The 57671-nt window shown below is 65.1% G+C and carries 49 protein-coding genes and 2 pseudogenes (1 of these 51 only partly in view); 12 read left to right on the top strand and 39 right to left on the bottom strand.

Going from position 1 to position 57671, the window contains the following annotated elements; genetic code table 11:
- The 12 genes and pseudogenes from BTO20_RS21685 to BTO20_RS21630 form a co-directional block, all read right to left on the bottom strand.
- Positions 1-213, bottom strand: a pseudogene (locus tag BTO20_RS21685) (IclR family transcriptional regulator) (its annotated part extends 531 nt beyond the left edge of the window); the annotation flags it as partial.
- Between the two features lie 100 nt (positions 214-313).
- Positions 314-3989 (bottom strand): annotated as a pseudogene (locus BTO20_RS21680) (multifunctional oxoglutarate decarboxylase/oxoglutarate dehydrogenase thiamine pyrophosphate-binding subunit/dihydrolipoyllysine-residue succinyltransferase subunit).
- A 95-nt stretch (positions 3990-4084) separates the two neighbouring features.
- Complete coding sequence (locus BTO20_RS21675) at positions 4085-4504, bottom strand: ester cyclase (protein WP_087078212.1); 420 nt, start codon at positions 4502-4504, stop codon at positions 4085-4087.
- 231 nt (positions 4505-4735) lie between these two features.
- Positions 4736-5563, bottom strand: a complete 828-nt coding sequence (locus BTO20_RS21670; RefSeq protein ID WP_087078211.1) for an alpha/beta fold hydrolase — start codon at positions 5561-5563, stop codon at positions 4736-4738.
- Positions 5560-7137, bottom strand: coding sequence for a 4-hydroxyphenylacetate 3-hydroxylase family protein (locus BTO20_RS21665; RefSeq protein WP_269770298.1), 1578 nt, complete (start codon positions 7135-7137; stop codon positions 5560-5562). The genes BTO20_RS21670 and BTO20_RS21665 overlap by 4 nt, the downstream gene beginning before the upstream one ends.
- Before the next feature lie 15 nt (positions 7138-7152).
- On the bottom strand, positions 7153-8439 hold the full coding sequence (locus BTO20_RS21660; RefSeq protein WP_087078210.1) for an acetyl-CoA hydrolase/transferase family protein: 1287 nt from the start codon (positions 8437-8439) through the stop codon (positions 7153-7155).
- 173 nt (positions 8440-8612) lie between these two features.
- Entirely contained in the window at positions 8613-8897 is a 285-nt protein-coding gene (locus BTO20_RS21655) for a hypothetical protein (RefSeq protein ID WP_087078209.1), read from the bottom strand.
- 9 nt (positions 8898-8906) lie between these two features.
- On the bottom strand, positions 8907-10064 hold the full coding sequence (gene phaC, locus BTO20_RS21650; RefSeq protein ID WP_087078208.1) for a class III poly(R)-hydroxyalkanoic acid synthase subunit PhaC: 1158 nt from the start codon (positions 10062-10064) through the stop codon (positions 8907-8909).
- Positions 10064-10912 carry a poly(R)-hydroxyalkanoic acid synthase subunit PhaE gene (locus tag BTO20_RS21645; protein ID WP_087078207.1) on the bottom strand — a complete coding sequence of 283 codons (849 nt, stop codon included), beginning with the start codon at positions 10910-10912 and terminating at the stop codon, positions 10064-10066. The genes phaC and BTO20_RS21645 overlap by 1 nt, the downstream gene beginning before the upstream one ends.
- Positions 10909-12051, bottom strand: a complete 1143-nt coding sequence (locus BTO20_RS21640; RefSeq protein ID WP_087078206.1) for a zinc-dependent alcohol dehydrogenase family protein — start codon at positions 12049-12051, stop codon at positions 10909-10911. The genes BTO20_RS21645 and BTO20_RS21640 overlap by 4 nt, the downstream gene beginning before the upstream one ends.
- Positions 12041-13720, bottom strand: coding sequence for an acetolactate synthase large subunit (locus BTO20_RS21635; protein WP_087078205.1), 1680 nt, complete (start codon positions 13718-13720; stop codon positions 12041-12043). The genes BTO20_RS21640 and BTO20_RS21635 overlap by 11 nt, the downstream gene beginning before the upstream one ends.
- Positions 13721-14543: 823 nt before the next feature.
- On the bottom strand, positions 14544-16142 hold the full coding sequence (locus BTO20_RS21630) for an aldehyde dehydrogenase (NADP(+)) (RefSeq protein ID WP_087078204.1): 1599 nt from the start codon (positions 16140-16142) through the stop codon (positions 14544-14546).
- A gap of 303 nt (positions 16143-16445) precedes the next feature.
- On the opposite strand from BTO20_RS21630, the gene BTO20_RS21625 reads away from it, so the two are divergent.
- From BTO20_RS21625 to BTO20_RS39950, 6 genes are all read left to right on the top strand, one after another.
- Positions 16446-17219, top strand: a complete 774-nt coding sequence (locus BTO20_RS21625; protein WP_087082455.1) for an SDR family oxidoreductase — start codon at positions 16446-16448, stop codon at positions 17217-17219.
- A 1-nt stretch (position 17220) separates the two neighbouring features.
- Positions 17221-18105 (top strand): fumarylacetoacetate hydrolase family protein, encoded by an 885-nt coding sequence (locus BTO20_RS21620; protein WP_198344014.1) that lies wholly within the window; start codon positions 17221-17223, stop codon positions 18103-18105.
- Positions 18106-18115: 10 nt separating this feature from the next.
- Positions 18116-18415 carry a WhiB family transcriptional regulator gene (locus tag BTO20_RS21615; protein WP_087078203.1) on the top strand — a complete coding sequence of 100 codons (300 nt, stop codon included), beginning with the start codon at positions 18116-18118 and terminating at the stop codon, positions 18413-18415.
- A gap of 479 nt (positions 18416-18894) precedes the next feature.
- Positions 18895-19812: a LysR family transcriptional regulator gene (locus BTO20_RS21605; RefSeq protein ID WP_087078201.1), complete on the top strand. Its 918-nt coding sequence runs from the start codon at positions 18895-18897 to the stop codon at positions 19810-19812.
- A 65-nt stretch (positions 19813-19877) separates the two neighbouring features.
- Positions 19878-20894, top strand: a complete 1017-nt coding sequence (locus BTO20_RS21600) for a C45 family autoproteolytic acyltransferase/hydolase (protein ID WP_198344013.1) — start codon at positions 19878-19880, stop codon at positions 20892-20894.
- Between the two features lie 9 nt (positions 20895-20903).
- Positions 20904-21158 (top strand): hypothetical protein, encoded by a 255-nt coding sequence (locus tag BTO20_RS39950; RefSeq protein ID WP_198344012.1) that lies wholly within the window; start codon positions 20904-20906, stop codon positions 21156-21158.
- Positions 21159-21164: 6 nt separating this feature from the next.
- Here the strand turns inward: BTO20_RS39950 and BTO20_RS21595 are convergent, their stop codons facing one another.
- Genes BTO20_RS21595 through BTO20_RS21540 form a run of 12 tightly spaced genes read right to left on the bottom strand, consistent with a single transcriptional unit; the run spans position 21165 to position 32419 of the window.
- Entirely contained in the window at positions 21165-21761 is a 597-nt protein-coding gene (locus tag BTO20_RS21595; RefSeq protein WP_087078200.1) for a phage tail protein, read from the bottom strand.
- Positions 21758-23725: a putative baseplate assembly protein gene (locus BTO20_RS21590; protein ID WP_087078199.1), complete on the bottom strand. Its 1968-nt coding sequence runs from the start codon at positions 23723-23725 to the stop codon at positions 21758-21760. The genes BTO20_RS21595 and BTO20_RS21590 overlap by 4 nt, the downstream gene beginning before the upstream one ends.
- A 2-nt stretch (positions 23726-23727) precedes the next feature.
- On the bottom strand, positions 23728-24177 hold the full coding sequence (locus tag BTO20_RS21585) for a GPW/gp25 family protein (protein ID WP_087078198.1): 450 nt from the start codon (positions 24175-24177) through the stop codon (positions 23728-23730).
- A gap of 4 nt (positions 24178-24181) precedes the next feature.
- On the bottom strand, positions 24182-24439 hold the full coding sequence (locus BTO20_RS21580; RefSeq protein ID WP_232491255.1) for a PAAR domain-containing protein: 258 nt from the start codon (positions 24437-24439) through the stop codon (positions 24182-24184).
- Positions 24440-24479: 40 nt separating this feature from the next.
- Entirely contained in the window at positions 24480-26294 is a 1815-nt protein-coding gene (locus tag BTO20_RS21575) for a VgrG-related protein (protein WP_087078196.1), read from the bottom strand.
- Positions 26295-26299: 5 nt separating this feature from the next.
- Positions 26300-27073, bottom strand: a complete 774-nt coding sequence (locus BTO20_RS21570; RefSeq protein ID WP_087078195.1) for a CIS tube protein — start codon at positions 27071-27073, stop codon at positions 26300-26302.
- Entirely contained in the window at positions 27066-27533 is a 468-nt protein-coding gene (locus BTO20_RS21565) for a phage tail protein (RefSeq protein ID WP_087078194.1), read from the bottom strand. The genes BTO20_RS21570 and BTO20_RS21565 overlap by 8 nt, the downstream gene beginning before the upstream one ends.
- 15 nt (positions 27534-27548) lie before the next feature.
- Positions 27549-29801 carry a hypothetical protein gene (locus BTO20_RS21560; protein WP_087078193.1) on the bottom strand — a complete coding sequence of 751 codons (2253 nt, stop codon included), beginning with the start codon at positions 29799-29801 and terminating at the stop codon, positions 27549-27551.
- 13 nt (positions 29802-29814) lie between these two features.
- Positions 29815-29961 (bottom strand): DUF6760 family protein, encoded by a 147-nt coding sequence (locus tag BTO20_RS39945; RefSeq protein ID WP_087078192.1) that lies wholly within the window; start codon positions 29959-29961, stop codon positions 29815-29817.
- Positions 29958-30392 carry a hypothetical protein gene (locus BTO20_RS21550; protein ID WP_232490814.1) on the bottom strand — a complete coding sequence of 145 codons (435 nt, stop codon included), beginning with the start codon at positions 30390-30392 and terminating at the stop codon, positions 29958-29960. Before BTO20_RS21550 ends, BTO20_RS39945 begins: the two co-directional genes overlap by 4 nt.
- A 14-nt stretch (positions 30393-30406) precedes the next feature.
- The gene (locus BTO20_RS21545) at positions 30407-30853 is read right to left on the bottom strand and encodes a phage tail protein (protein ID WP_029370186.1); all 447 of its coding nucleotides are present in this window, start codon (positions 30851-30853) and stop codon (positions 30407-30409) included.
- A 24-nt stretch (positions 30854-30877) separates the two neighbouring features.
- On the bottom strand, positions 30878-32419 hold the full coding sequence (locus BTO20_RS21540; RefSeq protein WP_087078191.1) for a phage tail sheath family protein: 1542 nt from the start codon (positions 32417-32419) through the stop codon (positions 30878-30880).
- Positions 32420-32817: 398 nt separating this feature from the next.
- On the opposite strand from BTO20_RS21540, the gene BTO20_RS21535 reads away from it, so the two are divergent.
- Complete coding sequence (locus BTO20_RS21535) at positions 32818-33534, top strand: eCIS core domain-containing protein (RefSeq protein WP_087078190.1); 717 nt, start codon at positions 32818-32820, stop codon at positions 33532-33534.
- A gap of 21 nt (positions 33535-33555) precedes the next feature.
- Positions 33556-37500, top strand: a complete 3945-nt coding sequence (locus BTO20_RS21530; protein WP_232490813.1) for a hypothetical protein — start codon at positions 33556-33558, stop codon at positions 37498-37500.
- A 246-nt stretch (positions 37501-37746) separates the two neighbouring features.
- Here the strand turns inward: BTO20_RS21530 and BTO20_RS21525 are convergent, their stop codons facing one another.
- Genes BTO20_RS21525 through BTO20_RS21505 form a run of 5 tightly spaced genes read right to left on the bottom strand, consistent with a single transcriptional unit; the run spans position 37747 to position 41547 of the window.
- Positions 37747-38511 carry an amino acid ABC transporter ATP-binding protein gene (locus tag BTO20_RS21525; protein ID WP_087078189.1) on the bottom strand — a complete coding sequence of 255 codons (765 nt, stop codon included), beginning with the start codon at positions 38509-38511 and terminating at the stop codon, positions 37747-37749.
- 2 nt (positions 38512-38513) lie between these two features.
- Entirely contained in the window at positions 38514-39158 is a 645-nt protein-coding gene (locus BTO20_RS21520; protein ID WP_087078188.1) for an amino acid ABC transporter permease, read from the bottom strand.
- Positions 39155-39868: an amino acid ABC transporter permease gene (locus tag BTO20_RS21515; protein ID WP_087078187.1), complete on the bottom strand. Its 714-nt coding sequence runs from the start codon at positions 39866-39868 to the stop codon at positions 39155-39157. Before BTO20_RS21515 ends, BTO20_RS21520 begins: the two co-directional genes overlap by 4 nt.
- A 19-nt stretch (positions 39869-39887) precedes the next feature.
- Positions 39888-40724 (bottom strand): ABC transporter substrate-binding protein, encoded by an 837-nt coding sequence (locus BTO20_RS21510; RefSeq protein WP_064949453.1) that lies wholly within the window; start codon positions 40722-40724, stop codon positions 39888-39890.
- 46 nt (positions 40725-40770) lie between these two features.
- Positions 40771-41547, bottom strand: a complete 777-nt coding sequence (locus BTO20_RS21505; protein ID WP_087078186.1) for an IclR family transcriptional regulator — start codon at positions 41545-41547, stop codon at positions 40771-40773.
- Between the two features lie 152 nt (positions 41548-41699).
- On the opposite strand from BTO20_RS21505, the gene BTO20_RS21500 reads away from it, so the two are divergent.
- On the top strand, positions 41700-42398 hold the full coding sequence (locus BTO20_RS21500; protein ID WP_157680304.1) for a hypothetical protein: 699 nt from the start codon (positions 41700-41702) through the stop codon (positions 42396-42398).
- On the opposite strand, the gene BTO20_RS21495 is transcribed toward BTO20_RS21500, so the two are convergent.
- Positions 42399-43976, bottom strand: a complete 1578-nt coding sequence (locus BTO20_RS21495) for a hypothetical protein (protein WP_087078184.1) — start codon at positions 43974-43976, stop codon at positions 42399-42401.
- 226 nt (positions 43977-44202) lie between these two features.
- Here BTO20_RS21495 and BTO20_RS21490 point away from each other — a divergent pair, with 226 nt between their 5' ends.
- From BTO20_RS21490 to BTO20_RS21480, 3 genes are read left to right on the top strand one after another with little or no spacing between them, the layout of a single operon-like run.
- Complete coding sequence (locus tag BTO20_RS21490; RefSeq protein WP_087078183.1) at positions 44203-45690, top strand: peptidoglycan DD-metalloendopeptidase family protein; 1488 nt, start codon at positions 44203-44205, stop codon at positions 45688-45690.
- The gene (locus BTO20_RS21485) at positions 45687-46181 is read left to right on the top strand and encodes a hypothetical protein (protein WP_157680303.1); all 495 of its coding nucleotides are present in this window, start codon (positions 45687-45689) and stop codon (positions 46179-46181) included. Before BTO20_RS21490 ends, BTO20_RS21485 begins: the two co-directional genes overlap by 4 nt.
- 13 nt (positions 46182-46194) lie before the next feature.
- Positions 46195-47103, top strand: coding sequence for an RsiV family protein (locus BTO20_RS21480; RefSeq protein ID WP_157680302.1), 909 nt, complete (start codon positions 46195-46197; stop codon positions 47101-47103).
- Between the two features lie 4 nt (positions 47104-47107).
- Here the strand turns inward: BTO20_RS21480 and BTO20_RS21475 are convergent, their stop codons facing one another.
- From BTO20_RS21475 to ppgK, 9 genes are all read right to left on the bottom strand, one after another.
- Complete coding sequence (locus BTO20_RS21475; protein WP_087078180.1) at positions 47108-49144, bottom strand: zinc ribbon domain-containing protein; 2037 nt, start codon at positions 49142-49144, stop codon at positions 47108-47110.
- Positions 49141-51177, bottom strand: coding sequence for an ATP-binding protein (locus BTO20_RS21470; RefSeq protein ID WP_087078179.1), 2037 nt, complete (start codon positions 51175-51177; stop codon positions 49141-49143). Before BTO20_RS21470 ends, BTO20_RS21475 begins: the two co-directional genes overlap by 4 nt.
- An 11-nt stretch (positions 51178-51188) precedes the next feature.
- Complete coding sequence (locus BTO20_RS21465; RefSeq protein WP_087078178.1) at positions 51189-51869, bottom strand: DUF4255 domain-containing protein; 681 nt, start codon at positions 51867-51869, stop codon at positions 51189-51191.
- Between the two features lie 87 nt (positions 51870-51956).
- A complete protein-coding gene (locus BTO20_RS21460) occupies positions 51957-52814 on the bottom strand; it encodes a hypothetical protein (RefSeq protein WP_087078177.1) in 858 nt (285 codons plus the stop codon).
- 22 nt (positions 52815-52836) lie between these two features.
- Positions 52837-53463, bottom strand: coding sequence for a LuxR C-terminal-related transcriptional regulator (locus tag BTO20_RS21455; RefSeq protein ID WP_087078176.1), 627 nt, complete (start codon positions 53461-53463; stop codon positions 52837-52839).
- Positions 53464-53599: 136 nt separating this feature from the next.
- Positions 53600-54472 carry an LLM class F420-dependent oxidoreductase gene (locus BTO20_RS21450; RefSeq protein ID WP_087078175.1) on the bottom strand — a complete coding sequence of 291 codons (873 nt, stop codon included), beginning with the start codon at positions 54470-54472 and terminating at the stop codon, positions 53600-53602.
- Positions 54473-54529: 57 nt separating this feature from the next.
- Positions 54530-54967, bottom strand: coding sequence for a MarR family winged helix-turn-helix transcriptional regulator (locus BTO20_RS21445; protein WP_087078174.1), 438 nt, complete (start codon positions 54965-54967; stop codon positions 54530-54532).
- A gap of 149 nt (positions 54968-55116) precedes the next feature.
- Positions 55117-56547 (bottom strand): RNA polymerase sigma factor, encoded by a 1431-nt coding sequence (locus BTO20_RS21440; RefSeq protein ID WP_087082449.1) that lies wholly within the window; start codon positions 56545-56547, stop codon positions 55117-55119.
- 215 nt (positions 56548-56762) lie between these two features.
- Positions 56763-57569, bottom strand: a complete 807-nt coding sequence (ppgK, locus tag BTO20_RS21435; RefSeq protein ID WP_087078173.1) for a polyphosphate--glucose phosphotransferase — start codon at positions 57567-57569, stop codon at positions 56763-56765.
- Between the last annotated feature and the right edge of the window lie 102 nt (positions 57570-57671).

The raw sequence follows: 57671 nt of genomic DNA, 5'->3' as shown, positions 1-57671 counted from the left end.
CAGCCCGGTGTGCGGATCAGCGAGCCGTCCCAACCGCGCCATCTCATGCCCGAGCACATAATGGTTGTCGACCCGGTGCACGAGCCCAGACTGCTCCAGACTGTGGAGCAGACGAAACGTTGTCGGGCGTGACATGCCGACCGCCTTCGCCAGCGCCGTCACTGTGACGCCTTGTTGAGGATGCGCAGCCAGCTCGCGGAGGAGACGTCCGGCCTTGGTGACAGACTTGTTGGTCAACTGGACTGGCTCGGCAACCTCAGTCATCGGCACCTCCTTGTCTGCGCACATGAGCTCGTGAACGAATCCGCGGGATTTAGCCGCTGCTCGAGGTCGGGGCGAACGCGAGGTCGATGATTTCTTGTTGTTCCACGGCGTGCACCTTCGATGAGCCGGATGATGGTGCGGACATGGCGCGTCGGGAGATGCGTTTGATGGGGTTGAAGTATTCGGGGAGGACTTCGGGCAGGGTGAGTCCGACCGACGGCCAGGCGCCTTGGTTGGCGGGTTCTTCTTGGACCCAGTATTTGTCGGTGGCGTTGGGGTAGTTGTCGAGGGTTTGGGCCAGGCGGCGTTTGGGTAGCGGGGCGAGTTGTTCGAGCCGCACGATGGCGACGTCGTCGCGTTTGTCTTTGACTTTGCGGGCGGCGAGGTCGTAGTAGATTTTGCCGCTGCACAGCAGGATGCGGGTGACTTTGGTGCGGTCGCCGTCGCCGTCGGTGTAGGTGGGTTCTTCGAGGACGGAGCGGAATTTTTGTTCGGTGAAGTCGCGGATGTCGGAGACGGCGGCCTTGTTGCGCAGCATGGATTTGGGGGGTGAACACGATCAGGGGGGCGTTGGATGCCGTCGAGGCCGTGGCGGCGCAGCAGGTGGAAGTAGTTGGCCGGGGTCGAGGGCACGGCGATGGTCATCGATCCTTCGGCCCACAGTTGTAGGAAGCGTTCGATGCGTCCGGAGGTGTGGTCGGGGCCTTGGCCTTCGTGCCCGTGCGGCAGCAGCAGTACGACGTTGGACAGTTGGCCCCATTTGGCTTCGCCGGAGGAGATGAATTCGTCGATGATGGATTGGGCGCCGTTGACGAAGTCGCCGAATTGGGCTTCCCAGAGCACCATGGCGTCGGGGTTGCCCACCGAGTAGCCGTATTCGAAGCCGACGGCGGCGTATTCGGACAGTGCGGAGTTGTAGACCAGGAACCGGCCGCCGGTGGGGGTGCCGTCGGTGGTGGTGGCCAGCAGTTGCAGCGGGGTGAATTCTTCACCGGTTTTGCGGTCGACGATGACGGCGTGGCGTTGGGTGAAGGTGCCGCGTTGGGTGTCTTGGCCGCTCAACCGGACCAGTTTGCCTTCGGAGACCAGCGAGCCGAGGGCGAGCAGTTCGGCGAAGGCCCAGTCGATTTTGCCTTCGTAGGCCATTTCGCGGCGTTTTTCCAGGACGGGTTTGACGCGGGGGTGCACGGTGAACCCGTCGGGCAACGCGAGGTGGGCGTCGCCGATGCGGGCCAGCAGGGATTTGTCGACCGCGGTGGCTAGGCGTTGGGGGATTTGTTGGTCGGCTTCGACCGATTCGCTGGGTTCGGCGGCGTGTTTTTCCAGTTCGCGGACTTCGTTGAAGACGCGTTCGAGTTGGCCTTGGTAGTCGCGCAGGGCGTCTTCGGCTTCTTTCATGGAGATGTCGCCGCGGCCGATCAGGGATTCGGTGTAGGCCTTGCGGGAGCCGCGTTTGGTGTCGATGACGTCGTACATGTAGGGCTGGGTCATCGATGGGTCGTCGCCTTCGTTGTGCCCGCGGCGGCGGTAGCACAGCATGTCGATGACGACGTCTTTTTTGAACGCTTGGCGGAAGTCGATGGCCAGCCGCGCCACCCAGGCGCAGGCTTCGGGATCGTCGCCGTTGACGTGGAAGATGGGGGCGCCGATCATTTTCGCCACGTCGGTGCAGTACTCGCTGGAGCGGGAATCGGTGGGTGCGGTGGTGAATCCGATCTGGTTGTTGACCACGATGTGGATGGTGCCGCCGGTGCGGTAGCCCTTGAGCAGGGCGAGGTTCAACGTTTCGGCGACCACGCCTTGGCCGGCGAACGCGGCGTCGCCGTGCAGCATCAACGGCACGACGGGGAAGGTTTGCGAGCCTTCGGCGTCGGTGCCGTCATCGAGGAGGTCTTGTTTGGCGCGGACCAGGCCTCCAGCACCGGGTCCACCGCCTCCAGATGCGACGGGTTGGCGGTCAGCGAGACTTGGATGTCGTTGTCGCCGAACATTTGGATGTAGTTGCCTGAGGCGCCGAGGTGGTATTTCACGTCGCCGGAGCCGTGGGCTTGGGACGGGTTGAGGTTGCCTTCGAACTCGGTGAAAATCTGGGAGTAGGGTTTGCCGACGATGTTGGCCAGCACGTTGAGCCGGCCGCGGTGCGGCATGCCGATGATGACCTCGTCGAGGGCGTGTTCGGCGGCCTGATCGATGGCGGCGTCCATCATCGGGATGACGGTTTCGGCGCCTTCCAGGGAGAAGCGTTTCTGTCCGACGTATTTGGTTTGCAGGAACGTTTCGAACGCTTCGGCGGCGTTGAGTTTGGACAGGATGTATTTCTGTTCGGCGACGGTGGGTTTGGCGTGTTTGACCTCGATGCGTTCCTGCAGCCATTTCTGCTGTTCGGGTTCGAGGATGTGGGTGTATTCCACCCCGACGTGGCGGCAGTAGGCGTCGCGCAGCAGGCCCAGGATGTCGCGCAGTTTCATGTATTGCTTGCCGGCGAACCCGTCGACCTTGAACACCCGGTCCAGATCCCACAGGGTGAGGCCGTGGGTGTTGACGTCCAGATCGGGGTGGCTGCGGAAGCGGGTTTTGTCCAGGCGTAGCGGGTCGATGTCGGCCATCAGGTGGCCGCGGTTGCGGTAGGCGGCGATCAGTTCGATGACGCGGGCGTTCTTGTCGGCGATCGAGTCCGGGTTGTCGGTGCGCCACCGCACCGGCTCGTACGGGATGCCCAGTTCGCGGAAGATTTCGTCGAAGAAGTCGTCGTCGAGCAGCAGCTGGTGGATGGTGCGCAGGAAGTCGCCGGATTCCGCGCCCTGGATGATGCGGTGATCGTAGGTCGAGGTCAAGGTGATGAGCTTGCCGATGCCGACCTCGTTGATGCGTTCGGCACTCGCGCCCTGGAATTCGGCGGGGTATTCCATGGCGCCGGCGCCGATGATGGCGCCCTGCCCGGCCATCAGGCGGGGTACCGAGTGCACGGTGCCGATGGTGCCGGGGTTGGTCAGGGAGATGGTGACCCCGGAGAAGTCTTCGGCGGTGAGTTTGCCGTCGCGGGCGCGCCGGACGATGTCCTCATAGGCGGCGATGAACTGGCCGAACGCCATGGTTTCGCATTTTTTGATGGCGGCGACGACCAGTTGGCGGTTACCGTCACGACCGGGCAGGTCGATGGCCAACCCAAGGTTGGTGTGTGCGGGGGTGACCGCGTTGGGTTTGCCGTCGATTTCGGCGAAGTGCCGGTTCATGTTCGGGAACGCCTTGACCGCTTGCACGATGGCGTAGCCGAGCAGGTGGGTGAAGCTGATCTTGCCGCCGCGGGTGCGTTTGAGGTGGTTGTTGATGACCACCCGGTTGTCGATCATCAGCTTCGCCGGGATGGCCCGCACGCTGGTCGCCGTCGGCACGTCCAGCGAGGCGTTCATGTTCTTCACCACCGCCGCCGCAGCACCCCGCAACACCTGCGAAGCATCACCCTCGGCCACCGACACCGACTTTGCCGCCTTGGGTGCGGGTGCCGCCGCAGCAGCAGCGGGGGCCGGCGCCGCGGGAGTAGCCGGGGCGGGCGCTGCCGGGGCCGCCGCAGCTGGGGGAGCAGCGGGGGTGGCGGGCGCGGCCGGCGCCGGGGACTGGCCGTTGGCGGCCGTGGTATCGGCGACGGGTTCAGGGGAGTAGTCGACGAGGAACTCATGCCAACTCGGATCCACCGACGACGGATCCTCGCGGAACTTGCGATACATCTCCTCGACCAACCACTCGTTCTGCCCGAATGGTGAAGGTGTAGTGGTCAATTCACACCGCAGCGCTGGGTCGTGATGCCGGGGTCGCCAAGGACCTATTCATCGTCGCCCACCGCCCAAATCTTCATTGCGGCAAGCAGTTCACGTGGGTCCCAGACCACCCATTCCTCGGCGAGCAGGCCGTCGTCGAACCGGCAGAAGCTGGCTCCGGTGACCTTTACGTCCTTCTGCGTCGGCGGCACGTTCATGAAAGTCCCGGTGTGCGAGCCGAAGCTGGTCCACCGAATCGCCAGTGTGTCGCCCTGCTCAACGGTCTGCAAGATCTGGGTATCGAGGTCCGGAAACGCGGTCCGCGAGTCGTTGATCTCCTGGCGCAAGTCGTCGATGGTCTTGACGCCCGATCTGGTGTGGCGCACGTAGCCGGGTGCCAGGATCTTCTCGAACGCGTCGATGTCGCCCTTTCCCCACGCGGCCCTCCACGCCTGCAGGATCACTTCGATTCTGTCGTGTTCCATTGCTGTACTCCTGTCGTTGTTGCGATCTGGACGAAGCCGCGACGTACAATCCGTTCAGATAGTGGACAGATTGTTCATTTAATGACTAACAGTAAGTGTCGTAGTGTGATGCAGTCAATAGGCAGTCCGCCGCCGAGCGCCGCCCCCGCCAGGTTCGGCGAAGCTGCCGGAATTCGAGAATCAGGCTGATCCATCGTTGGCCATCCCTATCGACCCAGGTCTCGACAATACCTAAAGTGCGTTGCTGCTCAACGCATTTCGAATAATCGCGTTCACGACGTCAGGCCGCTCGATCCAGCACAGGTGCCCGGCGCCGTCGAGCGTGGCGGCGGAGGCGTGGGGAATCCGCCGTGCGAGGTGGGCCGCGTTTTCGTACGGCACGACGCGGTCGGCAGTGCCGTGCACGATCACCGTCGGCTGGCTGATCGGTCCTCGCGGCAAACCCCGACGCAGGTATGAGGCACACGCCTGGTACTGCGAGCGCCAGCAGGCGATCGGTGTGCTGGCCTGCATGCGCAACTCCAGCAGTTCTTCGAACTGCTCTGGATGTGTGTCGGTCCATCCCGGAGCGAACGACAGTGGCATGGTGGCGCGGGCGAATCCCTCACTGCCCAGGGATACCGCGGAAGCCCATGCTTTGCGTATGGCTGCCGGCACCGGATGCGAACCCAAACCGCCACTGGTGGTCGCCACCAGTGTCAATGATGAGACCGCTTCCGGATGACGCAGGGCGAGGGTCATGGCGATGTAACCGCCCATCGACGTCCCGACGACGTGTGCAGGCCCGGCCGCGCATTGCCGCAGCACGTGGTAGGCATCGTCGGCCATCTGCGCAATGGAATAGGGGCCCGCGGGCTTGCCGGAACGGCCCGTTCCCCGGTTGTCCATCAGCAGGAGGCGACCGACCTGGGACAGCGGTTCGACTTGGTAATGAAACGACCACGAGGCATAACCGATGCCAGGGATGCACAGAATGTCCTCGCCGCTCCCGGATTCGGATACGAACAGACTCGTTCCGTCAGCTGCCACGGCCTCGCGACTGCGGGTGTCTACTTTCACAGACGGTCACCCCCGGCCGTCGACGAAGTCGTCGTCGCCACGATGTCGTGTGTCCGGAATACCTCGGCAAAGTAGCCGGTGAGCTCGTCGGCGAGCGCATCGGAATCCGCGACATCGTCGATCCCGGCGAGGAGGCGGGCCAGCCGCTTCCGATAATCCAGCTGCATGCCCCGCGCGATCTGCACGCGTTGCGCCTGCGGGGAACCGGCACCGTGGACGGATTCGGTCAGGTAGCCAACTGCGTTGCGTCCCAATGTCATGTTCTCGATGAGTCGGATGATGCGAAGCCGGGTCTCGGTTGGCACGTCGGCTCGGCCCTTCAAGTACTTGTGCAGCAGCGGGCCGACCTGCGGGTGGTCGAGATCGCGTTGCGATGGCATCGTTCCCACCAACCCGCCGGCGAGATCCTGTGCCAGCCTGCCCAACTCGTGCGGCAGCTTGGTGACGTGGTGCTTACACACGTTGGCCAGCATGTCGTCGCAGATCCACGCCCCGGAGCTGGTCGGCCGGCCCTGAAAGCTGGATGCGATGCCGGTGCCGTAGATGGTTTCGTTGAGATGGGTCATCTCGACCAGCTTGTCCTTGATGTGTGACGCCCGGTCGGTGCCGTTGTATTCGGCTACTTGGGCGGCTGCGCCGATGAGCACGTCGCCCACACCGGTCTTGCAGACATAGCTGCGTCGGTGATACGTCGTGAAGCGCTCGACCAGTGTCCCGGCGAAATCAGTCTCGCCATCCATGAACACATATCGGTTCGGGATGAAGACATCGTCGAAGATCACCACCGCTTCCTGTCCGGAAAAGCGGGCGTTGCCAACGTCGATGGTCCCGTCCTCAGCGCTACGGGTGTCGCAGGATTGGCGGCCGTATACATATGTGATGCCGGGTGCGTCCACCGGCACCGCGCCCACGATGGCGTAATCGCGGTCCTCGGCTGACATTCGCATGGTGGGCATGACGATCATCCAGTGGGAGTTCAGACAACCGGTCTGGTGTGCCTTGGCGCCGCTGATCCAGATGCCCTCCGCACTGCGACGGATCACACGGACATACAGATCCGGGTCCTCCTGCTGGTGCGGGGCCAGGGACCGGTCACCTTTGGTGTCGGTCATCGCTCCGCCCACAACGAGATTGCCGCGGTGCATTTGGTGGAGAAAATCCCGTAGGCGGTCGTGGTATGCGGTGCCGAACGCTTGATCGACGTCGAACGTGACCGAGTACAACGCGTTGAATGCGTCCATCCCGACGCAGCGCTGAAAGCACGTCCCGGTGAGCTGGCCGAGCTTGCGTTGCATCTTGTTTTGGAGAACGAGGTCCTGTGCGCTCGTGCAGACCGCGAGGAAGCGACTCACCGGCTCACCGGTGAAAGGTGAGATCACTGTGGCCAACTCGGGATGCGTCTGCGCGAGGTCATACGTCGCAGCCACGGCGTTGATCGACGGACGGATGATCGGGTGATCGACCGGCTCGTCTACCTGCTCGCCGAACAGGTAGACGGTGAGGTTCCGCCCTCTGAGGCTCTCGACATACTCGGCACCGGTACGGATGAAGTCCTGCGTGGTGGCAATGTTCACGTAGCTGCGTCTCCGTCAGATCAGGGCCATCGCGCGGGCAGATTCGGTCAGTTCGTCCCGAAACTTCGGGTGAGCGATCTCGATCAGTGCCTTGGCGCGCTCCCGCAACGTCCTTCCGCGCATCTCGGCCACGCCGTACTCGGTGACGATCTTGTCAACGGTGTTCTTGGTCGTGGTGACAACAGAGCCCGGCGTCAGCGTCGGAGTGATCTTCGATTTCATCCCGTCCCGGGTGGTCGACTGCAACACGATGAATCCCTGGCCGTTGTCGGAATACATGGCGCCACGGGAGAAGTCGTACTGCCCACCGCTCGACGAGAAGTACTTTCCGGCCACGGTCTCCGACGCGCACTGCCCGTAGAAGTCCACCTCGGTGGTGGCGTTGATGGCGACGAAGTTCGGCTGCCGGGCAATGACCCGCGGGTCGTTGACCCAATCCACCGGCGCGAAATCGACGGCTGAATTCTCGTGCAGGAATTCGTAGAGACGCTGGGACCCGAGCGCCAGCGTGGTGACGATCTTGCCGCGGCGCAGCGTCTTGTGGGTGCCGGTCACCACACCGGACTCGACCAGGTCGATAACCCCATCCGACAGCAGTTCGGTGTGGACCCCAAGGTCCTTGTGGCCCTTCAGCATTCCAAGTAGTGCATTGGGCATGCCGCCGATGCCGGCCTGGATGGTGGAGCCGTTGGCGATCCGTTCGGCGACCAGCGCGGCGATGGCCCGGTCCTTGTCGTTCGGCACCACGGCGTGGGCTTCGATCAGCGGGTAGTCGACCTCGGTCCAGCCCACGACCTGGCTGATGTGCACCTGGTTGCCGCCGAAGGTGCGGGGCATCTGCGCATTGACCTCAAGGAAGAACGGCGCCCTTCCGATCAGCGATGCCGTGTAGTCGCAGTTCGTACCCAGGGAGAAGTACCCCTGGCGGTTGGGCGGTGAGGCCGCGGCGATGACCAACGAACACTTGGTAGACCGACGCAGAAGGTCGGGTACCTCACTGAAGTGGTTGGGCACCAGGTCGCAGTGGCCTTCGAGATACGCCTTGCGCGACGGCGGGGCCAGGAAGTAGGACACGTACCGTAGGTGATCGCCGAATTCGCCGTTGATGTAGCGGCGCTCACGAAGCGCGTGCATCTGGTGAATTCGCACGTTCTGCAGCTCTTCGGCATGGTCCTCGAGGGCGTCGACGACCTTGACCGGTTCCCCGTTTGCGTTGGGCATGATGATGTCTGAACCCGGCTCGACGAATTCGAGTACCGCCTCGGGAGGTACGGGCTTGCTGAGATTTTGCTGGTACGTCATCGTGTTGCCTTCTTCCGCGCGGGCTGGGGTCTAGGAGAGTGCGACTGGCCTACAACCGATTGCCGGAGAGACCCTGTCGAGCCTTCTCGTAGGCATTCGTTTCTTCGATGCGTTTGACCGCCTGTTCGATCGAGACAGCGGCGAACTGCGCAGGGGCGCGCCGGATTCCAGCGCTACTTGAGGGACTCGCGGGCGGCTTTGATGTACGCGGCGCTGATGTCACCGACGAACTGCGCATGAGCGCTGGCAAGCGCTGAGACCCAGTCCAATTGGCTGGCTCCGGCCACCTTCTCCTGGAACTCCAGCATGCTCTGCAGCGCCTTCTCATAGGCGTCGAGGGCAACCAGGCCGGCACTCTTCGAAGATTCGATCATTCGACGGTTCATTTCTTCGATGCGTTTGATGGTGTCTTCGACGGCTTTGGCATAGTACTGCGGTGAGAAACTGTCATTGCCCATGGTCGGTCCTTACTCCGTAGTGTTGTTGGTTCCAGATCCGACTTCTGCTCGGTCCGCACTATTCGCGGTGTCCCGTTCTGAAAGCCAGTCCACGATCCCATTTCCGACAATTCCCTGGGATTTCGCCGAAACGAAGAGTCCGATGTGTCCTCCGGGCAGTCCCAACTCGGAGTAATCGTCGGTTCCGAGCTTGCCGTCGAGCACCTGAGACGTCGCGGGCGGGATGATGTGGTCGTTGAGCGCAAAGATATTCAGAACAGGCATGGTGACCTTCGACAGGTCGACGTCCCGGTCACCGAGCTTCCAGGTGTTATTGATCAGCTTGTTGTCCTGGTAGAGCTCTTTGAGCCATTGTTTGGCTGCTTCGCCTGCGTGATTGGGGCGGTCGCCCAACCATTTTTCCATACGAAGGAAATTGAGGAGCTTTTTTTCGTCGTCTGCGACGTCCAGCAGGTCGAGGTTGTACTTGGTGGCGGACCGGACCGGGGTGAGCATCGAGAACACCGCGCCCATGAATTCGCCCGGCAAGACGCCCCATACCTCGATCATCTGATCGACGTCCTCTTTGGTGAGACTGCGGGTCCACACGTTGATGAAACCCTTTTCCACGTCCGCGGCGTGCTCATCAGCGTGGAAGTCCAGCGGGGTGATTGCGAGCACCAGATTGTTGACCCGGGCGGGCTCGAGTGCGGCGTAGGCGAGCGTGAATACGCCGCCCTCACAGATGCCGAGCAGATTGACCTTGTCGGCGCCGGTGGCATCGAGAATCGCGGTCACGCAGTCGTCGATGTATCCCGAGACGTAGTCATCGATACTCAGCCAGCGGTCCGCGCGGGTGGGGTTGCCCCAGTCGACGACCCACAGATCCACGCCGAGGTTGAGCAGGTTGCGCACCAGCGAGCGATCCTCCTGGAGATCGGTCATGGTGTACCGGCCGATGAGGCTGTAGACGATCAACACAGGGGTGCTGATTCGCGACTCGGCCAGGGGCCGGTACCGAAACAGCGTCACCTTGTCCGTTTGCAGGACGGCATCTTTCGGGGTGGTGGCGATCTCAACCTGATCATCGGTGATCGAGTTGAGTCGCTCCAAACCCGCTGTCACTTTCGTATTGAAGGCAGCGGCCTCCCGCAGGAGTTCAGCAGGGTTTGGGATCGACTCGGGCATCACTGCTGATCTCCTCCGGGAACCGTGTCCACGTGGCTCGACTCGACGTGTGTCGTTTGGTTCAAAGCACGTGCGGCCAATTGCTTTTCGAGCGACCGTACGCGCCGCTTGAGCTCGTGGACATTCTGATGAACCTCGTCGATCTCACTGCGGGTCGGCAACCCGATGGGCTCGACGAGAGCCTCCACGAGTTCCCGCTCGGCGAGCATGAATTCCATCCCGTCCCGCAGTAGTCGCCGCTGGGCTTCCAGAAACTTCTCGGAACGATGTGTCTCCAGGAGAACGTCATTGGCCGTGTCCAGCCACAGCTTGAGCGACTCTTTCGCGTCCGGCATGGCTGTTCCTTCGCGGGCGCGCTGCGAAAGTTGTTCGGCAAATCGCGAATTGGCGCTGGACCATGCCGCTGCGACGATGCCTTCGTAGACGCGGGCACCTTCCTGGACGGCCAGCCATCGCTCCATGACCTTGGCGGTGCGCTGCTCCGAGGCGCCGACATCGGCCAAGCGGGGTCCGTCGGCCATCCGCCGGAGCGCCTGACTGACCGCACCGCCGTTGGCCAACGACATGGTGAGCGACTCGGTCAGTGTGCCGAGAGCCTTGGCGCCGGGCCACGCTTCGCCGACATTGGTCGAGGGTGCCCACCACATCGAGTCGCCGAACGTCAGCCAGGACCGCCACAGATCCGCCAGTGCCGTCGCGTCGGTACCGTGCGAATCCTTGGCCCCGGCAGCGAATGTCTTGCTCAGCTGCGATTGGCCATCGAGCCAGCTCTTACGCGCTGCCGCGGCGTTCTGGTCATAGATTTCGCGCCATCGGGCCGTCATATCCGCCCATGGATCGCTGGTCATAGTTCGACCACCTGGCGGATGGCCTGTCCGGCGTGCAGCCGATCGAAGCCCTCGTTGATGTCCTTCAAGTCAAGCGTCCCGGTGAGCAGCCGATCGACCGGAAGCAGACCCCGCCGGTACAGCTGGACGTAGCGGGGGATGTCGCGGCTGGGTACCGCGGTGCCGATATAGCTGCCCTTGAGGGTGCGCTCCTCGGCCACCAGGGTGACCGGTGCCAGCGGCATGGTGGCGGTCGGAGCAGGCAGGCCGGCGGTGACGGTGGTGCCGCCTCGGCGGGTGATCCGATACGCGAGTTCGAGGGCGCTGGTTGCACCGGTGAGGTCGAATGCGTACTCGACGCCACCGCCGGTGATGTCCAGGACCTGCTGGGCCGCGTCCGTGTCGAGTGCGTTGACGGCCGCGGTCGCACCGAGTTCCCGTGCGAACTCGAGCTTTTTGTCCGACCGGTCGATGGCGACCACAGTCCGCGCACCCGCGGCGACGGCGCCCAGCAGGGCCGCCAAGCCCACACCGCCCAGGCCGATGACAGCTGCCGACGACCCAGCGGGCATCCGCGCAGTGTTGATCACTGCTCCCACCCCGGTGAGAACCGCGCAACCGAACAGTGCGGCCTCCACCAACGGCAGGTCCGGATCGATCTTCACCACAGAGTGCCGGGAGACCGTCGCGTATTCGGCAAACCCCGACACACCCAGATGATGGTTGACGACTGTGCCGTCCAGTCGGCGCAGTCGATTCGCGCCGGAGAGCAAGGTCCCTGCACCGTTGGCCGCTGCACCGGGCTCACACAAGGCCGGTCGGCCCTCGGTACACGGTTCGCAGTGTCCACATGACGGTACGAATACGAACACCACATGGTCGCCGGGTTTGAGTTCGTCTCCACCCACCATGCCCGCGGACGGTCCGACCGCTTCGACGATTCCGGATGCCTCGTGGCCCAGCGCCATTGGCATCGGGCGCGGACGGTTGCCGTTGATGACCGAGAGGTCGGAATGGCACAGTCCCGCCGCCTTGATCCGGACCAGCACTTCGCCGGGACCAGGCTCGTCCAGGTTCAAAGTCTCGATGGTCAGTGGCTTTGACTCTGCGTAGGGTGCCTGAACGCCCATGGCGTTCAACACCGCTGCTTTAATCTCCATTGTTCGCGACCCCTCCGGCGAGTACCCGGCTTTGCAGTTGATCGATGAGAACCCTTGTGTTTTCGGAGTAATCGACCGGCACGACCACGACGTGCACGCCACCGCGGTCGAATGCCGATTGCAGGACGGACTCGAATTCTTCACACGTCTCGACCCGGGATCCGGAGGCGCCGTACGACTCGGCGTAGGCGATGAAATCGGGATTGCCGAACGTCATGCCGAAGTCGGGGAACTTGTCTACCGCTTGCTTCCAGCGGATCATGCCGTAGGCCTTGTCCTCGATGATCAGGACGACCAAGTTCAGGCCGAGTCGCACCGCGGTTTCCAGCTCCTGCGAATTCATCATGAACCCGCCGTCCCCGCACACCGCGAGCACCTGTCGCCCGGGGTGGTTGATCGCTGCCATCATCGCCGACGGGAGACCCGCGCCCATGGTGGCCAACGCGTTGTCGAGCAGCAGAGTATTCGACAGCGGAGTGCGGTAATTGCGCGCAAACCAGATCTTGTACATGCCGTTGTCCAGGGCGACGATGCCGTCGTCGGGCATCACCTTGCGGACGTCTGCGACGATTCGCTGAGGGATGAGCGGGAACCGGTCATCGTCGGAACCTTCCATGACCTGCCGCAGAATGTCGTCGCGCAGCGGAAGCAACGCCGACCCGTTGGGCAGCTGCCCTTGCAGCCGGTCGGCCAGCATCGACAGGTTGGGCCCGATGTCACCGATGACCGAGGCGTGCGGAAAATACACCTCCTCCACATTGGCCGCGGTGAATCCCACATGGATGACGGTCGGGCCGCCGGGGCCCATCAAGAACGGTGGCTTTTCGACTGTGTCGTGACCGATCGAGAGGATCAGGTCGGCTCGGTCGATCGCCTCGTGCACGTAGTCACGTTCCGAGAGCGCCGCCGTGCCCACCCACAGGTCGATCGGCTGGCCTTCCGGGTGGTCCGCGACCACGCCTTTACCCATCTGGGTGGTGAAGAACGGAATCCGCGTGCGTGCAAGGAAATCACCCAGGTATGCGCCCAACCGTGGCCGGCTCGCGGCGGCCCCCACCATGACCAGCGGGCGTGACGCCTGCCGCACCATCTCTGCCACCCGATCCAGCGCGGCCGGTGTAGCGATGGGCAACTCGATGAGGTGCGGCGGCACCAGGGGCACGTCGGGGCCCATGTCGCCTGCGACGTCTTCGGGCAGCTCCAGATGGACGGGACCCGGTCGTTCCTCGGTCGCCACGCGGAACGCCTCCCGCACGATCGTGGGAATGCTTGTGGTGCTGACGATCTGGCGCGAGAACTTGGTATGCGGCTTCATGGTGGCGACCATGTCGACGATCTGAAAGCGGGCCTGCTGGCTACTCTTGATCGCCTTCTGGCCGGTGATGAGGATCATCGGCATCGCACCGAGGTGCGCATACGCCGCGCCGGTGGCGAGGTTCAGGGCTCCGGGTCCCAGCGTGCTGAGACACACCCCGGGTCGGCCTGTGAGCCGGCCGTGGGTGGCGGCCATGAACGCCGCCGACTGCTCGTGGCGCGTCACGACCAGCTCGATGCTTGAGTTTCTGAGTGATTCGACGAAGTCGAGATTCTCCTCGCCGGGCACACCGAATATGCGGGTAACGCCCTCGTTCTCAAGTGCCCTGACAAAGAGATCCGAACCCTTGATCATGCGGCTATCCCCTTCATGGATGGTGTTGGTATGCAATGAGTTCCGGCATGTTCTCGAACGAGACGCCGGCGATCAGGTTTGAGTGGTTCGCGCGCTTCCGACGTGGCGGGCTTCGCAGCTGTCTTCGGTCCGATGTGCAACACCGTGAAAGAGCTTGGTGTCAACGAGGTTTCGTGAACTACGCCAGATGCGCGAGTCGGCGACAACATACGGAACCCGATCCTCACCGGCCACGCAACGAACTGGTGATCGGGGTGGGCACCATTTTGAACCTCCACGAGTTGGCCGGGTCGGAATAGTCAAACCACATCATGCAGATATTTCACTAGCGCGTATCGGAATTCGACAAACCGATGATGGCAAGGCGCCTCCGCTCAATCTTCGGGCAGCGATACTGTGGTTATGTCAATGGCGCGCATTAATTCCAATTTGTGAATCGACAGGTGTCGATGACGGTCGGGTTGCCCGGCGCGCACTCGGCCGCCTCGTGCGGCCTGGCCTGCATCTTTGTGCTGATTTCAAGCCGCTGGAGGAGGCCGCGGATGATGCGCGACTGGTGAGATGCGCTAAGTTCGCCGAGCCCGAGTATGTCGGATCGAGCGTTCGAGGCGATTCATTAAATGATTCAATACCGTATTGCCTGAGACCGATCCTGCCGCCATTCTTGCCGGCCGATAAGTTCGTCTGCAAATATGTCGTGGCCCGAGGCGATCGACCGACCCCGGCGTCGGGCAAAGCTGTTCACAAGCTGCCGACGAACGGCGTCCGGTTCGATGAACGGATCTGCCGCGCTTTCAGCGAGTTGCACTGGCGGACAGAATCATTACCTCGCGGTGAGCGTGCCGTCGACAAGGGGTGACACGCGCAGCGGATCCCCTGACCGCAACTCCTCGGCCAGGAGGTCTTCCGGAATGTTCTGGTAGGCAACGGGACGCAGGAAGCGCTCGATCGCACGGCTGCCCACGGATGTGGTAGCAGGCGCCGATGTCGCGGGGAAAGGCCCGCCATGCACGATGGCGTGTCCGACTTCCACCCCCGTGGGCCAGCCGTTGAAGAGCACGCGCCCAGCGATCAGTTCCAGCTTGTCCAGCAGCGCACGGGCATCGTTGTAATCCGCCGGTGCCGCGTGGATGGTCGCCGTCAACTGGCCTTCGAGTTGATCGATGACAGCTTCCAATTGAGCGATATCCCTGGCCCGAACGATCAGCGAGGCCGGCCCGAAGACCTCGTCCTGGAGCGCAGGGCTCGACAAGAAGGCATCGATCGTGGTGACGAACAACTGTGGCTGCCCGGAGCATGCAATGGCTGCGTCTGGCGCGGCGGCCGCGGCCTTGACCACGTTGTCGGTCGTAGCGAGGCGTTGGACACCCTGTTCGAAGGACGCGGCGATACCCGAGTTGAGCATCGGCGCGGTTGACGCGTTCTCGACGGCCTCGGTGGAGGCTGCGATGAACTTGTCGGCGTCGGGACTGTCGACGACGAACACCAGCCCTGGGCTCGTGCAGAGTTGCCCGTTACCCGTCGTCACAGACGCGATGTAATCGGCACCCAGTGCCTCGGCTCGCTCCGCGAGCACTCCGGGAAGCATGAAAACGGGGTTCACACTGGACATTTCGGCGTACACCGGAATCGGTACCGGGCGGGCAGCTGCGACCTCGGTGAGGGCGATGCCTGCTTTGCGCGAACCGGTGAATCCCACCGCGCGCACGCGGGGGTCGTTGACGAGCGCGATTCCGGTGGCGACGGAACCGAATACCAGCGAGAACGTGCCCTCGGGCAAGTTGTGGGCGTGCACCGCTGCGCGGATGGCCCGGCCGACGAGCTCTGAGGTGCCCGGATGCGCAGGATGGGCCTTGACGATCACGGGGCACCCCGCTGCGAGTGCGGAGGCCGTGTCACCGCCGGCAACGGAAAATGCCAGCGGGAAGTTGCTCGCGGAGAAGACCGCGACCGGGCCGAGCGGAACGCGGCGCTGGCGCAAGTCGGGCTTGGGCAGGGGAGTGCGCTGGGGGTCGGGAGTGTCCAGTCGCGCTCCGGTCCAGCTGCCTTCCCTGATCACGTTGGCAAAGAGCCGGAGCTGACCGGTGGTACGGGCCAGCTCGCCCTTGACACGCGCGGGCGGTATGCCGGTCTCTGCGGTGACACGTTCGGCCAGGGGCGCGGCGATACCCTCGATCTCGGTGGCGATGGTTTCAAGGAACGCCGCGCGATCTTCAAAGTTGGTGTGGCGGTAGGTGTGAAACGCATCCCAGGCCAGCTCGGCAGCGCGGTCGATGACCGCTTCGTCCGCCTCGCGGTACACCGGTTGCAGCTTCTGCCCGGTCGCGGGGTCCACAGCCTGGAACTCGGCGCCGGTGCCGGCGACGTCCGCGTCGCCGATCAGGTTTACACCGGTGAGCTCGGTGCTAGGTGCGATGGTCATGATGTCAGTGGTCCTCGGTGTAGGCGACCGTCGTGGACAAACCGTCGTGGAGCGGTGAGGCGACGGGAAGCCGTATCGGGCCGGGATCGGAAGCGTCAGCCATATCTGCCGTAAACACAGACATGGCTAAAGGTTAGGAGTCGCGCCAACGAGTTCCAACACTTGGCTGAAAACTGTCAATGCAGAAATGGCATCGACCAGTTCCGCTGAATCTGCATCCGCTTTATCGTGACCGTCTGCGAACGTAGACAAGCCGTATCCGCCCAGCGCAACCGCGCGCAGCCCCAGATTTGGAAGGTGTGGATGGACCTCGGGATAGCGGGGCGCAGTGCACTGGTCATCGGCTCGACCGCAGGACTGGGACGCGCAATTGCCGAGCGCCTCGCGGCCGAACACGTCAACGTCGTCGTGACGGGGCGCCGTGGGGATCTGGCGCGGAAGGCAGTGCAGGACTGGCCCGGTTCATCGGCGGTGGAAGTGGACCTGACGGAACCGGACGCCGTGGACCGGGTTCTCGCCGAGGCCCACGACCTGGCTCGCCCCGTGGACATACTGGTGTTGAACAGCCCGGGACCGCCGCCGGCGAGAGCCTCCGAAGTGGAGCTCGACGATGTGCGAGCCGCCGCGGAGACATTGCTGTTCCGGCAGGTTGCGCTCGTGCGCGCAGTATTGCCGAGCATGCGCGAGCGCGGCTGGGGCAGGATTGTCGGAATAGGGTCCAGCGGCATCCAGGCGCCGATCGCGAACTTGGCGTTGTCGAACACCGCGAGGGCGGCGCTGGCCGGCTATCTCAAGACCTTGGCAGCCGAGGTCGCCGCAGATGGAGTCACTGTCAACATGGTCTTGCCGGGGCGCATCGCCACAGACAGAGTCGCCAGCCTCGACCAGGCTGCAGCGGTTCGACAAGGCATCACCAGCGACGAAGTCGCCAGCCGGTCCGCCGGCATGATTCCGAGCCAACGATACGGTCGCCCCGAAGAATTCGCAGACGTGGTCGCTTTTCTGGTCAGTGAGCGCGCCAGCTACGTCACGGGCATTCAGCTGCGCGTCGACGGCGGCCTGGTCCAAGGATTCTGACGTGACGCCCGCCATGCAGCTGTCCACGATTCGGGCGTCCGGAGCCGAAACCACCGCGGTGGTCGTCGATCCCGCGTACGGAATGATCGACGTGTCCAGCCTGCTGGGGGAGGTTCACAGTGATGCCGGCAGCGTGATCCGCGCCGGAGTCTCCGGTTCTCGTCTCGCAGAAGCACTTTCGTCAGTATCACCGCGCCGGTTCCGTGACCCGGGCGAAGCCGTCTTCGTGGCTCCTGTGCAGGAACCGGGAATGATCTGGGGAATCGGGCTCAATTACCGGGAACACGCCGCTGACCTGTCCGAGCGCGCCCCGCAAGAGGCACCCGCGTCCTTCATCAAAGGCAGCCACACCCTGATCGGCCCGGGCGATCCGATTCCAATCCCGTGGCAGAGCGAACGGACCACGGCCGAAGCGGAGCTCGGGCTTGTTTTCGGTCGCCGGGCCCGAAATCTCTCGAATGACGAAGCGATGTCTGCCATCTGGGGTGTGGTTCCAATCCTCGATCAGACGGCAGAGGATCTCTTGCAACGCAATCCCCGTTATCTGACGCTGTCCAAGAACTTTCCCGGCTTCCTGTCCTGTGGCCCGGGGATCGTTCCCCTCTGCGAGCTCGACAACCGGGCTGGTGACATCGACGACGTCGTGGTCCAGACCGTCATCAATGGAGTGCTCCACCGTGAGAACCGGGTGAGCAACATGACATTCCGGCCACGCGACCTCATCGCCTTCCACACGCAGCTGTTCGAGTTCAAGCCCGGCGACATCATCTCGACGGGTACGCCGGGCGCCGTCGAGATCAAACCAGCCGACACCGTCGAGTGCCGAATCGTCGGTGTCGGTTCCCTGCAGAATCCGGTCACCTCCGGGCCGCCGATCCCACCGTGAGGAGTTGACGATGCAGCTGCCGCAAGAATTACCCGGTCCCAACGCCGATGGCTGGGATTGGCAACTTCGCGCGGAGTGCCGGGGTGTGGACTCCTCGGTGTTCTATTCGCCCGAAGGCGAGCATGGATACGCGCGCTGGCAGCGTGAGCAGGACGCCAAGCGGTTGTGCCGGCAATGCGTGGTCCTCGCGGAGTGCCGTAGCCACGCGCTCGCCTTCGCCGAACCATTCGGGGTGTGGGGTGGGCTGTCCGAAGCACAACGTGCGCGTCTACTGGGAACCAGCAGGCTGAGCCGGCTGGGCAGGCGTTGACCTAGCCGAGTCGGATGTGGGACAAGGTGATCAGGCGTCGGCGGGGGCCGGGCACAGGCCACTTTGGCCGGTCACAACGTCGCCGGCCAGGCCCGGCGCGGGGCACCCGTGACCTTCCTCACGATCAGCCACCAACCAGAGGCTCTTTGTGGCGGAGGCCACAGTAAAGAAGCCAACACTGGCCCAGATGATGTTCGAGACGGCGCTCGGCCACGCGCCATACAGAGCGGCGGCTATCGCGCCGGAGGTTCCGCCGAGAGCGTTCAGGGCTCCGTAGCGCCAGGAGTCCGCGATCAGCCGACCGCGGAAGACCAGAACATATGCAACGAAAGTCCCTACCGTCCCAAGCCAGCCGAGGATCGCTGCCAACATCGCCAAGACTCCGTTTCTCTCAACAATGCAATGTCTGCGACAGTATTGCCCACCGGATTCATTCATGACAATTGAATTGATCTTGATTGCCTGTTTAGCATTACTGAATGCCGATCGACCCGCGTAGACTGCGTTTTCTGCTGGCCGTCGCCCGCTCCGGAGGTGTCCTCGCGGCCGCAGATGTGCTGCACATGACACCTTCCGCGGTGTCGCAGCAGATCGCCCACCTTGAGCGGGAAACCGGTTGCACGCTCATGACGCGGACATCACAGGGTTCGGCGCTCACGGCCGAGGGACTCGTGTTGGCCGAGGCGGCGCAGGAAATCGAACGAACCCTTCTCGAGGCCAGGACAAAACTCGATCGAGGGGGCATCGAGCTGCAGGGCGCCGTGCGCATCGGTGGCTTCCAGAGTTTTCTCTCGGTGGTGATTGCCCCGGCATTGGCGGATTGGAGGCGCGATCTTCCCGGCATCCACTTCGAGGTGGTCGAAGCCGACCGCGAGGTGCTGCTCAGGTCGCTCAAGGCCGGCGAACTCGACGCCGCCATCATCGAATTCGACGCCGGCGAACCACCCAAGTCGCTGCCGAGTGGCGTGACGGAAATCCCGCTGACCGACGAACCGTGGAAACTGGTTGTGCCGGCGGGCACCCTGCTGACCGATACGACCGAGCTGGGCCGCATCAAGCTGCCATGGCTCGGAGTGGGGCCGGGGGACGCCAGCGCGCAGGCCCTGCAGCGACTGCGTCGTGTGGCCGGCATCAATCAGCCGACCATCCACCGCTACTTCGCGACTCAGACTGCGCTCGCCCTTGTCGCGGCGGGCGAGGGCATGGCAGTCATCCCGATGCTGGCCCTCCATGGCTTGTCACTGGAAGGGGTTGAGACGGTGGATGTTCCAGGCCTCGGCACCCGTCGTATCGTGCTGAGAAGCCACTTCCGGGGTAAGCAGGCGCACCGATTGCTCGCACCGGTGACAGCCTTGATCCGCGATGCGCTGTCGAAGATCGACGTCGGCCAGGCGTAGATCGCGCAAGACGAAGCGTCAGGGTTTTCTTGACGGATGGCGGCGCGTCAAGTAAACCTTGACGCATGGTGTTCCAATCGATCAGCCTGCACGCATTCCGCGAAGACCTGCCGGGCCCGCGGTGGCGTGCGCTGTATGACGCGACGTGGCCCGGATACCGCGCCTGGTATCTACGGCCGGGGTCCGGTCGGCGTCCGACTGCCGCCCAAGCCGAAGCGGCGCTGTTGCGGTACATGCCCGAGCTGCATCCGGCGTGGCAACACCTCGTCGCCCTGACGGATGGCGATCCGACGACGGCGGCAATGCTCACCCACTGGAACATGCCCGCGTTCGCTCCGGCTTGCTCGCAAGCCGTCGTCGACACCCGCACGCGAGGAGGACAAACAGCGCCCGGAAGCCGGGCTCTGATCCGCAATTACGACTACCACCCGGACCTGTTCGAGCAGGTGGTGCTGACCACGCGGCTCGGGGACCGGGTGGTGACCGGCACCGGTGATTGTCTGTGGGGCCTGCTGGACGGCATGAACTCCGACGGGCTCGCGGTATCGCTGACGTTCGGCGGAGCCAAGGGATCCGGTCCTGGGTTCGGGATCCCGCTTGTCGTGCGGTATCTGCTCGAGGTTGCGGGGACGGTGCCCGACGCTCTGTCCGCACTGTCCGGCGTGCCGGTCTCCATGTCCTACAACCTGACCTTGACCGATCGGACCGGTTGCCACCGCACGGCGTACGTCGCTCCCGGCCGGACGATGGAAGTGCGCGCCGTACCGGTGGCCACCAATCACCGATTCGATCGGCCCGACGATCCGGTGCACGCCAAGCGCTTCCGTAGCGTCGAACGTCAGACGCACCTCATCGAGGTGTTGCGCGACCGACCAGACCCGGATGCTCTGGCTCGCGAGTTCCTTCGCACGCCGCTGCGCAGTACCGACTACACAGCTGGCTTCGGCACGCTGTACACCGCGGACTACCGTCCCGACTCCGGGATCGTCCACTACCGGTGGCCGGGAACCACCTGGTCGAGGTCATTCGATTCGACCGATGCCGAATTGCGTCTCGACGTGGGGGCAAGTTCGCCACCGTAGAATGCCCGCATGCCGGCAGACCCAGACACTCCCGTGGACGCCATGACCGAGAGTGAATTGGCGGCGCTCGTCTACCGGGTCATCGACGAGCTGAGCGCTCGGGGCAGCCGGGAGGCCTTCGCCGAATTGCTCCGAGTGGTGGCATACACCGGCGAAAAAGTTGGCGAAGCGGCGCGATTGTTGGCGACGTCGAACTCGTGGGCTCAGGTCGCCGAGGTGTCCGGCACGTCCAAGCAGGCCGCCTGGGAGCGGTGGCGGTCCTAGATCTCGTCAGACTCCCGCTTCCGCCGGAGGCTCTGGTGCATCGGCCGGGGGCGGCGCAGGTGGCGCCGCTCGGGTGACGAGTTCGATGCGATGCGGGATGTGTGCCGGTTTGATCGCGTCGACCAGTGCGTCAACACTGCGCGGATCCAGTTCATCGTCGGCGTTCACGGTGACCCGGACCAGCAGACCCGGTGTCGGTTGACCGCCAGGGCGGGAGTCTGGCGTGAGAGACCATGTGGCCGAGCCAGATTCGATGACCTCGGTGTCCCGGTTGAACGCGGCGACAACGGAGTCATGGATGCTCTGCGTGGTGCCTTGCCAACCCAGTAGCGCCGCCCCCGCTGCAATCAACTGTCGTTTGTGGTCGGGTTCCCGGCCTGCCACAGTCAGCCCTATCCAGCCGGCGAGCCAGTCGAGCATGTCGGCCGGGGTGGTCCCGGGATCCAGATACGCGGGCAGGCAGTCCAGCGTCGCGAACACCGGCGCGAGCACCTCGTCGAACGCCGCGCACAGCTCCGCGGCCAGCCAGTCGTCCCAGTACACCGACGGCATCGTGGCGATGAAAGGCATTGGCGTGCCGAGGTTGTCGATTGCCGCTCTCATCGGTCGGCCATCCGGACACTGTGTTTACCGAACGCGTAGGCCAACTCGTTGCGCGCCAGCGCGATCACCTCTGCGGGTTCGGTGGAGCGCTCCCCGGTGATGGGATCGAACGCGAACAGTTGCACTGTCACCTTGCGGCCCATGTCCACCCCGGCGACCGGGGCGAGGGCTGCGGCCACCTCGTGCACCTGCACGGCGCGGCCCATGGGCCACCCCGTGCCGTTGGGCCCGCCGGTCAGTGGATGCAGCAGGCTGTTCAGTGCCCGCTGCACATCGGTTTTCACCTGGGTGCGCGAATAACCCGGCAGCACCGAAAGCGCCACGACGACGGTGACCCCGCGGTAGCGCGGAGGTTCCACCACGACCCGGGTACCGACCAGACGCCGCCGATTCAGATGGTTCTTGATCCGCTGGATGGTCTCGGGTTCGGGGATGAGGTCCTCGCGGCGCACCAGGTCCATCTCCTCGCTGGCCACGTGCGGCACGATCAGCACCCGCACCGTCCCAGCCTCCCGGGCGTCGACCGCGGTCAGGCAGTGGGCCCTGGCCACCTCGGGTGCCACATCGAGGGTCAGCTGTTCGAAGTCCTGGGCGGTGACGGCCTTGCCACGGCTACGCAGCAGCATCGGACCGCGCACCTTCACCTCGTCAACCGATTCGGCCTCGGCGCCGCCGACCGCTGCGCGGCGGTTCTCGACCCGCGCCACGTAAGGAACGCTGGTCTTGAGAACCCGGATGCGGCCGACCCCGACGTTGCCCTTGCGGCCGCCGCCGGTGCGGTAGGCGGTCATCACGAGCGCTGAGGATCTCGGCGGGATCTTGCCGTACTGGCGGACCGCGCCGTCCGCTTCGCGCACCATGGGGCCGAACACGATCTCACCGGCCACCGGATCAATGTGGAACGACCGGCTTGAATCATCCTGTTCCCCAAAGTGTTCCACGGCTTGCCAGGGTGTCTCGCCTTCGCCCACGACCGTCAACGCAGTACCGTTCCATGGCAGCACCGGGCGATGCTGCAGCCCGAAGCGTTGCCCGGCTGTGCCGTCGGACGTTCCCATCGGCTCATCCCGCACCACCCGGGCATTGATGATCCGCGCGGTTCCTCCGACAGTGCACGCGGAAATCGATGTGATGAACGGTGATTCGCTGTAGGTCGATTGACCGGGAGTGGTGTCGACCAGTCGGCATCGCAGCCAGCCCCTGGCTTCGCCGCCCACCCGAGGCGGAGAGTCGAGGACATGCCCGCGCGGCACGTGCAGGATCACATCGCCGGGCTTGTTGAAAGCCTTGGTCTCGTCGCGTCCCGGTTCGCAGGGCACCCAGTCCGGTCCGCCGGTCCAGGCCTCCCACACATACGGGGGATTGGTCGGGTCGACGCCGACGCCGGACACCCTGCAGTCCACCCGCAGCAGCACTGCACACGACGGCACCGCGCAGTCCAGTCCGATGAGCAGAGCGTCACCGGGCTCCGGACGCTCTGAGAAACAGCGGAATTCGTTGCCACCGGGCTCGTTGCGCTGGGGGACGGGTTCGCTGCCGCCGGACTGGGTCGCGACGCGGCCGCCGTCCAGCGAGCAGGGAACGATGTCGAGTTTCTCGGTGGTGGAGAACACGATCGGTTCGTCGAGGTCGGTGCGGTCGGTGCTGACTTCGGTCTCCTCACGCACCGTGATGGTCTGTGGCTGTGGTGCGGATAGCCAGAACGTCGCCTCGCCCTGCGCCGCGCCAGGCGGCCTCAGCTCCATCCCGAGCAGTTCCAGGAATTTGATGTAGTTGCGGTCGGGCACCCGGTTGAGCCGGTAGATGAGTTGGTCGACCATCATCGCAAAGGTCTCGATCAGTGTGATGCCGGGATCGGAGATGTTGTGGTCGGACCATTCGGGGCAGCGCTGGCGGACCCGGCGACGGGCTTCGTCGACCAGGTTCTGAAACGTCCGGTCGTCGAGATTCGGTGCGGGCAGCATCCTCAGACCTCATTCCGCAGGTACATCGGGGACAGTTCGGTCGGCTCCGGTGCGCCTGGCTCATCGGGGATCACGTAGAACGGGAAGACCAGGTTGCGTTCGTCGTTGTACCCTCGGATCCGGTACCCCACGTCGATGTGGGCCATGCCGAGATCGTGACGGTTGAACAGCACCCGCACGTCCTGCACATCGATGCGAGGCTCCCACCGCTCGAGCGCACGACGGACATCGTTGGCGATCGCCGCCAGCGTCGCGTCATTCATCGGTGAGAACAGGTGATCCTGGATGCGGCAGCCGAATTCAGGCCGCATGGGCCGCTCGCCCGGTGCGGTGCGGATGATGATCTCGATGGCCTGTTCGATGTCTCGGACGTCGGTGGCGAGGGCAATCGAGTCGGTGGGGTCGACCTGTATCGGGAAGTTCCAGCCGGCCCCGATGAATTCATTGGTCATCTGCTCACCCTCCGATCAACACGGTCGGGCAACCCGGTCCGACAATGGGAGCGCCACAGGCGGTCATGTCGCCGACCCGCGCGGCGGGCATCCCGCCGATGAGCACGGTTGGGCATCCCGGCCCGGCTATGACATTCGGCGGATGAGGCACCACACCGGGAAACGCGCACACGTGCGGAGTTCCGACCGTCGCCGCCGCGCTTCCGCCGATCAACACGGTGGGTACGCCGGGGGGACCGATGGCACCGGGGTGACCGGTCATATCCCCGACACGTGCCGCAGGAGGCATGATCTGGCCCCTCTCAGTTGATCTTGACGGGAGTGCCGGTGATGATGTTGGGCCCGCCGGACTTGAATTCGCTGGTAGCTTTCGCCGCAACCTTGATGGTGGCGCCCTGCAACGAAAGAGCGGTCTGGGTTTCCACGTTGACCGCACCCGAACCGCCGGACAGCGAGACGCCGTTGGTGGCGGTGACGGAGATCTTCTTGCCTTTCAGCTCGAGGTCGCTGTTGCCGGCGTCGACGACGATGCCCTTGCGGCCCTCGATGAGCACTGTGCCGTCGCTGTGCACGGTGATGCGGGTTCCGACGGAATCCAGTGTCAGCTTGAGCTTTCCGTCGCCCGTTTCGGCCGTGACGCCTTCGGTCTTGCCGTTCTCGTCGAGCAGGTCGATGCGGTGGCCGTTGCGGGAGATGATCGATCGTCGGTTGACTGCTCCGGACCCTGTGTCGATGAGGGTGGCGCCCTTGGCATTTGCGGTGTCCACACCGTTGTACAGTCCGCCCAGCACATAGGGCCGCTGGGGGTCCTGCTGCTCGAAGGCCACCAGCACCTCGTCGCCGACCTCGGGGATCATCATGGCGCCCCGGTTTTTTCCGGCTCCCGGCTGTACCGTGCGCGCCCAGTCGCTGACATAGTCGTCGGACAGCCACGGGAATGTCAGCTTCACCCGCCCCTGATGCGTCGGATCGTTCGCGTCGCTGACCTGTGCGATCACGACTCCTGCCCCGGCTGCGGATCGCCCGCCGCCCGCGGTCAGACCGTACAGGCTGCGTTCCTGGCGTCCCGTCACCGAGAACGCGGTGGTGTAACCGCCGTTGGCCGGATCGTAGCGGTGCCGCGCCGCGGTGATGGTGTACTTGCCGTCGAACGGCTTGCCCGCGTTGTCGACGGTGATCCCGACATTGGCCCGCAGCTTCGGGTTTCCCCGTGCCACGGCGTCGATCTCGGCGAACGAGCTGCTGATCTGCTCGGTGAGCGCCGCAGCAGCAGTGTCAGCTTCGGACTGCGTCCGGTAGGCGGTGTCGGAGGCCACATACCGCGGGTCCCCGAAGGGCTTGGCCATATCGGCGGGTTTGACCGTCGGCAGGTCCACGCTCTTGGTCGCCGCCGGCGACGTGCTGACGATCTTGCGCTTCTGCGCCACATCCCAGCCCCGCACCTCGACCTCGGTGACCTGTTCGGCCGCGGTGATCACCGACCGGAATCGCAGCAGATCGGTGCCGAGGCGCAGCACCAGCGGGTCGGTCTTCTGGGCATCGTCGGACGGCGCGGTGTTGGCGTCCTGGCGTGGGTGAAAGCTCAACTTGTTGTCGCGGACCGTGAGCTCGTAGCCGATGCGTCTGGCCATCCCGTCGAGGAACTCCCAGTCGGACTGACCGAACTGGCCGAGGTGGTCGAAAACGGTTTTGCTGGGCTCGATCTGGCCGGCCGGGATCTTGGCGCGTTGAGCGACCTGGGTGACGGCGTCCGATGCCGTCGTCTGCGTGTAGGACTGGGTGTGCCTGCCGCGGAACAGTCGGTGCGCCGGGTCGTACCCGCGAATGATGGTGAACGAACCGGGGCCTCCGACCTCAGCCTCCAATGCGGTCACCTCACCCTCGATCAGCTTCTCGGGCGTGTCGGTCTGGGTGCTGCCGACAGTGATCTTCACCTTGGCGCCAATCGTGACCTTGGCCTTCTCGATGACGATCCGGTTGGGATCGCGGAAGCGCAGCATGAACGCGTCCGGCAGCCGCAGGCTGGAGTCGACGTAGGCGGAGGTGAGCAGCGGGCTGATGTCGTCGGGTAGCGGCGTGCCGTCGACGTCGATGAGAAAGCTTGCTGCAGTGGCCATCTCGATCAGCCCACCGCCGCTGTCAAGGCTTCGAGCCTGGGTAGCTTGAGCCGGGTGCCGGTGGGAACTCGCATGGGATCGTCAATTCTGTTGTAACGGGCCAACGGTCGCCACAGTTGCGGGTCACCGTACTCCCGGTAGGCGACCAGGGCCAGCGAGTCCCCGCTGACCACGGTGTGGACGTCGTCGGCCGACAGCGATCCTGATGTCGGATTCTGCTTGGGATCCGGCGTGACGTCGATCTCTTCCAGGTTGACCGTGCAGACCGCTCTGATCGGGATGCCGTTGGCGGCGAACCGGGTGTACTTGGCCTGCACCTGGCTGATGTAAGCCGCGAAACTCTTGACCTGGCCCCAGTTGAACACCACCAGAAACGGCATGGCCTGTTCGCCCTTCTTCACCTCCTTGCACGGCACACAGCAGCCGAAGAGCTTGTCCACCGAGGCCACCACGTCGACCCCGTCCTTGGCGGTGGCATCGAAGTACAACTCGAGGCTGAGCTTGCACGGCTCGGCTCCCGAGTACTCCGGTGGACCGGCCTTCTTCTCCTTGGTCGGTTTACGTTCCCACTTGGCGGATTTGGTGATCGACACCTCTTTCGGATTGAACTGGAAGGTGAGCTTGTCCTTCAGCGACCCCAGTTCGGGCTTGCCGCCCTTGACGTGCTTGGGCTCCCACAGCTCCAAGAACGCGTACTGCGGCTGCGACCAGGTGTCGGGCGTGCTGTCGCCGGTCTTGTCCGGCGGCGGGGCCTTGAGCGCTACTGCGGTGTTAGCCATTGGGCGAACCCTTCTCGGGGGTGAAGCCGTGGTGGGCGATCTCCAATGTCTCGGTGAACACCTTGGGGGAGTCGAGGTTCAGGCTGGGACCGGTCCACCGGACCGGGACGACACCCTCCAACTGCCAGGTCATCACCGGATTCCCGGCGGCGTCCATCGCCTTGATCTCCCCGGTGGTGGGCGTCAAACCGTTGAGCGCCTTGACAATCCACTTTGTCAGCTTGGCGCTGTCTGGTCCCACCGGTCGGGTCAGTTTGATGTTGCTGTACTTCATACGGGTCGGCAGCTGCCAGACCAAGCCATTGTTGCCACCTTCCTCGCGCTGCTCCATCACCACTTCCAAGCCGAAACCCTCACAGCTGCTGAACTTCCCGATATCGGTCTTGTCGAACTTGACGGCGAAACACACGCCGACGAACACCTCGTCGGCGTCCTCAGGGGGCAGTTGTGGCGTGCTCATCGTTGTGTCTCTTCCTTACCGGCCTAAATCCATGAGGGTGCCCGCCCGCTCCCGATCCAGCCACAGCTCGGCACGCAGCCGCGCGGCCAGCGCGTCGTACACCCGGTTGACCAGCTCGTCGACGTCGGTGCCCGCCGCTGCCGGGGCGCCGGAACCCGATCCAGCCGGCACAGAAGTCACAGCCGGTGCCGCGGCAACCGGAGCAGCGGTCTCTGCGGCAGGGGCGGGCCCGTCGGGCGCTCGCTGGATACTCGGCAATCCCGGTGAGCCGAAGGTGATGGTGTTGGTGGCCTCGTCGTACTCGTGTGCGTGCACCGTGGATTGTGCTGTGTCCATCGAGCTCCGACGTTCAGATGTGGGTGCGGCCGCGGGTGACTCGACGGCGGCGACGGATGCCTGAAGCGGAGGGCTTACGCGCGGGGTTCCGGCCTCGAACATGCGCTGCAGGCCGACGGGGCGCGGACTGCTGAACACCTCGGCTCCGTCGGGCGGATGCGCGGCCACGCCGGGAGACGAGCCATGGTCATCCGTGCTGCGTACCGGGGGCAGCACCACGAGCCGCCGGCCGGACCCGGTGGACCGCTGCACGAGGGGTGGTGTGGACGGTTCGGGTCTGCGTGTCGGCGGCGCAGGTGCGGTGTGCGCCACCGGCAGGCTGATCCGTTGGGCGACCGGAGAATCGGGCGCGGGTATTGCGTCCGGTGTGGCCGCGGGTCCAGCGGCGCCGGTGACCGGCGTTGCCAGGTTCGACGCGGCACGGGGTGCGTCGCCGACGGTGCGCATCACGGTCGCGGGTCGCAGTTGCGGCGCGGCGACAACAGAAACGGGTTGCACCCGAGACACGGGTTCTGGGTGGGTTTCGGCTGCGGTGAACGCCACCGTCGATGATCGTTGCGCCACAGGCGCTTCGTAATGCTCGGTCGTCGGCGCGGATTCGTCCATGACAGGCTGGGCCGTGACCACGGGCAGATCGGCGGGCTCGACCGCCGTGGTGGTGGTGTCCGGGCTGGGTGTCGCCTGTGATTCGGTGCGCAGTGCCGGCGCAGGCGTCGACCGCTGCTTGATGGGAGTGGGAGAAATCGACGGAGACGAAGGAACCGACGGCGCGGGCCGCGGCATCGAGCTCGGACTCGGCTGCGGCATGAGGCGTTGCACGGCGGCCGGTGCGTGCGATGGGAGCTGGGCAATCACGGATGGCGTGGCAGTGGCAACCGCATTCTGAGCGGGCGTCGGTGCGTCGCCGTCGCGCTCGTCGACCACGGGTAAGTTGACGGCCGGCGCCGGTGGCTCGCTGTCGTCGGCGACATCCGCGATGGGCTGGTCGGTATCGGGTGTCCGCTGGATCGCCGTCACGGGTTGGGGTTTCGGCGCGTCGTGTTCGGGGCGGGTGACCGGCTTGTTCGGCGTGGATGTCACCACGGGAAGCGGTACAAGCATCGGGATGGTCGGTGCGGCAGCGTCGGTGCGCTGGACGGTGTGCAGGTGTCGCAACGGTGGCGTCGCGATTTCGGTGTGCCGGGCGCGGTACGCCTCGGACACCTGCACGGCAGGAATGTCGGATATCCCGGACGTGGCGGTGCTCGACGAGACCGGTTGAGACACCGCGGCTTCCGGAGCCCGTTGCACGACAGCCGGTAATGGGGATGTGTCGGTGGCCAGCCGCTGCACCGCCGGTGGGGTCGGTGCCGGGTGCTCGACAGCACTCGACGCCCCGGTGACTGGGTCACTCGTGGCTGGTGACGGCATAGGTAGTGCGCTGGGCGCCAGCGCCACCTCGTCCGTCACCGTGTCGAGCGGCCGGCGTTCGTCGGGATCGCTGGCCTGCACCATGGCGCGCGCAGACTCGGGCTCTGCGCCGGCCTCGATCACCGGTAGCGATGCGGCAGCGGGTTCGTCCTGCGCGACGTCCCGCTGCACGGGAGTGCCGACAAGGGCCCGTTGCACACTCGGCAGCCGGGGCGCCCAACTCCGGGACTGCGGCGCGGCTGCGGGTGTCGCGGGCGGTGGCGCCGGCTGTGCGGGCCCGGTGTCCAACACCGGCAGTCGATGGTGCTCGTTGACCGCCAGTAGCTGCACCGGTCGGGTGAATGCGGGGTTCTGTGAGGTGGTCAACGTCGCGGTAAAACCGTTGAGGTGTGCTGTCGGTTCGATGTCGCCGGTGGTGGGTGTGACGGCAGCAAGGCGCTGCCACACCGGCTCCGGGCGGGCCGCCGGTGCGGCCGGCGCAACCGGCTCCTGGTGTCGTCCCCAGGGCCACCACTTCGGCATCTCGGGCCTCCAGCTAGTTCTGTGCGGACAGGTTTCGGGTGAGCTGCACGAACCGACGCCGGTCCCCGTGCTCCAGGTCGAGAACGTCGTCGAGCGGCCAATGCAGGTGATAGGCGAGGAAAGCCGTCTCCTGATAGAGGACGTCGGCTCCGCAGGTCACGATTCCCCCAGGCGGCTCCCGGCAACATCGACAGCGAAATCGTTGTTGCAATGCGGGCAGGTGACCCGCGCGTGGGTGTGTCCGTCCTGGTTCACCCGTCGGTAGAGGTCCTGGAGAAACGCCAGATCCGAGGCGAACAGGTTCTCGATGATCCCGCCGTGGACGTCCTCGATGTCACCGATGCGGGTCACCACCCGGCCGATCAATACCACCGCCAGATAATTCGGGCTTTCCCGTACCCGGTCGTCGCGCTGGGACACCAGTTCGTCACGCGCCGTCGCCAGCCGCATCACCCCGTCGCGGTGCACGGTGCCCGAGGCGTCGACGTAGCCGCGCGGCAGGACGAACGGGAACTCGGTGCGCAATTCGCGCACCGGCTCATCGGAAGGCTTCTGCCCTGGCCCATCGGCCAGGGCAGAACTGCCGTGCACATTTCCTCTCCGCATCAGGCGGGTTCGCACTTCTCGTACGTCAGCACCAGTTTCTCCGTCATGACACTGGTGTCGCCGGCCTTCATCGAGCTGAGTTCCAGGCTCTTGGGCCACGCCGCGGTGAGGTTGTAACGCTTGACCTCTTCACCCTCGTAATCGAAGACGATGATGGAACCGCCCTTGCGGGCATCCTTCATCTTGCCCAGTTGGGAATCCTTCACCCATTTGTCGAAGCTGCCGTCCTTGGTCAACGGGCGCGTCAGCGTGCACTCACCGGCCTTCCACCGGCCGGGCAGCTTCTTGATGTTGTACTTGCCGTCCTTGGCCACGTTCGACTTGTACTCGATGACGTCCTGCTCCATCTTCAAGCCGGTCACCTCGGTGATGGCCTTGATCTGGATCCCGTCGAATTCGAGTCCGAATGAGTGGCCTACCGAGCTGTCGTCGTCCTGCAGTGCCATGGTTGTCTCCTCGTGTCAGGTGGGCTATTCGGCGACGAGGCTGGTGCCGCCGGAGTACTGCGAGAGGCGGAAGATCACGAACTCCGCGGGTTTGACTGGGGCAACCCCGATTTCGCAGACCACTTCACCGGCATCGATACCCTCGGCGGGATTGGTCTCGCTGTCGCACTTGACGTAGAAGGCCTCGTCGGGAGTCAGGCCGAACAGTGCTCCCTTGCGCCATTCGTTGACCAGGAACGCGCTGATGGTGCGGCGCAGCTTGGCCCACAGCGAGTAGTCGTTGGGCTCGAACACCACCCAGTCGGTGCTGGTGAGGATCGACTCCTCCAGGTAGTTGAACAGCCGCCGGATGTTGATGTAGCGCCAGGCGGGGTCAGAGGACAGGGTGCGGGCACCCCACACCCTGATGCCGCGGCCGGGGAACGCCCGGATGCAGTTGATGCCCACGGGATTGAGCAGATCGTGTTCGCGCCGGGTGATCAATGTCTCCACATCGATTGCACCACGGACGATTTCGTTGGCCGGCGCCTTGTGCACGCCGCGAGTGTCGTCGTTGCGGCCCCAGATGCCCGCCACGAATCCCGACGGCGGCAGGTACTTGCCGCCCCCGGTGGTGACCCACGGCCAGTACAGGGTCGCGTACTTGGAGTCGTAGCGGGCCTTGTCGACGCGCCACTCCTTGATCTGCTGGGCGCTGAATCCCGGCGGCGGATCCAGGATCGCCATCCGGTCGCCCATCAGCTCGCAGTGCGTGATCATCGCCTGCTGCACCGACTGCACCGTGTCGATGTCGATGGCGCCGCGCTGATATGCCGTCAGCAGGTCGGGCATGCAGACCATGGTGATCTCGTCGATGGTCTCCAAACCGGCGACACCGCTGCGTTCGTCGACGTTTCCCACGTAGTCGTCGGTGGTGAGTCGTTCCGGTGCTGTTGTCGTGGCGAGCTCAGCCGGTGCAGCGAGCGCGATCTGCATGCCGGCCTGCAGGTCCTCGGTCGGTTTCCCGGAGATCTGTTCCAGCTTGATCGTCTGCGAGGCCGCGTTGACGACGGTAGCGACGTTGTTCTTCCCCCGGGCAGTGGTGACATTGGGGAACTCCTCGACGGTCTGGCCGTCCCGCCGCACGATCAGCTTGACGCCGCCGGGCTGCTCCTCGCCGTCGCTGTGGAACGCTGCGACCTCGAGGCGTAACCGGTCGGGTGGCGTACTCGGGTCCAGCGCCACCACCCGGTAATTGGCCAGCACACCTTGGGGCCCGGCGACCAGTTGCTGTTGTGCACCGGCAGAACCGTTTTCGCCCTCACCGTCGCCGATGCGGACCACGTAGGAGTTGCCGCCGCCGTTCTGGAAGTAAGCGGCCACCGATTCGGCCAGGCAAGCTCCGTCGATCGCCCCGCCGAAGGTCTTGCGGTATTGCGTCCAGTTGCTGATCAGTGTGGGCTTGTTGAACGGGCCTTTCTCGGCAAGGCCGATGAACGCCGCCACGGCGGTGCCCACTCCTTCGATTGGCCTTGAGCCGGAGTCGGTTTCCTCGACATAGACTCCCGGCGACAGATACGTCGGCATTGCGCCTCCTCGATGGTCTGATGGGCTGGCCATGATCGTGCTCGTGTTGGCGCGGTGCCGCGAGGCGCACCGGGACTGTCGTGCGGGCAACGGTTCGTGCACTTTGAGGCACGCCCTGTCTGCGAGTCGCGTCGGCCCACCATCGCGGCAGTGACCAAGCGGAATCGCCTGCCCGACAACCTGAATCGCGCGCTCCGCAATGAGCGGGTGCCGGCATCGGCCGACATGAGGTCTCGGCAGTGTTCCGTGACGGCAGGCGACCCTCACGCGAGCATCGGATACTGCCGTCGACCGCCCGTTCGGGCATGTGGCGCTGTCCGAACGGACACGCTTTCGCGTCTTCCGCCGTGCCGGGCAGCGCTGGATCGTTGCCTCATACCTTCAGGAGGCGAGGCGGCATGCGTACCCACGACAGCGAGCACGAACGTGTATCAGAGTTGCGCCCGAAGGCTTCTCGACTCGAGGACCCAGAATCGGTGGTCGCGATGCGAGCGGCCTTGTCGGGCCGGCTCGACGTGGCCGGTCCGGCCGGGGTCCTTGGAGTGCAGCGTGCGGCCGGCAATTCCGGTACGGCCGCGCTGATGGACGAGGACCGCTCACCTGTCCACGATGTCGTGTCCTCGGCAGGCACACCACTTCCTGCCGAACTGCGCGCCGACATGGAAGGCCGGTTCGGACACGATTTCGGTGATGTTCGCGTGCACAATGATGCCGCTGCACATGCGTCGGCCAAATCAGTGAATGCGCAGGCCTATACGGTCGGATCGAACATCGTCTTCGACAGCGGCAGATACGATCCGGGTTCCGACGCCGGCAAGCACATGATCGCTCACGAGCTCACGCATGTGGTGCAGCAGCGCAGTGGTCCGGTCGACGGTACCGACGCCGGAGGCGGGGTGAAGGTCAGCCATCCGTCGGACCGGTTCGAGCGTGAGGCGGTCGCCAACGCTGATCACGTGATGGCCGGCCCGGCACCCGCCGCAGCGGCACCTGCAGGCGTGCAACGTGTGGCCGAGGGGGCGGTCGCGCAGCGCGAGGAGGCTCCGGAAGAGGAGGAGACAGCGCAGACCTTCGTGCAGCGCGAGGAAGAGCAGGCCGAAGAAGAGTCGGCCTGAGAGCAATCCACCGGGGGCACCATGAGCGAGCCGGCGCGGGCCGCGCGAGAGGTCAATGACGCGCTGGTGGCGGGGCGGGCGCAGACGCGGCGGCCGCGACCGCAGCCGGGGGTGACGGGGCTCGCTGCGCTGCAGCGGGCGGCAGGCAATGCCGCGGTCAACGCCCTGCTGCTGGGAAAGCTCAGAGCGCCCGGCAAGGAAGAGATCGAAACCGCGCTGGGGGAGATGCGCCGCGACGAGCCCGCCGTCGACACGGTCGAGAAGGGCTTGAAGGCCGCGCAGGCCGTCGGTGTGCCCGTCGAGTTGGAGGGGCCGAAGCCACCTGCATCGGCATTGGCGGTGACGACCACCGGCTTCGGGCCCGGGTCGGTCGCGCCGAAAAAGCCTGTGCCGCCGCCCAAACCGGTGCCGGCAAAGAGCGCACTCGGCAAGGCCGCGGCCTCACCGCTCAAGCGCGCAGGTGTGGGAGGCGCCGGTGGCCGGGCGGCCGCACCGGCGGCACCGGTCAGTGCTGCCGCGACCGGCCCCGCCGCGTTGAGTGCCGATCAACTGCTGCAGCCCCCGGTGGTGCCCCCGGGCGTGAAGCCTGCCCAGGACCCGGCGTTCGGCGCTGTCACCGGCGGTGTCCGGGCGGTGGCTCACGACAAGCGCTCCCATCCCGCCGCCGGGTCGAAAGCCAAAGAGGCTCAGGACGCGGCCGTGGCGCCGTCCGACGACATCGCAGGGCAAGCCAAGGCGGCCAAGGTCGACACGATGGACGCCCAGCAGGCCGGGACGTTCGACAAGAAAGCGTTCATCGCCGCCGTCAAGGCCGCGATCGAGGCCAAGTCCCCGAAAACCCTCAAAGAAGCTGACTCGTATGCGGAGTCGGGTAAGGCCGGCGAGGTCAAGGACGAGATCAAGGGGATGGTGACCCAGGGCAAGGAGGGTGAGGCCAAGGACATCGAGGCGGCGACGGACGCACCGCCGGATACCTCCAAGGCCGTCGCGAAACCGGTGACGCCGATGGGGCCCGAGGAACAGGCGCCGGCCCCGGCGGTCCCCGCGGCCGGCGCAGTGCCGAAGCCCGCGCCGCCGGAGCAACTCAACCTCGAAGCAGGCAAGCAGCAGGCCAATCAGGAGATGGCCAATGCCGACGTAGACGAAAAGCAGCTCGCCGAGTCCAATGAGGCCCAATTCCAGCAGGCGTTGGCCGACAAGAAAGAAGCCGCGGCCCACGCCGACACCGCGCCTGCCGAATACCGCAAGCACGAAGCAGACACCATCGACCAGTCGAAGACCGAAGCCGCCGCGGCGACCACCGCCGGGATCACCGGCATGCAAGGTTCCAAGGCGGCGGCACTGGCCCACCTCGTCGCAGACAAGGGCAAGACCAAATCCAAAGACGAGGCCAAACGGGCTGAGGTCACGGCCAAGGTGCAAGCCATCTTCGCGGCGACCGAAGCCGACGTGAAAAAGATCCTCGACGGCATCGATCCCAAGGTGGAGAAGGCGTTCGAGGACGGGGAGGCGAGCGCCCGCAAGTCGTTCGAGACGTTCGTCGCAGCCAAGATGGCAGCCTACAAGGCGGACCGTTACAGCGGCTGGCTCGGCGGATTGCGTTGGGCCAAGGACAAATTGCTGGGTATGCCAGACGCGGTCAACCGGTTCTACGAGGCGGGCCGCGAACTGTATCTCAAGCAGATGGACACGGTGATCTCCCGGGTGGCCGACATCGTCGGCAACGACCTGACCGCGGCCAAGAAGCGCATCGCAGCGGGCCGTACCGAGATCGCCTCCTACGTCAAGAGTTTGCCTGCCAACCTGCAGAAGGTGGGCGCCGAGGCGTCCAAGGAGATCAAAGACAAGTTCGAGCAACTGGAGAGCGACGTCAACTCCAAGCAGGAGGCCCTGGTCGACACGCTGGCCACCAAGTACGTCGAAGCGCGCAAGGGTCTCGACGACCGGATCGAGGAGTTGCAGGCCGAGAACAAGGGCTTGGTGGACAAGGCCATCGGCGCGATCAAGGCCGTCATCGAGACGATCCGAAAACTCACGTCGATGCTGATGAACACCCTCGCGCGGGTCGCCAGTGTGGTCGGCGACATCGTCAAGCATCCGGTGCGATTCCTCGGCAACCTGATCGACGGGGTCAAAGGCGGCATCATGCGCTTCAAGGACAACATCCTGGAGCACCTGCGCAAGGGATTGATGACGTGGTTGTTCGGTGCTCTCGCCGAGGGCGGCATCGAGCTGCCCGAAAAGTTCGATCTGCAGGGCATCATCAAACTGCTCTTGTCGTTGTTCGGCTTGACCTGGACCAACATTCGCAACCGCCTGGTCAAGCAGATCGGCGAGCCGGCGATGGCCGCGATCGAGAAGGGCGTCGAGATCTTCCGGACCATCGCGTCGACCGGTCTGGCGGGGCTCTGGCAGATGCTGATGGACAAGCTCGGCGACATCAAGGAGATGATCCTCGAGAAGGTCAAAGACTTCGTCGTCACCCGGATCATCACGGCCGGCATCACCTGGCTGATCGGGCTGCTGAACCCGGCCGCGGCATTCATCAAGGCCTGCAAGCTGATCTACGACATCATCATGTTCTTCGTCGACAACGCCGAACGAATCCTCAAGTTCGTCAACACGGTGATCGACTCGGCTGTCGACATCGTCCGCGGCAACATCGGCGGCGTGGTCGCCAAGATCGAGGACGTCCTCGGGCAGATGGTGCCGATCCTCATCGGCTTCCTGGCCAGTGCCATCGGTATCGGCGGCATCGGCGAGAAGATCCGCGAGATCATCGCCACCCTGCAGAAGCCCGTCAACAAGGCCATCGATTTCGTCATCAAGACCGGACTCAAACTCGCCGCGCCGATCATTCGCGGGCTCAAAGGTATTGGCAGCAAGGTCAAGGCCAAAGTCGCAGCGGGCAAGGCGTGGGTCAAAGGGAAGGTTGACGCTGGTAAAGCCAAGGTGAAGGCAGTCGCCTTGGCAATTCCCGGAGCATTTGGATTCCGCGGCGCGGGTGAAGCGCACCGTGTGTACATCGAGGAGACTGGCCAGCACCGTGTCATGGTCGCGTCGAATCCCACGGAAGCGTCGGTGCTGCTCGATCACTTTGTCCCGCAGATAGAGGAGTTTTCGCAGTCGACAGAGCCCGATGCGCGCGCGAGGAACGACTTGCTGCGTAACCGCGTCCCCAATGCACGCGGCTGGGTCGCGAAGCTGCAAGCATTGATCGCGAACGGCGCGCCGAAGGACAAGCTCGACAAGGCTCAGTACAAGCTAGGCCTCGCACTGGCACCGATATTCGACAGCGTTCACAAGCAGCAAATGAAGCTCGCGGGCAAGGTACCCGGTTACACCGCACCCGGCAGTGATAAGCCCAAGTCGGCCACTGGGTCGGTCCGGTGTGTCGCCTCATTCCTCGTTGCCTCGGAAGGACCCCGGGATGTGGGCGGAACCGTCGTTCCTGGCCAACTTCCATATCCCGTTGGCCCGGACGGTGCACCAGTTGGTACTGATCCTTCTCGGGAAGGGCGAACGAAGGGCCGCGACTCTCGACCTGCACACGCGATGGATCTGGAGAATGCGTTGACGGGGCAGGTCGGCGGCTATGTCCTTGGGGCACAAGCTGCGACGCATCGCAGTGAACAACGGGCAGAGTTTGTCACTCGTGCCACCGGAGACGAGTCTCCTGGTACTCATGCCGAGGCGCGACTCCTCGCTCAAGTGACACAAATGCTCGCCAAGGATCCTGGCTGGTCAAGTCGGATCCGGACCATCGAGATCCATCTGTCACACAGCCCATGTCCTGGATGTGTCGGGCGCTTGATTGCTCTGCGCGAACGGCTCCAGAACAGTGATCTGAGGCTGGCGATTGTTCAGTGGGGTGAGTTGTACGAGGGCAGATTCCCCACGACTCGCCAATCGTTGCAGGAACTCCGGGGTTCATACACTGTCGTTCCAAGCCCAGAGCCACATTGATCGATCGTCAGCTGTTGTCACCTCGACTCACCCCGAGTCATCGCCGAGATTGACGCCAGGGCTGTTGTGGCGGCGAATTCACAGCCCTGGTGTCGATTTCGGCGATGGATGTCGCATATCGGTGGGCCGCGTCAATGCCACGGTCTGAGTCCATCGTCGAGATTGACGCCAGGGTCGTTGTCGAGCGAAAATCACAGCCCTCACGTCAATCTCGACGCGCCGACGCGGCGACGCGGCGACGCGCACTCAGGCCTCGGCGATCTTGCTGAGGAACTGAACCGTCCTGGGGTGTTGAGGGTTTCCGAAGAGTTCTTCGGGTGCTCCCTGTTCGGCGATGACCCCGTCTGCCATGAAGACCACGCGGTCGGCGGTGCGTCGGGCGAAGCCCATCTCGTGGGTCACGACCACCATGGTCATGCCGTCGGCGGCCAGGCTGCGCATGACGTTGGTGACCTCGCCGACCAGCTCGGGGTCGAGTGCCGAGGTGGCTTCGTCGAAGAAGATGATGCGCGGATTGACGGCAAGCGCGCGGGCGATCGCCACGCGTTGCTGCTGGCCGCCGGAGAGCTGGCTCGGATAGTGGTGTGCGCGTTCGTCCATGCCGACCCGGGCCAGCACTTCCATGCCCTTGGTGGTGGCCTGCTCTTTGGACATTTTGTACACCTTGCGCAAAGCCAGCGTGACGTTGCCGAGCGCGTCGAGGTGGGGGAACAGGTTGAACTGCTGGAACACCATGCCGACGTGTCCGCGGATCTCCGGAGCACGTTTGGGGTCGTGCATGGGTACTCCACCGACCACGACCTCGCCGGTGGTCGCCGTTTCCAGGCCGCTCATGATGCGCAGCAGTGTGCTCTTGCCCGACCCTGATGCACCGATGAGGACGACGACCTCGCCGTCGGCCACGTCGAGGGTGATGTCGCGCAGCACCTGCAGATCACCGAAACTCTTGGTGACACCGGATAGCTGGATGTTGCGGCCGATCTTGTCGTCGGTCAGCGTCGAGGTTGTCATGACTAGATGGCCTTTCGTTGGGTCCGGGTGACCCACACCGACAGCGGGTAGCACACGATGAAGTAGAAGACGGCGACCGCGAGGTAGATCGACACCGGATCGCTGGTGCGGTCGACGATGGACTGGCCGACTTTCATCATTTCGGCCAGCCCGATGATGGACGCGATGGACGTGTCCTTGATCAGCGAAATGTACTGGCCGACCATGGGCGGCAGCACGATCTTGACGGTCTGCGGCAGGACCACCCACCGGAACGTCTGGGCCGGTTTCAGTCCGAGGATCTGGGCGGCCTCGTGCTGGCCGACGGGTACGGCCTCGATGCCGGAGCGGATGATCTCGGCCACGAAGGCGCTGTGGTACACGCTCAGTCCCACCGCGGCGGCGACGAACAGGTTGACGCTGTAGCCGAGATACAGTGCGGCCCCGAAGTATACGAACAGCAGCGTGATGGGGATCGGTGAGCCGCGGAAGATCTCGACATAGGCGCGTGCGACGATCGGCAGCACGGGCAGACGCGACGTGCGTACCGCCGCCACGGCCAGGCCCAGTAGCGTCGAGCCCGCGATGGACACCGCCGCGAGGGCCAGCGTGATGAGGAAGCCCGACCACAGGAACGGCAGGCTGTGCCAGATCAGTCCTAAGTTCATGGCCGTGCTCCGATCAGCCGCATCGCGCGCCGTTTACGCGCACCACTGGGCGCGGGAGCCTTGAAGCCCAGCCGCTCGATCAACGTCGCCACCGCTGAAAGCCCGTAGCTCAGCACCAGATACAGCGCCACCGCGATCCCGAACACCTGCACGAACAGCAAGGTGCGGGCGTTGACGACGGTCGCGACGCCGGTGATCTCGGGCACGGCGATGGTCGACAGCAGTGACGTGCCAAGCAGCACCTGGATGAGGTTGTTCACCAGCGCGGGGTACACGTTGCGGAGTGCTTGTGGGGCAACGATGTTCAGTAGTACCGTCGGCGTCGACAACCCCAGGATCTGCGCGGCTTCCAGCTGTCCCTTGCCCACCGAGGACATGCCGGCACGCAGCACCTCGGTCAGGTAGGCGCCCACGTTGATGCCCAGCGCGATGGTGCCTGCCGTCACTGCCGAGAGCCGGATGCCGAAGCTCGGCATCGCGAAGTAGACGATGAAGATCTGTAGCAGTACCGGGGTGTTACGGATCGCCTCGACGTAGCAGGTCGCCACGAACCGCAGCAGCCTCGACGTGGAGTTACGGGCCAGAGCTGCCACCGCGGCGATCACGAACGCCAAGACGAAACCGGCGATGGTGATCTCCAAGGCGAGCACCGCGGCGTGCAGATAGTCGGGCCAGAAGGCCAACACCGTCCGCCATTGATATTCGAACATTGTTCTCTGACCGCCGTTCTCAGAATGCCGGCTGCAGCGGGAAGCGTGGGTCGGCGCCGAACCACTTGCGGTAGAGTTCCAGGTTCTTACCCGAGGTGTTCAGCTCGAACAGGAACAGGTTGAGGTAGTCGATCCACACCTGATCGCCCTGTTTGACGCCAAAGGCGTTGTACTCCAAGGGAACGAGCTTGCTGGTGACCACGGTCAGGCCCGGGTTGAGCTTGGCCTGGTATTGCAGGAAGTTGGAGTCCTCCACCATCGCGTCGGCCTGGCCCTGCTTGACGGCCAGCACCGCGGCCTGCGAGCTGTCGAACTCGGCGACATTGACATCGATACCCCGCTCCCGCAGGACGTCGGCGTTGGTGCTGCCTTTGACCACGGCGATGGTGCGGCCCTTCATGTCTTCCAGGGAGTTGACGCCGCTGCCGGTCCGCACCAGCAGGCCCTCGGTGGCCACCACGTAGGGATTGGTGAAGGAGATCTCCTTGGCCCGGTCGAGCGTGCGGGTGAAGTTGCAGAACACCACATCCACCTTGTTGGTCTGCAGATTGGGGATGCGGTTCGACGACGTGGTGTCGACGACCTCAAGCTTGACGCCCATCTCCTTGGCCAGCTCGTTGGCGATGTCGACGTCGTAGCCGTCGGGCTTGCCGTCGGAGTTGGTGAAGCCGAACGGCGTGAAGGACAGGCACGACGCCACCTTCAAGGTGCCTGCTGCCAGCACGTGTTTGAGCGTCGAGTCGGCGGCTGCCGCGCCACCGCCTGCCGGCATCGGGGTGCAGGCTGCGGCCGCGGGAATGACTGCTGCGGCAGCGCATAACGCGACGACCTTGCGCAGTGAACGTGAGAGCTTCATGGATGTCTTTCTGTACGGGGTGGAGGGGCGGGGAAGTGATCGGCGGTCAGGAGCTCCGGTCACCACCTCGGTAGCCGAGTTGGGCCGATATGCGTCGTGCGCCGTCGACGACCAGGTCGGTGTAGGCCTCGCGCTTGTTCCAGACCGCCTCGGCGGGTCCCGATACGCTGACGGCCGCCGCGACCGCGCCGGTGTGGTTGAACACCGGCGCTGCGACGCAACGGATTCCGTCCTCGTTCTCCAGGTCGTCGTAGGCGTAGCCCTGCTTGCGGACGATGGCGAGATGGTCGCGTAGCTGCTGAGCGTCGGTGATGGTCGCCGGTGTCTTGGCGGGCATGCCGAGCGCGATGACGCGCCGCACCTCGTCCTCGTCGAGGTAAGCCAGCATCGCTTTTCCGCTGGCCGTCGAGTAGGCCGTGCCGGTGTCGCCGATCCGCGATGCCATCTGAATCGGGGACTTGCCGGTGACCTTGTCGACGTAGGTCACCCGACCTTCGCTGTAGACCAGCAGATGGGCGGCGTGGCCGGTGGCGTCGGCCAATTGGCGCAGCACGGGTTGTGCGGCGGTCCGGATGTCGAGATCGGCGAGGTACGCGCCGGCCAGGCCGAGGATGCCCATGCCGATGCGGTAGGTGCCGTCCGCATCCTGGCGGACCAGTTGGGTCTCGACCAGTGGCGCGAGCAGGCGCAGCACGGTGCTCTTCGTCGACTCGATGCCGGCGGCCAGCTCAGTGAGGCTGGCGCCCTGGTCGCGGCCCGCGGTGGCGGCCACCAGGTCGAGCAGGTTCAGGGCCCGTCGCAGTGACGAAGAGTTGTTGCGCATCCGGTATCCGTTCTGCAATGCAAAATCTAGTTCTGTATTGCAAAATGGTATTGCATCAAGGTGGCTGTGCGCTAGACCACACACGGAACTTTTTCCACGCCGGGCCACATCGGCATCTGGACAGGGCGGCGGCGGGAGCGTCCACTGGACCGATGAGGCGCGATCGACGGGTGACCGCGGTGGGGCGGCAGCGGGCGACACGCGCGGCGGCAGCCGGGCCGGATATGCAACCGTGGCGGATGCTGCCTTCGCCGGCGCTTCTCATCCACACACCTGCGCGTACCCGGGCCGGACTGCTGACCGATCTGCAGCGCGCGGCCGGCAACGCCGCGGTGTGCCGACTGCTCACCGAACCGCACCGGCAGAGTCCGAGCGTGCACGGTGGCGGGCCCAGTGTGTCGCTACACGGAGATACCACCGCCGATTACAACGGCGGCATATCGAAATGGGTGCCGAAGTCGATCAAACGCGCCACTGGATGCACCGAATGTCCCGACGACGATCCATGTGTACACGCCGTCGGAACGTTCAGCGTGGCCTACCACGCCAACGTGACGATCACGATGCCCGACGTGCCTGACGGGCTGACCGAATGCCAGCAGCGCAGGGTCCGGACTTTTCTACGCGATGTACTGACCCCGCACGAGCGCGAGCACGCTCGTCGCTTCCACACCTACGACGGAACCACCACGCACCGCGTCGATTTCACCGGTTGCGGCATGAGCGCACTGCAGGAACATCTCCAGTCGATCCATGACACCGAGGAAGCGGCGCGACACTCGGCGGCCGATTCCCTTTCGGCGGCAATCGATCCGTTCAACCGCCCCATCGACCTCGACTGTCAGGACTGACTACCGCATCGGTCGAATAAGGCACATCATCGGCACACCCGTCAGGCATGGATCTGGCCCGGTATCGGACTGAATGATCGGCCTCATACGGACGTCGCGGCCAGGTGCGACGGCGGTCTTACCCCAGCCGCCGAGGGTCGGTGCGAAGTGGACGACCGGCCCTGGGCCCGAGGGCACACACTTGCCATTCGAGCCGTCGTTGTTGCCGACGTAATCCCAGCCCTGCGGGCACGAGCAGGACGGCCCGAGGATTCCGCCACCGGGCGAACACGTGAATCCGGGTGCATTTGCCGGTCGTTCGATAACCACCGGTGGACACGTCTGACCGTTGGGCACCGAGGTGCCGTTGGGACAATTCACCGGCGGGCAGGTCTGCCCGTTGGGTACCGACGAACCGTCGGGGCATTTGACCGGCGCGCACGTCTGGCCGGCGGGCACTGTCGAACCGTCCGCACACTTGACCGGAGGCGGCGGGCAGGTGGTGGGGGCGTAGACGGTGCTGCCGTCGCTGCAGGTGGTCGGTGCGGGGCAGGTGGTGGGCGGATACACCGTGCTGCCGTTGCCGCAGGTGGTCGGTGACGGGCAAGTGGTCGGAGCGTAGACGGTGCTGCCGTTGCCGCAGGTGGTCGGTGACGGACACGTGGTCGGCGAGTACACCGTGCTGCCATCGCCGCATGTGGTGGGCGGCGGGCAAGTCTGGGTGCCGGTCACGGAGGTGCCTCCCGGGCATTGCTTGGTTACCGGCGTGGGGCACGTTTGATCAGCGGGCACCGTTGTGCCGTCCGGGCATTCCTTGGGTGGCTGCGATGTCGTGCCGGGGTTGGTGGTCGGGCAGGCCTGATCGGCCGGAATCGTGGTGCCGTCGGGGCACTGATGCGTCGTCTTCGTTGTCGTCGTGCCGGGCCCCGTGACCGGCGTCGGGCAGGTCTGATCGGGTGGCACCGTGCTGCCGTCGGGACACTGGATGGGCGGCGGGGGAGTCGGCGCGCACGGTCCGTCCGGCGCCGGTTGATGAGACTGGCCCTGCGGGCAGTCCGGGGTGCGGAACTGGTTCGTCTTGAAGAAGTTGATGGTCTCGACGCGCCAGCCCTGAGGGTTCTTTTTGGCGACGACGCTCTCGATCAGCATCGGATCGGTTTCGAGCACCTGGCCGTCCGGCGTTTTGACGGTCTGCGTCACCAGGACAGAGCGTTCGACCGTATCGGGTTGATCGGCAGGATGTTCGCCCGCCACCAGCAGTGCAGTGGCATTGACTTCGGCGCGCTTGGCCTTCCACTCCTGCCACCACACGCTGTTACCGCGGTCGATGGTGTTGTCTTTGCCGTCCTGCAGCTTCTGGCCGAGATAGGGCAGCGCGCGCACGTAGGCGTCGCGCGGTGAGGCGTCGCGGGCCGGATACCAGGTGAACATCGTCTGCAGTCCCTTGACGATCGCGTCCTGCGCCTCAGGGGGTGCGGGCTCGTCGGAATCAGACCCGGTCGGTTTGTCTCCGCTACCCGACAGGCCGCAGCCGCCGACCACGAACATGATCGCAGCCAGCAGCGCAACGAGGGCGCCGACGACGCGTCGCTCTCCCATGCCAACTCCTCGAGCCGGGTATGCGTACGGCCCCTTCATTGTTCGTGCCGCGAGTGGACACCGCGACGGCCATCGGTGCGATGGTCCTGCGCCGGTGGGGCAATTCTCAGGGACCGAACGGGCACACCGGCGGCTCGGGTCGTGACGAACCGCCGATCGTGGCGCGACACTGCACAGTGCGGGCACTCGCTTGCGCTGAACTCGTTGACACGACGAAAGATTGACCATGACGGGCCTGTTCACGATCCCGAGGCGGGCGGTTCTGGTCGCGCTGTGCGTGAGCGTCGTCGCGGTACTGGTCACGCCGGCGAACCCGGCGTGGGCGGCGGATGCGTGTGCGGCCAGCGGCAAGCCGGTCGCCGACGGGACCTATACCGAGACATCAGGTTTCGGCCCTCGCGGCAACAGCATGCACCAGGGGATCGACCTGGCCGGCAGTGTCGGGACCAACATCTTCGCGGCGATGGACGGAACCGTCTCCGCAGCCGGCCCGGCCAGCGGCTTCGGGCAATGGATCGTGATCGACTCGCAAACCCGCACCGGGCTGGTGTCAACCGTGTACGGGCACATGTTCCCCGACGGGGTCCTGGTGCGTCAGGGGCAGTCGGTTCGGGAAGGCGAGCATATCGCCAATATCGGCAACAACGGGCAATCCACCGGCCCACACCTGCATTTCGAGTACTGGGAAGGCGGACGTCTCACGCATGGGCACGCCATTGATCCGTCGTTCATCCTGAACAGTCCTCCACCCCCGACGAATCCGTCCACCGGCCAACAAGCCTCCGCTGCGGCCAACTGCCAGACCGGTGTCGTGCTCAAGCCAGGCTTGGTGCCGCCGGTGTTCGTGCCCTGGATCGTCAAGGCGGGCGCGATATGCGAAGGCATCAAGGCACCGATCCTCGCCGCGCAACTGGAGGCGGAGAACGGATTCCGCTATGGCCCCAGCGCCCCCGTCTCGTCGACGGGAGCCCAGGGGCCCGCTCAGTTCATGCCTGCCACATGGCAGACATGGGGCAAAGACTACGACAACAGCGGCCCTCCGCCCGACGTGAACAGCATCCCCGATGCCGTGATGTCGCAGGGCGCGCTGATGTGTGAGAACTACCGGGAATGCGCCGCGGGAATCGCCAACGGATCTATCGCCGGGGATCCGGTCGCGTTGGCGCTGGCCTCGTACAACGCCGGGTTCGGGGCGGTGCAGCGGGCCGGGGGAATGCCTTCCGGCGGCGACTACACCACGCAGACCCAGCCGTATGTGGCCAAGATCATGCAGCGCTCCAAGGCATTCGAGGGCACTCCGGGTCTCGGGGGACTGCCCGCGCAGACAGTGTCGATCTCGGGCGGCCCGACCACCACTGTCGATGCGGCCAACCAGTTCAAGGGCAAGAAGTGGGTGTGGGGCGGCGGCAGTGTCGACGGTCCCACCAACGACGGGTTCGACAGCAGTGGGCTGACCTACTACGCGGTGGCGCACGGCTCCGGCGGGAAGCAGGTGCTGCCCCGCACCGCCGATGAGCAGTGGAGCGTCGGAAACGAAATCCCGCTGGCGCAAGTGCAACCGGGCGATCTCGTCTTCAGCGGATGGGATCAGCACGGTCGGCCGTCGCATGTCGGTATCGCGACAGGCAACGGCCAGATGATCCATGCGGATCCGGCCCGAGGTGTCGTGGTGGCCGACTTCTATCCGGAGTCGAAGGCCCGGCGGTTATCATGAGAACCTTTGTCTCCCTGGTGGTTTGTCTGGTGATCGTAGTGATGGCTCCGGTCACGGGGTGTCGGTCGGATCCGGTGCCGGTCAGCACTGCCGCGGACGCTGACCTCAGTAACCCGAACACGGTCATTGCCAACGCACTCACCACGATGTTCACCTGGGATCCGACCAAAGACGCCTCGCCGGACGTGGCCTATCAGCGGGCCGCCGTGTACATGTCCGGCGACCTTGCCGGCCAAGGCGGGCAGTCGGCGCCTGGCCCCGGTTCGCAGTGGAAACAGTGGGCCGCCGACGGCGCCGCGATCACGGCGAAGGTGTACTTTCTCGGTGACGAAACCCCGCCGAACTCCGACACTCTCATGCACCGTGTGGTCGTCGTCGCGCAGACCGTCGCAACGTCGGACAACCGGCTCATCGACCAGATCAGGCACACCGCGTGGGTTACCGCCACCAAGACGAACAACGAATGGCGTGTGACGAGTATCCAGTTCTGATGGAGGGGGACCCGTGATGTTCAGCGGTGGACGGATCCTGGTGGCCGCGGTCGGCGCCATTGTGCTCATCGTCGTGGCCGTCTACGCGGTCCGCTCGGTCTGGTGGGATCCGGCCAGCAAAACCACGGCACTGACCCAGCTCCCGTCGACGACGACCGCGGTCAGCGCCACTGCCACCACGGCGATGAGCACGGCCGACGCATCCGGTGGCGCAGAAGTCACACCGGGCGGCGGTGGGGGCGACGGTACCGACAACGGGGCCGCCACAACCTCGAGCACGACGACCACCACAACCACGACGACCTCCAGCACGACCGCCACCCCGTTCACCGCGAAGACCGAGAAGGTCAACTCCTTCCTGGGTACGACGTATGCCAACGTTTCGCTGCCGCAGATCGACGGTGGCGATTCCGCCGTGGCCGGCGTGTTCAACGACGAGATGCACAAAGTCCTGCAGAGCCAGGCAGATTCACTCACGGGTGGCCGGCTGGAAGACCGGCCCGGCAGCGGGGTGCGGATCGGTCAGCGCGTGCTGAGCGGGTTGTTGCGCACCGCGGCGGTCGATACCGCCAAGGCCACGTCCCGGCCGCTGGTCGGCACGGTCGTGGTGGACGCCCAGAGCGGCAGCGTCATCACCTTGTCTTCGCTCTTCAACGATCTCAACACGGGTCTCAAGCTCCTGGTGCAGGAGTCCAAGAAGCTCGGCCCATCCAGCGCCGCGGGCGCCAATTTCGACGGGACCAAGCTGCAGGCGACCGAGCAGACATTCGGCCACTGGACCGCCGAGACCGCGGGTCTGCATGTGTTCTTCGATCAGGGCACGGTGGCGCCGAGCAGCTCAGGGATCGTCGACCTCACCATCCCGTGGAGCGATCTGGGCGATGCCATGAAATCCGGTGTACAGCAGATCGTTTCGAGCTGACCGGTCAGGTGGAGTTGCCCCGCTTGATGCAGAAGCCACCGATGATCCCGATGATGGCTCCCACTACCACCAGGATCACGCCGTATCCGGGCGATGCGTGAGTATCGACCTTACTGTCGGTGAACACGATGTAGAGCACGACGGCCAGCACCGCGAGGATTCCGGCGATGATCGTGTAGCGGCCACGGGAACTGAGGATTCCGAGAAGCACCACCCCGGCGAGCACCAGTATGACGGCACGTGCGACGGGTTGACTGGCCTGCATCCAGGTCAGGCGGTCCGGCGTCGCACCCGACTCTATCGCGGCGAACAGCTTGTCCAGCTTTCCGCTCTTGTCCAGCGTGGCAAGCTCTCCGAGGTAGCTGGCATAGAACGTCGGACCACCGAGGAACCAGGGCCGGACAGCGCCTAGCACCATCAACAACCCGCCCAGCAGCGTCGCCACCAACCGGATCAGCGGCAGGATCTCCGACATCGCCTGGGTGAACCGGCCGTGATCCTCCACCGAACCTGTGCCGTCATCGGCCCGTACGGTGAGTTCCCTGGCGATCTCTTTACCCGCACCGGGCAGATTGGCCCACACCTGAAGCATCGCAACGCCATTCTGGCCGGGCGCCACGTCGACGCGCTGCGGGTTGAACGCGAAACGTACCGCGCCTTCCGGGTCGGTGCCCGACAGCCAGGCGCTCAGCGGCAGCGCCCCGCGGGTGTTGTCCACCGTGACGCGGAACCGGCCGCGCCGCCGATTGCGCACCGACACATGCTCGGGCTCCAGCCGCAACTGTGCCGTCGTCATCGGCGAGGTGCTCGCCGCCTGCACGAGCGAACCGGTCGCCTCGCTCTCATCGGTGCCGTCGTTGCACACCACCATGATCGGACGTTCTACCTGCTGGCCCGGATGCGGCAGAGGAGCCTGAACGCTGGCCTGTATCCGGGCCTGCTCCCCGGCGCGGACGTAGATCTGCGGCTGCGAGAAGGCGAACCGCACCACCCCCTCGGGATCGCGACCGGAGAACACCAACCGCCGGTCGCGGCTCCCACGGCGGTTGTCGATGACGACCGCGATCTCCGCGGCGGTCGCGTCTTGAAGCCGGGTGACGGACCGCTCCAGCCGCAGCCGCACCGGGCTGTCCGCGGGCGCCTGGGAACGCTCCTGCACCACATTGACCAGCGCCTCCACTCGTACCTGGTCACTGGCTGCGGTGATCTTGAGGGTGCGTGGCGCTTGCTGGCCGTAATCGATTGGTGGGGTGTCGAACTGTACGTCGGCGGCGATGACACCTCGGGGTGGCACCTCGACCACCTGCGGGCGGATGGCGAACCGGACGACGTTCTCCGGGTCCGCGCCGGACAGTGAATACCGTTGCGGATAGTTGCTTCCGGTGTTGTCCAGCCGAACCCGGAACCGGCCCCTCGTCTGGTCACGAAGCCGCACCACCTGTGGTTCGGACGTCATCGTGATCGGCCCGCCGACCCGGGGCACCGTCACGACCAACTCGGCGTCGGTCCGCTTCGCCGGATCCTCGATCGAACACACCTGCACACGCAGCCGGAACCGCTGCACGTAGACGTCGAATCCGGGCCGGATGGTGAGGGTGACAGTGGTGGTCTCCTCTTCGTCGGTCAGCAGCCTGATCTGAGGGTGCTGCAGATCCAGCCATTTCGGGGCCCCGGCGGCGATCACGGTATAGCCGTCGACGATGGCCGACTTGTTGCGGATCCGGATGTCCACAGACCCGCCCGTGGTCGGATCGAGTTCGACCTCGGGGTGTTCGATGGTCACCGTCGGTGCGCTGGCCGGCCCGGAGGCCGGGCCGGGGCGGGTGATGCGCGGTGGGTCGGGACGCCGGGAACGATCCGCTGTGGGCAGGGAGAAACGCTGGGTGTGGGTCTCGCGTACCACCGGCACCGCCGCGGTCAGCGGGGCGCCGCCCAGCGATCCGTCACCGGTGTTCCAGCCCAGGTAGAAGTCGCACTTGGTGCAGAACTGGGCATTCGGGGCGTTCTCGGCGCCGCATTGTTCACAGCAGTGTTCACTCATCGTCGAATCTCCTGACGCTCATCGGATTCGGGGGTGGGCAACAGCCGGCCCAACTTGCGGTACTCCTGTTGGATCGCGGCGCCCACGTGTCCGGCGGACACGTCGGTGCCGGTATCGGCGGCCAGATATGCCGCGGTGATGGCGGCCGATCGAATATTTCCGCCGGACAACGGAAATGACTGGGCGTATCCGGATAGTTCCAGATCACCGTCGGTGGGAACCGGCGGCGCCAGACAGCGTTGCCACAAGGCCAGGCGTGCCGCTTCGTCCGGCAGCGGAAAGTCGACGACCATGTCGAGGCGACGGGTGAATGCGTCGTCGAGGTTGGCCCGCAGATTGGTGGCAAGCACCGCCAGTCCGTCGAACGTCTCCATCCGCTGCAGCAGATAGGCGCTTTCGATGTTCGCGTATCGATCATGCGCGTCGCGGACTTCGCTGCGCTTGCCGAAGATCGCATCGGCCTCGTCGAACAGCAGCACCGCGCTCACCCGGGACGCCTCGGTGAAGATCCGTTCCAGGTTCTTCTCGGTCTCGCCGATGTACTTGTCGACCACGGTCGCCAGGTTGACGGTGTAGAGGTCCAGGCCGAGGACACCGGCGATGACCTCGGCCGCCATGGTCTTGCCGGTACCCGAGTCGCCGGCGAACAACGCGGTGACACCGGTGCCGCGGCCGCCGCCGGGACGCATCTGCCAGTCCGACAACACCACTTCGCGTTTGCGGGCCCGAATGGTCAAGTCCTGCAATTGCTTCAATGTCTTGGCCGGCAGCACCAAGTCGTCCCAGCCCACGGTGGGTTCGATCCGGCGAGCCAGGTGCTCTAGGCCCGCGGCGTTCTGGGACCGGGCACCGCGGCGCAAGTCGGCGCCGGTAGCCGCGCCGTTGCGGGCCCGCGCCAGCGCCCGTCCGGCGGTGATCGCGGCGGTGATCTGGCGAGGCCCGAACACGTACTGCGCGGCGATCTCATCGACTTCGATACCGTCGACCAGCGAACCGAGTTCGCGTCGCCATAGCTCGGCACGCTCACCGACAGTGAGGCGGGCGGCTTCGGCGATCAGCGGCACCCGGTCCGACCAGCCGGGATTCCAGGCGCCGGTGCCGGTCAACACCACCGGCACCGGCATCCGCGCCAACCGGAACACGATGTCGGCGGTGGCGGGGCCCAGTGCGTCCACCGGCGACACCACGAGGCTGGCGCCGGTGAGCAGCGCTTCGCGGCCCAACACGACGACGGTGCTCTCCACGTCGGCGCATCGCACCAATCGCCCTGCGTCGCAGCAGATCACGGTGTGACCGGCCGATCGCAGCGCCGCCGCGGCGATCGCCACGCCGGAGTCGTTGACCGATTCCCGCAGATAACACAACTTTTGCCCGGCCGCGAAAGCCCGCGCCATATCGCGGGATTGGGTGCAGTGATGCTCATCCGGTTCGATCAGGAGGTCCGTCAGCGCGGCGTCGGGAGCGTCATCACCGAGCAGGTACGCGGTCACCCGGTCCGGGACCCGCATCGCGCGGGTGAGAAACGGCCGGTCGGTGTCGTCGACGACCACCAACGCCTGATCCACCAGCGCCGACCCCGGCGCCAGCATCGCGCGGGCGGCGGCGTTCATCGGGGACAGGCCCGAAAGCTCCAGTGCCAGACCGACCGTCGCACGCCGGCGCGTCACGTCGTCATTGAGGTAGCCGTAGAGGCGTTCGAATCGGCTGTCGAGATCGGGCAGCTGACAGATGACGAGGAACTCGACCTCCTGCGCACCCAGCCCGGCCGAGCGGGCCAGGCGGCGTAGCCGCAATTCGGTGCCGGCCCGTTCGGCGGCGACGGCGTGCTGTTCAAGCGTGTCCCGCGCGGGCTGCGAGATGTCCGGCGGCGACGGGGTAGGCGCCAGCAGCGCGTCGACGACGTCGTCACTGAGGTAGAGCCCCCGGAACGGGTCATCGGGTGCCGGATCATGGCTGCGGCGATGGGCGACCAGGGCCCGGATCCGTTCCTCCACCAGCATGGCGCGGCCGAGCAGGTATCGCGTACTGTCCATCGGCCCGGCTCCTACTGCTTGCGCCGGCGCTTGCGGATTCGCAGGCCGTCGTCGCGGGCTTCGGCGCCGAACGCGGGTTCGCCTATGGCGCGGCGTCGCACGGTCTCGCGCGGCACCGAATCGTCGACGGCCTCGACGTGCAACACCGGCGGCCGCGAGACCGGGGGACCGGCGGCGAAACTGCGACCCGTGTCGGTCGGGGCGGTGACGACGACGTCCAGCGACGGCTTCAACTCGCCGCCCAGCGCCGTCCACACGTCGGCGAACGACCGATCCTCCGGAGGTGGCAACGCCACCGACACCGGGACCGGAAGCCCCAGTGCGGCAAGGGAACCGGTGAGAACGTCGGCCGGCAGTGCCTCATGACGCAGGAAACAGCCGAGCAGTGCGGACAGCAGTCGGTGCTCGTCCTCGGGACGCTGGGTCCAGGCAGCCACCAGATAGGACAGTTTGAAGTGTCGTGGCGGGAGGTGCCGGGCAGTTACCCGGTTGCCGTCGTATTGGTTGAGCAGGCCGCGCTCACGCCGACGCAGGTCCTCCCTGATGTCGTAGAGGTAGACCCCGATGGTCGGAGCGTTGCGCCGACTGGCCCAGTCCTTGGTGGGCGCGTCGAATTCCACCTCGACCTCGGCAGGGTCGACCGCCTCACGCTCGATGAGGGTGCGTAGCGCATGGTCGACTTCTGGTATCACTGGCCCATCGTTCCGTGTGATTCGGTTGTGGAGTACGAGCGTGAGTCCCGTTGTGGAGGCAGGGGATTCTGCCCGATCGGGCGGCGGTCAGTTGCCCGCGGGTGTTCGGATCACCGGCGGGCAGTCGCCGAGAGTCGGTGCGGTGGTGCCGTCGGGGCATTTCACGTCAGGCGGCGGGTTCGTCGCCGGGCACGTCTGGCCGGGCGGAACCGTCGTGCCATTAGGGCAGTGGACCGGGTCGACCACGCATGTCTGCCCGGCCGGCACGGTGCTGCCACCAGGGCAGGTGACGTCCGACGTGCCAGCACAGGTCTGGCCGCTCGCCGGCGCAGTCCCGTTGGCGCACTTCGCGGGAACTTCGCACGTCGTGGGAGCGGTAACCGTCGTTCCGTCGCTGCATTCGGTGACGGTCTTGCATTGTCCGTCGGAGTTGACGGTGCCGGTGGGGCAGGTTTTGTCGGATGGGCATGCCTGACCGACCGCCACGTCCTGACCGTTCGGGCAGTGCGTTACGTCCGGTACCGACTGTCCATTGCCGTTCGACCCATTGCCGTTCGAACCGTTGCCGTTCGGATTTCCTTGGGTGACAGGAACTTCCACGATGGACGTGGAAGTCTGGGTCTGGGTGACAGTGCTGTGCACCGGCGTTCCGCCACCGTCGCTCGGCTGGAAGGTGATGTACAACATCACCAGAGCGATCGCGGCGGCGATCGCAGCGCCGGTGAACAGCACGCCCGGTCGGCGAAACCACGGGATGTCGGGCACCGGCGGGTCGGGGTAGGGGCCGGCCGTACGGGCAACACCGCGATCCAGGAACTCGCGATCATGTTGTGGCGAGTACTGGGTCGGCTCCAGATCCGGTTCCGGGTCCTGCGACCAGGCCTGCTCCGTGGGGAGGTGGGCACGGCCCAGCTGCTGGGTCGGGTCGTTCGGGTCACCAGTCATCGGTGCGCTCCTCGGCCTCGGTTCAGATCAGCCCTTCGCGGACCGCGTAGGCGACGGCGTGCGAGCGGTTGCGCAACTGCAGGCGGGTGGTCACGTCGTGCAGGACGTTCTTCACCGTGCGCTGGCTGTAGCACAACTGGCGGGCGATCTCGTTGGTGTCGTGGCCGTCGGCGATCAACCGCAACACCTGAACCTCGCGGTCGGACAACCCGGTGAAGGTCAGGCCACGCGGTGACAGCACCTGGCGCTGCAACCGGCCCACCTGTCCCAGGAGGTGGCCGAGCAGATCCGACGGGATGACCCCTTCGCCCGCGGCGACCTTCTGGATCGTGCGCACCAGGAGGTCCGGAGTGGCCTCGCTGCGGCGGAGCAGCCCGCTCACCCCGACCTCGGCGACGGTCACCACGGTGTTGTCGTCGATGGCGCTCATCACCAGGATGGTGTGGGCGACACCGGCCTTCTTCAGCGAGCGCAGGATGCGGACGGTCTCGTCGTCGAGAGTGTCGGCGACCGCGATACCGACGTCGACGCCGGCGAGGTCACCGGATTCGACGACGTCGATTTCCGGGCGCATGCGCAGTTGACTGATCACGCCGGCCTGCAGGATCGGGTCGTCGGCGTATACGTAGGTGGACACTCGGCGCTGCATGGCATTTCCCCTTTGGGCGGGCTGACTGTTGCCAATGAGTATCCGGACGGGCATCAACGGCGGCTCAACAGTGCAGAAGCGTTCCTCAACAAACGCTCAACGCGCAGCTCAGCGCGCTGCCGGAAGGGCAGCGCGGTCAGCCCAGTGACGCCAGCTCGGGCACGATCTCGTCGCCGAGCCGACTGACAAATCCGACCGGGTCGGGGTTGCCGGGGAACACCGGGATGTTGACCATCTCGACGCCCAACGCGGCGTAGGTCTCCATGGTCCGCATGAATCCGGCGTGGTCGGTGAACGGGTCGGTATCCGGACCGAGGCCCAGGGTCTTGCGGATCTCGCGGTAGTCGCGTCCGACGTCGTCGCAATGACGCTGCAACACTTCGGTTTTGTGTTTGAGCGCTGCGCCGCTCGTCGTGCTGTTCCAGATGTCGGCGTACTGCGCCACCAGGCGCAACGTCTTCTTCTCGCCGTCGCCGCCGATCAGTACCGGCGGGCGCTGGATCGGTTGCGGCTCGCAGATCGTCTCGGCCAGGTTGTAGTGCTTGCCACGGTATGGGCCGTCGTTGTCGCTCCACATCTGTGCGCAGATCTGCAGGGTTTCCTCCACCATTTCGAACCGATCCCGCAGTGGCGGGTACGGCACGCCCAGCGCATGGTGCTCTCGGTCGTACCAGGCGGCGCCGATCGACAGCGTCGTACGGCCCTGGGAGAGGATGTCGAGCGTCGTGATGGTCTTCGCGAGAATGCCCGGATAGCGATACGTGACGCCCGTGACCAGCATGCTCAGCGTGATCGTCTTGGTGTGCGCGGCAAGGAAACCCATCGAGGTGTAGCCCTCGAGGAACGGGTCGTGGGCATCGCCGAGTTGTTCCATCTGGAAGAAGTGGTCGGCGAGGGTGAACATGGTGGCGCCGGCCTGTTCGGCAGCGACGGCGGTCTGGGCCAGCGTCGGGCCGAGCTTCTCCGGTGCACCGGGCAGGAAGTCGATGTAGTGAATTCCCAACTCCATGTGGATCGTGTCCTTTCTGGTGTGGTGATCTACTGACGCCCGCGCGCCGGCGTTGACTCAGATGTGTTCGCCCAGCCGTTCGAGCAGGGGCAGCGCCGCCGCGAGGGTCTGCAGCTCGTCGGCGGAGAACTGCGCCCTGAGGATCTCGGAGAAATGGCGGACCCGGGCGTCGCGCTTGTGCTGCAGGATTTCGGACCCCGCTGCGGTGAGCGACATGATGTGCCGACGGGCGTCGCGCGGATCGCGGGTGCGCTGCACGAAACCTCGGGACTGCAGCGTGCCGAGAATGACACCCATTGCCTGAGGGCTGATCTGTTCGATCCGGGCCAGATCGGCCGCCGACGTCGGGCCGCCCCGGTCGAGGCGCTCGAGGGCGGCCCGCTCGGGGAGGGTCAAATCACCGGGCGCCTGCAATTGCCGAACCCGGCGGGTGATCAGCGCGATATCGCCGAACAGCGCTGCGGCGATGTGTTGAATGGTCGGCGGCTCCGCCATATGGCCAACCTAGATTTATCAACCTAGATTGTCAATCTAGGTTGATGGTCAGGCGAAGACCGGGGAGTGGCAACGTGATTGAGGAAGCGCGCCCGGAAAACGCCAACGGCGGACCGGAGACAATCCGGTCCGCCGTTGTGTCGACGTTGCTAGTCCAGGTAGTCGCGCAGCACCTGGGAGCGGCTGGGGTGACGCAGCTTGCTCATGGTCTTGGACTCGATCTGGCGGATGCGCTCACGGGTGACCCCGTAGACCTGCCCGATCTCGTCGAGCGTGCGCGGCTGGCCGTCGGTGAGGCCGAACCGCAGCCGGACAACGCCGGCCTCGCGCTCGGACAGCGTCTCCAGCACCGACTGCAACTGATCCTGCAGCAGTGTGAACGAGACGGCGTCGACGGCGACCACGGCCTCGGAGTCCTCGATGAAATCGCCCAGCTGCGAATCACCTTCGTCACCGATGGTCTGGTCCAGCGAGATCGGCTCACGCGCGTACTGCTGGATCTCCAGCACCTTCTCCGGCGTGATGTCCATTTCCTTGGCCAGCTCTTCGGGCGTGGGCTCACGGCCCAGGTCCTGCAGAAGCTCACGCTGGATACGGCCCAGCTTGTTGATGACCTCGACCATGTGCACAGGGATACGGATGGTGCGGGCCTGGTCGGCCATGGCGCGGGTGATGGCCTGGCGGATCCACCACGTCGCGTAGGTGGAGAACTTGTAGCCCTTGGTGTAGTCGAACTTCTCGACGGCGCGGATCAAACCGAGGTTGCCCTCCTGGATCAGATCCAGGAACGCCATGCCGCGGCCGGTGTAGCGCTTGGCCAGCGACACCACCAGACGCAGGTTCGCTTCCAGCAGATGGTTTTTCGCGCGGTCGCCGTCGCGGCAGATCCACTGGTAGTCGCGTCGCACCTGCGTGGTGAGCTTCTCGCCCTTTTCGGCGAACTCGGCCATCTTCTGGGTCGCGAACAACCCGGCCTCGATGCGCTTGGCCAGCTCGACTTCCTCTTCGGCGTTGAGCAGTGCCACCTTGCCGATCTGCTTGAGGTAGGCACGGACCGAGTCGGCCGATGCCGTCAGCTCGGCGTCCTTGCGGGCCTGCCGCAGGGCCTCGGACTCCTCTTCGTCCCACACGAAGTCTCCGGAGGCCTTGTCCTTCTCCGAGGGTTCTTCGACCTCGTCCTCGGCGGCGGGCTTGGCGGCCGGCGCAGCAGGGGGCGCAACGGCCCCTTCCGCGGTGGCCTCGTCGGCCTCTTCCTCGTCTTCGTCGTCCTCGTCGGAATCGTCCTCGACGGCGTCGTCGTCGGTATCGAGGTCGTCGTCGAGTTCCAGATCGGTGTCATCGACGTCGAGATCGTCGCCGGGCTCGGCTTCGAGATCGTCGGTGGCCTCGAGATCGTCATTGACGTCCTCGGGCTTGGTCGCAACACCCTTCGCCGCCCGCTTGGCCGGGGCCTTCTTGGCGGGAGCCTTGGCCGCAGTTGCTTTCGCCGCCCGCTTGGCCGGGGCCTTCTTGGCGGGGGTTTTGGTAGCGGTGCGCTTCACCGGCTCTTCGGTTGCCGGGCTTGCTTTTGTCGCTGCCACGTACACCCTTTCGGTCTTTCGTAATCCGGTGGGCATGGGCATACACCACCGAAAGCGTCGGCTGTCGAATGTTGGCGTTGGTATCGGCTGGGATATTCGCCGCTATTCGGTAGGCGGCCGCCGAAGACCATTGTAACGACAGTGTGTGCGTGCGCCGTGCCGAGCGGCAAATTTTGGAGTGGTGAACCGCCGGTATCCGGTTGTGGAACGTGAAGCTACCGACCGGTAGCTGTGACGTCGGCGACGGCGGCCATCGCGGCGCCGACAATGCCCGCGCTGTTCTGCAGCGTCGCAGCAACTACCGGGGTGCGGTTCTTCAGCAGCGGAATCCACTTGTCGGCCTTGCGGCTGATGCCGCCGCCTGCGATGAACAGATCCGGCCAGATGGCGTTCTCGATGACGGTCAGGACCTTGGTGACCTCTTCGGTCCAGCGCTCGTAGCTCCAGTCCTTGCGTTCCTTGACCGACGAGGCGGCCCGGTGCTCGGCTTCCTTGCCGCCGACCTCAAGGTGGCCAAACTCGGTGTTGGGCAACAGCACACCGTTGTGGATGACCGCGGAGCCGATACCGGTGCCGAAGGTCAGCAACACGATCACGCCAGTGTTGTCCTTGCCCGCACCGAACTGTTCCTCGGCAAGGCCGGCCGCGTCGGCGTCGTTGAGCACCGTGACGTGCTGGCCGCCCAGCTCGGCGCTGATGACCTCCGCGGCGTTGACCCCGATCCACCCCTTGTCGACGTTGGCTGCGGTCCGAACGACGCCGCTCGTGACCACGCCGGGGTAGGTGACCCCGAGGCTGCCGGTCCAGCCGAACTCCCGCACCACCGCGGCGACGGTCTTGGCGACCGCCTCAGGGGTCGACGGTTGCGGGGTGTCGAGTTTGAACCGCTCGCCGATCAGCTGGCCGGTGTCGAGATCGACGATGCCGCCCTTGACGCCGCTGCCACCCACATCGACGCCGAAACCGCGGCGCGCTGAGCCGCCGACGGCAGATTCGGCTGCGGGGATATCGGGTGCGGTCATGGGAGCTCCTCTGCGGGACAGACGGTTGCGGGCCGATTGGCAGGAGGGCAGGCCGGCTAATGGCGCCGCGCCTCACCCTAGTAGCTCACCAACGCTCACGCG

The sequence above is a fragment of the Mycobacterium dioxanotrophicus genome (genome assembly GCF_002157835.1).
Classification (GTDB): Bacteria; Actinomycetota; Actinomycetes; order Mycobacteriales; family Mycobacteriaceae; genus Mycobacterium; species Mycobacterium dioxanotrophicus.
The sequence above is the reverse complement of the archived record's forward strand: the minus strand, read 5'-3'. Positions and strand labels throughout refer to the sequence as shown.

Excerpts from the sequence above, each read along its gene's own strand:
- BTO20_RS21515 (WP_087078187.1), bottom strand. The coding sequence starts at position 39,868 with ATGTTCGAATATCAATGGCGGACGGTGTTGGCCTTCTGGCCCGACTAT.
- BTO20_RS21500 (WP_157680304.1), top strand. The coding sequence starts at position 41,700 with ATGAGGCGCGATCGACGGGTGACCGCGGTGGGGCGGCAGCGGGCGACA.
- BTO20_RS21510 (WP_064949453.1), bottom strand. The coding sequence starts at position 40,724 with ATGAAGCTCTCACGTTCACTGCGCAAGGTCGTCGCGTTATGCGCTGCC.
- BTO20_RS21625 (WP_087082455.1), top strand. The coding sequence starts at position 16,446 with ATGGACCTCGGGATAGCGGGGCGCAGTGCACTGGTCATCGGCTCGACC.
- BTO20_RS21535 (WP_087078190.1), top strand. The coding sequence starts at position 32,818 with ATGCGTACCCACGACAGCGAGCACGAACGTGTATCAGAGTTGCGCCCG.
- BTO20_RS21530 (WP_232490813.1), top strand. The coding sequence starts at position 33,556 with ATGAGCGAGCCGGCGCGGGCCGCGCGAGAGGTCAATGACGCGCTGGTG.
- BTO20_RS21605 (WP_087078201.1), top strand. The coding sequence starts at position 18,895 with ATGCCGATCGACCCGCGTAGACTGCGTTTTCTGCTGGCCGTCGCCCGC.
- BTO20_RS21525 (WP_087078189.1), bottom strand. The coding sequence starts at position 38,511 with ATGACAACCTCGACGCTGACCGACGACAAGATCGGCCGCAACATCCAG.
- BTO20_RS21450 (WP_087078175.1), bottom strand. The coding sequence starts at position 54,472 with ATGGAGTTGGGAATTCACTACATCGACTTCCTGCCCGGTGCACCGGAG.
- BTO20_RS21455 (WP_087078176.1), bottom strand. The coding sequence starts at position 53,463 with ATGCAGCGCCGAGTGTCCACCTACGTATACGCCGACGACCCGATCCTG.
- ppgK (WP_087078173.1), bottom strand. The coding sequence starts at position 57,569 with ATGACCGCACCCGATATCCCCGCAGCCGAATCTGCCGTCGGCGGCTCA.
- BTO20_RS21635 (WP_087078205.1), bottom strand. The coding sequence starts at position 13,720 with ATGATCAAGGGTTCGGATCTCTTTGTCAGGGCACTTGAGAACGAGGGC.
- BTO20_RS21655 (WP_087078209.1), bottom strand. The coding sequence starts at position 8,897 with ATGGGCAATGACAGTTTCTCACCGCAGTACTATGCCAAAGCCGTCGAA.
- BTO20_RS21575 (WP_087078196.1), bottom strand. The coding sequence starts at position 26,294 with ATGGCCACTGCAGCAAGCTTTCTCATCGACGTCGACGGCACGCCGCTA.
- BTO20_RS21645 (WP_087078207.1), bottom strand. The coding sequence starts at position 10,912 with ATGACCAGCGATCCATGGGCGGATATGACGGCCCGATGGCGCGAAATC.
- BTO20_RS21660 (WP_087078210.1), bottom strand. The coding sequence starts at position 8,439 with ATGACGTACCAGCAAAATCTCAGCAAGCCCGTACCTCCCGAGGCGGTA.
- BTO20_RS21505 (WP_087078186.1), bottom strand. The coding sequence starts at position 41,547 with ATGCGCAACAACTCTTCGTCACTGCGACGGGCCCTGAACCTGCTCGAC.
- BTO20_RS21565 (WP_087078194.1), bottom strand. The coding sequence starts at position 27,533 with ATGAGCACGCCACAACTGCCCCCTGAGGACGCCGACGAGGTGTTCGTC.
- BTO20_RS21600 (WP_198344013.1), top strand. The coding sequence starts at position 19,878 with ATGGTGTTCCAATCGATCAGCCTGCACGCATTCCGCGAAGACCTGCCG.
- BTO20_RS21595 (WP_087078200.1), bottom strand. The coding sequence starts at position 21,761 with ATGAGAGCGGCAATCGACAACCTCGGCACGCCAATGCCTTTCATCGCC.
- BTO20_RS21570 (WP_087078195.1), bottom strand. The coding sequence starts at position 27,073 with ATGGCTAACACCGCAGTAGCGCTCAAGGCCCCGCCGCCGGACAAGACC.
- BTO20_RS21490 (WP_087078183.1), top strand. The coding sequence starts at position 44,203 with ATGACGGGCCTGTTCACGATCCCGAGGCGGGCGGTTCTGGTCGCGCTG.
- BTO20_RS21540 (WP_087078191.1), bottom strand. The coding sequence starts at position 32,419 with ATGCCGACGTATCTGTCGCCGGGAGTCTATGTCGAGGAAACCGACTCC.
- BTO20_RS21630 (WP_087078204.1), bottom strand. The coding sequence starts at position 16,142 with ATGACCATCGCACCTAGCACCGAGCTCACCGGTGTAAACCTGATCGGC.
- BTO20_RS21470 (WP_087078179.1), bottom strand. The coding sequence starts at position 51,177 with ATGGACAGTACGCGATACCTGCTCGGCCGCGCCATGCTGGTGGAGGAA.
- BTO20_RS21590 (WP_087078199.1), bottom strand. The coding sequence starts at position 23,725 with ATGCTGCCCGCACCGAATCTCGACGACCGGACGTTTCAGAACCTGGTC.
- BTO20_RS21460 (WP_087078177.1), bottom strand. The coding sequence starts at position 52,814 with ATGACTGGTGACCCGAACGACCCGACCCAGCAGCTGGGCCGTGCCCAC.
- BTO20_RS21445 (WP_087078174.1), bottom strand. The coding sequence starts at position 54,967 with ATGGCGGAGCCGCCGACCATTCAACACATCGCCGCAGCGCTGTTCGGC.
- BTO20_RS21545 (WP_029370186.1), bottom strand. The coding sequence starts at position 30,853 with ATGGCACTGCAGGACGACGACAGCTCGGTAGGCCACTCATTCGGACTC.
- BTO20_RS21560 (WP_087078193.1), bottom strand. The coding sequence starts at position 29,801 with ATGCCGAAGTGGTGGCCCTGGGGACGACACCAGGAGCCGGTTGCGCCG.
- BTO20_RS21585 (WP_087078198.1), bottom strand. The coding sequence starts at position 24,177 with ATGACCAATGAATTCATCGGGGCCGGCTGGAACTTCCCGATACAGGTC.
- BTO20_RS21580 (WP_232491255.1), bottom strand. The coding sequence starts at position 24,439 with ATGACCGGTCACCCCGGTGCCATCGGTCCCCCCGGCGTACCCACCGTG.
- BTO20_RS21675 (WP_087078212.1), bottom strand. The coding sequence starts at position 4,504 with ATGGAACACGACAGAATCGAAGTGATCCTGCAGGCGTGGAGGGCCGCG.
- phaC (WP_087078208.1), bottom strand. The coding sequence starts at position 10,064 with ATGCCCGAGTCGATCCCAAACCCTGCTGAACTCCTGCGGGAGGCCGCT.
- BTO20_RS21640 (WP_087078206.1), bottom strand. The coding sequence starts at position 12,051 with ATGGAGATTAAAGCAGCGGTGTTGAACGCCATGGGCGTTCAGGCACCC.
- BTO20_RS21485 (WP_157680303.1), top strand. The coding sequence starts at position 45,687 with ATGAGAACCTTTGTCTCCCTGGTGGTTTGTCTGGTGATCGTAGTGATG.
- BTO20_RS21520 (WP_087078188.1), bottom strand. The coding sequence starts at position 39,158 with ATGAACTTAGGACTGATCTGGCACAGCCTGCCGTTCCTGTGGTCGGGC.
- BTO20_RS21615 (WP_087078203.1), top strand. The coding sequence starts at position 18,116 with ATGCAGCTGCCGCAAGAATTACCCGGTCCCAACGCCGATGGCTGGGAT.
- BTO20_RS21495 (WP_087078184.1), bottom strand. The coding sequence starts at position 43,976 with ATGGGAGAGCGACGCGTCGTCGGCGCCCTCGTTGCGCTGCTGGCTGCG.
- BTO20_RS21475 (WP_087078180.1), bottom strand. The coding sequence starts at position 49,144 with ATGAGTGAACACTGCTGTGAACAATGCGGCGCCGAGAACGCCCCGAAT.
- BTO20_RS39950 (WP_198344012.1), top strand. The coding sequence starts at position 20,904 with ATGCCGGCAGACCCAGACACTCCCGTGGACGCCATGACCGAGAGTGAA.